This is a genomic window from Buttiauxella gaviniae ATCC 51604, from assembly GCF_001654835.1.
GTDB classification, from domain to species: Bacteria; Pseudomonadota; Gammaproteobacteria; order Enterobacterales; family Enterobacteriaceae; genus Buttiauxella; species Buttiauxella gaviniae.
This window is the reverse complement of sequence record NZ_LXEP01000015.1, coordinates 230,685-288,355: the sequence shown is the minus strand read 5'-3', so window position 1 is coordinate 288,355 and position 57,671 is coordinate 230,685. Positions and strand designations below refer to the sequence as shown.

Below are 57,671 nucleotides of genomic sequence, written 5' to 3'. Positions count from 1 at the left end.
TTTCTCCCTGGATTAAATACCGTCACGTTCTAATGGGCAGCTCATGCAGCGTGCGCCACCGCGACCACGACCCAGCTCGTCACCAGGAATCGGCAGGACTTTGATGCCCGCTTTGTCGTATTTCTCGTTGGTCCAGATATTGCGTTCATAGCCAATGACCACACCCGGGCGCACGGTTAACACGTTGTTGGCGTCATTCCATTGCTCACGTTCTGCTTCGAACGCATCACCGCCGGTAGTGATTAAACGGACTTGATCGATGCCCAGCGCCTGTTCAATGGCGTGCAGCAGGTTTGGCTCCTGGTGGCGTTTGATGCCGCCACGGCCATCCGGGGTTAATGTCCAGCACTGAGCGTCTTTGCGGACCACTTCCGGGTAGACGGAGAAGGTGTCGATATCGATGTGTGTCATCACTGTATCTAGGTGCATACAGGAGCGGTGTTTAGGCAGTTCAACGGCAATAACGCGAGTGGCTTGTTGATGTTTGAATAATGATTCAGCGAGGAACTCCACACCTTGCGGAGTGGTGCGCTCAGATAAACCAATTAATACCGCGCCACGACCAATAACTAATACGTCACCACCTTCTAATGTTGCGTGGTCATAATTAATATTGTCGTCACCGTAATACTTAATAAAATTGCCATCGGTAAATGTTGGATGCCAGCGGTAGATGGCCCGCAGGTTATTTGTTTCACGTTGGCGTGCGGCTTTCGCCATTGGGTTAATAGATACGCCATTATAAATCCAGCAGGAAGTATCGCGGGTGAATAAATGGTTCGGCAGCGGCTTCATAATAAAGTCGGTGACTTCATGGGTATCGACAACCATATTTTGAATATAAGTTGGAATTTCACCATAAGTCAGGCCACCACTCAGCCTGCGAGCCAATTCACGGTGTGGCATATCGGCAAGCCAGCTGCGAATATCGGAGGCAAATGCCGGGCCAAGGCGGTAGTCAGAAATCTGTGTTGCCAGCAGCCAGGCCTTGGCATCGCTAACGTCCAGGGTTTGAGTCAGAAGGTCAGTCAGTAATAAAACTTCAACCCCCTCACTACGTAATGTATTGGCAAATATATCGTGTTCTTCACCAGCACGTTCTACAGATAAAACGTCGTCAAATAATAATTCCTGGCAATTAGAGGGGGTGAGTCTTTTCAGGCTCAGATTAGGGCGGTGCAGCATTACACTGCGAAGTTGTCCAATTTCGGAACCAACATAGTGCTTATCCATGACTATTCCTTTGCATGAATCCTGAGATGAAAATATCAGTGGTAATAGTTAACTATTACCGCAAGTTAAATAGGCTTTCGAAATGTCTTCGAGGCGTATGTTAATTTCATGAGGGATATTTAATGTGAGCTTAATCACGCACTCAAGGGGCTTTTTAATTCTCTGTTAATTAATTGATAGCTGTCATGGAATTATAAATAAAGTCATTAGTAAGTCTGAATAAATACGCGAAATTATGCATATTCTATTTTATTAGTGTTAACCCAATGTTATTGAGTGACTAAAATGATGTTTTTTAATTAATTGAAATTTATGGATATTTTGAAATTTAAATATAACTATGCATAAAGCCGTATTTTTCATCCACATCATGGGAAAATAAACAAAATACTTATGACTAAACTTGCACTTACTTACCAAGCTTAAAATGTGACTGGTGGTTAGTTTTAAATAATTTTGTTTTTTAAACAGCAGGTTACGAATGAGTCTGCCGGGGTCTATTTTGAGGTTATGCTTTTTTCATGCATAAAAACCTCATGGCTGATACAAAGCTGTAACATGTTTTGCGCTAAACATGCGCCAGCACAGGTTTTCTTAAAAAATTCATGGCGGCAAATGGTGAATGCTCGTATAAATACCGTAATAAAACATCGTTTCAAAAAGGTATTAATCATGATTATTGGCAACATTCATTCTTTGCAATCCTGGCTTCCGGAAGAACTGCGTCAGGCGATTGAGCATGTTAAACAGCACATCACTCCTGAAACCCCGTTGGGCAAGCATGACATCGACGGTAACCGTCTATTTATGTTGGTTTCTGAAGACTCTACGCAACCGATTGAAGAGCGCCCAGCAGAGTTTCACCAGCGCTATCTGGATATCCAGATTGTGATGCGCGGCCAGGAAGGTATGACATTTAGCTGCCTGCCTGCGGGCACGCCAGAAACTGACTGGCTGGCTGACAAGGACATCGCGTTCCTGCCAGAAGGCGAGCAGGAAAAAACCATTGTGTTAAATGAAGGGGATTTCGTGGTGTTCTATCCAGGCGAAGTTCACAAGCCGCTGTGCGCTGTTGGCAAGCCTGCGACCGTGCGTAAGGTCGTTGTGAAGATGTTGATGGCCTAAAAATAATGCCGGGTAGCGCAGTGTGCTTACCCGGCTTTAAAACTCATTAAATATCCGCAAGGGTGGCGACCATCACCGCTTTGATGGTGTGCATACGGTTTTCAGCCTGATCAAAAACAACGCTATTTGCCGATTCAAACACCTCGTCCGTCACTTCCATACCGCCATGCAGGCCATATTGTTCTGCCATCTGCTTGCCCAGCGTCGTCTGGTCATCATGGAATGCAGGTAGGCAGTGCAGGAATTTAACCTGCGGATTACCGGTTAACGCCAGCATCGTGCTATTAACTTGATAAGGGCGCAGCAGGTTAATACGCTCAGCCCATTTCTCTTTGGCTTCACCCATTGATACCCACACATCGGTATAAATGAAGTCAGCGCCTTTAACGCCTGGGGCAATATCTTCAGTGAGCGTGATTTTCCCGCCATTGTGAGCGGCCATTGCCTGGCACTCTGCCACCAGCTTTTCATCAGGCCAGCAGGCTTGTGGAGCCACAAGGCACAGATTCAGCCCGGTAAGTGCCGCGGCTTCGAGCATGGAATTGCCCATGTTATTACGCGCATCACCCGCATAGACCAGTGTCATTTCTTTGAAAGTTTTGCCTGGCATGTGCTCCTGCATTGTCAGCAGGTCGGCCAGCAATTGCGTGGGATGGTACTCATTGGTCAACCCGTTCCACACCGGCACGCCAGCATGCTGCGCCAGTGTTTCAACGATTTCCTGACCAAACCCGCGATACTGAATACCGTCATACATACGGCCCAATACACGGGCCGTATCTTTAATTGATTCTTTATGCCCAATCTGGCTGCCGCTTGGGCCGAGATAAGTGACGCGAGCGCCCTGGTCAAATGCGGCAACTTCGAAAGAGCACCTCGTACGAGTCGAGTCTTTTTCGAAGATGAGCGCAATATTTTTTCCAGTAAGATGCTGAACTTCAATGCCTTTTTTATTATCGTTTTTTAGTTTGGCAGAGAGAGCAAGTAACTCGTGAAGCTGTGCAGGGGTGAAATCCAGTAATTTAAGAAAATGCTTTTGATAGAAATGACTCATATTTTCCTCGCATGGCACCTGCCACTTATTGAATTAAAATTCAATTTATATGTATGATTATGCATTTGCAACCCCCGACGAATAAATCTTTATCGGGAAAGGTGGAGGCAAACTCAGCCGTGTGTGAAAATAGAAGTATCTGCCTACAAATTGAGGAAAGGGCCATGGCAAATCCAGAACTGCTCGAAGAGCAACGCGAAGAAACGCGTTTGATTATTGAAGAATTACTGGAAGACGGCAGCGATCCTGACGCGCTGTACACTATTGAGCATCACCTTTCCGCAGACGATTTCGAAACTCTTGAAAAAGCAGCTGTTGAAGCTTTCAAAATGGGTTACGAAGTTACTGACCCGGAAGAGCTGGAAGTGGAAGAGGGTGATACCGTTATCTGCTGTGACGTGCTGAGCGAAAGTGCGTTAAAAGCTGAGCTGTTGGATGAGCAAGTAGAGCAACTGCTGAACCTCGCTGAAAAATTTGGTGTGGAATATGACGGTTGGGGCACTTACTACGAAGATCCGAATGGCGAAGACGGTGAAGAAGGTGATGACGACGAAGATTTAGCCGACGAAGACGACGACGGCGTCCGCCACTAATCTCTTCTGTGCAGCGGCGATTGCCGCTGCACATCAACGAAAGATAACAACTCATTATGAACTACCCGCAACTCCTCTCCCCGGTACTGCATTTTCTGCACTGCCCAACACCTGATGCATGGATTGAAAAGGCCCGCCAGCCTGAGCATTTGCCATTGCTGCTGACTGACCATCTGGTGTGCGAACTCAAAGCGGCACAAACGGCCATGTTCCTGATTCGTAAATATGTCGCAGATAAAAGCAGTGCGCAGTTTTTACTTGATTGGCTAAAACCCTACGAAGATTTCGCTTTCCGTGAGGGAGCCGAACCTGATTTTGTCGCGCTGCATAAAACCTTGAGCAAAAACGTCATGCCGCAAACGCAGAGTGCCTGGGGCCAGCAACTTATCGACAGCATGGTGTTGTTGATTAAAGAAGAGCTGCACCACTTTTGGCAGGTGCGCGAGATCATGCATGCCCGCAACATTGCCTACGTGAAAATGACCGCCAGCCGTTACGCCAAAGCGCTGCTGGGCCAAACGCGAACGCATGAGCCGGTAATGCTGGTGGATAAACTGATTTGCGGGGCGTATATCGAGGCGCGATCCTGTGAGCGTTTCGCCGCTCTGGCACCGCATCTGGATGATGAACTACAGAAATTCTATTTGTCGCTGCTGCGTTCGGAAGCCCGGCATTATCAGGATTATTTAGCACTGGCAGAACAGATTGCGGGTGGGGACATCAGCGATCGTGTGCGTTTCTTTGGCGAGGTCGAAGCGGCATTAATTAGCAGCCCGGATGAAGAGTTTCGTTTCCACAGCGGCTTACCTTCCTCTTAAACTGCAGGATCCTGAAGTGCCGCTGTATGTTCATCTGCCTGTGGCCTCCCTCGAATTGCTTAAGGCTTGAACAGCTTCGCGCTTATCGCTAAGGTAAGCGCGTTTTTACCTTCCTGGAAAGTATCATGATAACCATCGCCCTTATTGACGACCACCTTATCGTCCGCTCCGGCTTTGCACAGCTGTTGGGGCTGGAGCCGGATTTTCAGATTGTGGTTGAGTTCGGCTCCGGGCGCGAAGCGCTGGCTGGGCTGCCGGGGCGCGGCGTGCAGGTGTGTATTTGCGACATCTCGATGCCGGATATTTCCGGGCTGGAACTGCTCAGCCAGCTACCCAAAGGGATGGCGACGATTATGTTGTCGGTGCACGATAGCCCGGCACTGGTGGAGCAGGCTTTAAACGCTGGCGCGCGAGGCTTTCTGTCAAAACGCTGTAGCCCGGATGAGCTGATTGCCGCCGTGCATACGGTAGCGACGGGTGGCTGCTACTTGACGCCAGACATCGCCGTTAAACTGGCGGCCGGACGGCAGGATCCGCTAACCAAACGCGAGCGCCAGGTGGCGGAAAAACTGGCCCAGGGCATGGCGGTGAAAGAGATTGCCACCGAGCTTGGGTTATCGCCAAAGACGGTTCACGTGCATCGCGCCAATCTGATGGAAAAACTCGACGTCAGTAACGATGTCGGTCTGGCTCACCGCCTGTTTGACGGATGGTGATGCAACCTTTTTTCTCCCGGTTTATCTCCGTCGTCGCCAGCTTTTTTATCTTTACGGCCAGTTGGTTTTGCCTGTGGAGCATTAGCTTGCACCTGGTGGAACGGCCTGAGCTTGCCGTGCTGCTGTTTCCTTTTGGCCTGCGTTTAGGGCTGATGCTGCAATGCCCGCGTGGCTACTGGCCCGTATTGCTCGGCGCGGAGTGGTTGATGCTCGTCTGGCTGGCGCAGGAAGTCGCACTGGCGCATCTTCCGTTGTTAATGGTCGGCGGTGTGCTAACCCTTCTGCCTGTGGCGCTGATTTCCCGCTATCGCCATCAGCGTGACTGGCGCACGTTGCTGCGTCAGGGCGGGGCGCTGATTGCCGCCGCACTGTTACAGTCGTTGCCGTGGCTTGGGCAAGGGCAGGAGACCCTGAACGCGCTGTTGCTGACGTTGACCGGCGGGTTAACCCTGGCTCCAACTTGCCTCGTTATCTGGCATTACCTCACCAGTACCGTCTGGCAGCCGCTGGGGCCAGGACTGGTTTCACAGCCAGTGAACTGGCGTGCCCGTCACCTTATCTGGTATCTGCTGCTGTTTGTGGTCAGCCTGTGGCTACAACTTGGGCTACCTGACGAACTTTCCCGTTTTACCCCATTTTGCCTGGCGTTGCCGATTATCGCCCTGGCCTGGCATTACGGCTGGCAGGGCGCACTGATCGCGACGTTGATGAATGCCATTGCGCTGATCGCCAGCCAAACCTGGCACGATCACCCGGTGGATCTGCTGCTTTCGTTGTTGGCACAAAGCCTGACCGGGCTGTTGCTGGGCGCGGGGATCCAACGCCTGCGTGAGCTTAACCAGTCTCTGCAAACTGAGCTTGCGCGCAATCGCCGTCTTGCTGAACGGCTGATGGAAACCGAGGAGAGCGTGCGGCGCGAAGTGGCGCGCGAACTCCATGACGATATCGGCCAGACCATTACCGCGATTCGTACCCAGGCGGGGATTGTGCAGCGCCTGGCACCGGGTAACGAAGGGGTAAAACTGGGTGGGGCGCATATCGAACAGCTCTCCCTTGGGATTTACGATTCGGTACGCCGCCTGCTGGGAAGGCTGCGCCCACGCCAGCTGGATGATTTATCTCTGGAGCAGGCGATTCGTTCGTTGATGCGTGAAATGGAACTGGAAAGCCGTGGCATCGTGAGCCACCTCGACTGGAAAATCGACGAGCCGCTACTGAGTGAAAGCCAGCGCGTTACGCTGTTCCGCGTTTGCCAGGAAGGGCTGAATAACATTGTGAAACACGCCAGCGCCAGCGCAGTAACGATCCAGGGCTGGCAGCAGGACATACGCCTGATGTTGGTGATTGAAGATGACGGCAGCGGCCTGCCTACTGACTCCGGGCAGCAAGGTTTTGGCCTGGCAGGTATGCGCGAACGGGTTACGGCACTCGGCGGAAACCTCACTATTTCCTGTACTCACGGCACGCGCGTCAGCGTCAGTTTGCCATTGCGATATGCGTAAGGACTGACGATGTTCACTTTCCTGAAAGCCCCACCGGCTGCGACGCCAGTCAGCGATAAAGCTGAAATTGACGCACGCTATAGCTACTGGCGTCGGCATATTCTAATCACCATCTGGTTGGGTTATGCGCTGTTTTACTTTACCCGTAAAAGCTTTAATGCCGCCGCGCCGGAAATCCTCGCCAGCGGCGTGATGACACGTACCGACATCGGCCTGTTGGCTACGCTGTTTTACATAACTTATGGGCTGTCGAAATTTTTCTCCGGCATCGTCAGTGACCGCTCAAACGCCCGTTATTTTATGGGGTTGGGGCTTATCGCCACCGGTGTGGTTAACATTCTTTTTGGTTTCTCCACCTCCCTTTGGGCATTCGCGTTGCTGTGGGTGCTGAATGCCTTTTTCCAGGGTTGGGGTTCGCCGGTATGCGCCCGTTTGCTCACGGCATGGTACTCCCGTACCGAGCGCGGTGGCTGGTGGGCGGTATGGAACACCGCGCATAACGTCGGTGGGGCGCTAATCCCGATGGTGGTCGGCGCGGCGGCACTGCATTACGGCTGGCGTGCCGGGATGATGATCGCCGGTTCACTGGCTATTCTGGCCGGGTTATTTCTCTGCTGGCGTCTGCGCGATCGCCCACAAACCGTGGGCTTGCCGCCGATAGGAGACTGGCGGCACGATGAACTGGAAATCGCCCAGCAGCAGGAAGGCGCAGGTCTGACGCGCCGGGAAATCCTCTACAAGTACGTGCTGGGGAATCCCTATATCTGGCTGCTGTCACTGTGTTATGTCCTGGTTTACGTGGTGCGGGCGGCGATCAACGACTGGGGTAATCTCTATATGTCGGAGACTCTGGGCGTGGATCTGGTCACTGCGAACTCGGCGGTAACGATGTTTGAGCTCGGCGGGTTTATCGGCGCACTGGTGGCAGGCTGGGGATCGGACAAACTCTTCAATGGCAACCGTGGGCCGATGAACCTGATATTTGCCGCTGGGATTTTGCTCTCGGTAGGCTCGCTATGGCTGATGCCATTTGCCAGCTATGTGATGCAGGCGGCCTGCTTCTTCACCACAGGTTTCTTTGTGTTTGGCCCGCAGATGCTTATCGGCATGGCGGCGGCAGAGTGCTCGCATAAAGAAGCTGCGGGGGCTGCGACCGGTTTTGTTGGCCTGTTTGCTTACCTCGGCGCATCTTTGTCTGGCTGGCCGCTGGCTCGCGTGATCGATATCTGGCACTGGAACGGTTACTTCGCGGTGATTGCCATTGCGGCAGGTATTTCTGCGCTGCTGTTGCTGCCGTTCCTGAATGCCCAGTCGCCACGCGTCCGTAGCGAAGCGTGATACATCTCACCTTTTTACCTCGAATGGCGCAAAACTAAGAAATTTTCCAGGTTGTTCCTGGAAGCCATCTCAGGCCAAAGCCGCTACTGATTTTTACAATGCCTGCTATCACGCAGGTTTTTAAATCAGGAGTAACCCATGCTGGCCATATTAAATCAGGTGCGCAAGCCGACCCTGGATCTGCCGCTCGATGTGCGGCGCAAGATGTGGTTCAAACCCTTCATGCAGTCTTACCTGGTGGTCTTTATCGGCTACCTGACCATGTATCTGATCCGTAAGAACTTCAACATCGCGCAGAACGACATGATCTCTACCTACGGGTTGAGCATGACGCAGCTGGGGATGATAGGCCTGGGCTTCTCCATCACCTACGGCGTGGGTAAAACCCTGGTTTCCTACTACGCAGACGGAAAAAATACCAAACAATTCCTGCCGTTTATGCTGATCCTCTCGGCTATCTGTATGCTGGGCTTTAGCGCCAGTATGGGCACCGGTTCGGTCAGCCTGTTTATGATGATTGCCTTCTACGCCCTGAGCGGTTTCTTCCAGAGCGCGGGTGGCTCATGCAGCTACTCCACCATCACCAAATGGACGCCGCGCCGCAAGCGCGGAACCTATCTGGGGCTGTGGAATATCTCCCATAACCTGGGCGGTGCGGGGGCCGCAGGCGTGGCGCTGATTGGCGCGAACGTTCTGTTCGACGGCCACGTTATTGGCATGTTTATCTTCCCATCCATCATTGCGCTGATTGTTGGCTTCATTGGCCTGCGTTATGGCAGCGACTCTCCTGAATCTTACGGTCTGGGCAAAGCTGAAGAATTGTTTAGCGAAGAAATCAGTGAAGAAGATAAAGAGACCGAAGACGAGTCGATGACCAAATGGCAAATCTTCGTGGAGTACGTGCTGAAGAACAAAGTTATTTGGCTGCTGTGCTTCTCCAATATCTTCCTCTACGTCGTGCGCATCGGTATTGACCAGTGGTCCACGGTTTACGCGTTTCAGGAGCTGAAGCTCTCCAAAGAAGTGGCGATTCAGGGCTTTACTCTGTTTGAAGTGGGGGCATTGGTCGGCACGCTGCTGTGGGGCTGGTTGTCGGATCTGGCGAACGGTCGCCGTGCGCTGGTGGCCTGCGTTGCGCTGGCATTAATCATCGCGACTCTCGGCATTTATCAGCACGCCAGCAACCAGTATGTCTACCTGGCATCACTGTTCGCGCTGGGCTTCCTGGTGTTTGGTCCACAATTGTTGATTGGTGTGGCGGCGGTGGGCTTCGTTCCGAAAAAAGCTATCGGTGCGGCTGACGGCATCAAAGGTACTTTCGCCTATCTGATTGGCGACAGCTTCGCTAAATTAGGGCTTGGGATGATTGCCGACGGTACGCCAATCTTTGGTCTGACTGGCTGGGCAGGGACTTTCGCAGCGCTTGATGCCGCGGCAATTTGTTGCATCGTGCTGATGGCGATGGTTGCGGTGATGGAAGAACGCAAAATCCGCCGTGATAAGCGAATTCAACGGTTAGCGACCCAATAAAAAGTTGCAGGGTTTACTGGATTGAATAGATTCAGTAAACCCGTTTAAAACGGTTACAGAGACTTAATCATCCGCACTTCGCAATCCACATGGCCGGTGCAGCCAAGCGGCTCAGAAATATGTTCAAAGCCCAGACGCTCATACAGCGCGATGGCTTCAGTCAGAAACGCCGTGGTTTCCAGATAGCAGCGCTTAAAGTCTTTTTCGCGGGCAAAATCCATTGCCTGCAACGCCAGGCGTTTTGCCAACCCTTTGCCACGCACTACTGGCAGGAAATACATCTTCTGCAATTCACAAATGTCCGGTTCGCTGCACGTTAACGGCGCGACACCACCACCACCGACGACTTCACCATCCACTTCCACAACCCAATAGGCATGACCCGGTTGGCTGTAGACCTGATAAAGCTCATCGAGATTCGGATCTGCCACGGTATAGCCTTTATCGGCGGTTAAGCCGTATTCAGCAGAGACTTCGCGGATAACGCGCGCGATGGCCGCATTGTCCTGGGGGGTTATCCGGCGCAGTGCGATTTCAACCGGAGCAGCAAGATTCATAGCGTGGACTCATTAATGATGGGCTAAAGACAGCTCATTTTAATACCACTGTGAAACTTAACAAGCAAGTTTCTAAAATGTTCATTGATTCCCGCTTCGACATATTTAAAGATGTTAATGTGCGCTTAAACGCTAATCGACAAATTCGGCTGTATTAATAATTAAAAATAATAAGGAATAATTCCTTAAGGATAACTATGTCTGAGCAACAGGGGTGTACGGAAGTAAATTATTCAAGAAATCTAATGTTTCATGGTTTGGGGAAAGAGTATTTTCGTCTTTGTATCGTTAATTTTTTGTTAATAATAGTAACACTTGGCGTTTTTGCTCCCTGGGCTTTTGTACGTTCTAAAAAGTATTTATATAGTCATACTGAATTATCAGGATCTCGGTTTTCCTATAATGTTACAGGGAGCTCAATATTCATAAGCTGGGTGTTTGCAGGTGTTTTTTTACTTTCGCTTTATATGTCAATTTATCATCATGCATCTGCTCCCACTTGGTGCTTAGTCGCTGTGGTTATTTTATTTTTACCATGGCTTATGATGAGAAGTATTCGTTATCAAATGCAATCAACTATGCTTAATAATGTACGTTTTAATTTTAAATGTAGTGGTTTGAAAGCATGGTGGGTGGTGTTAGGCTGTCCAGCGTTATTATTTGCAGTGCTTTATTTTATTTGCCTAATCACTATGAGTGTCGTGTTCATTGTAATATCTATTAATCTTAAGAATATGATGATTATCATTGCGATATGCGTGATGTTTGGTTTTTTTTGGGGTGGACTTGTACAAGGCATTACAAGTGCATTGTGGCTACGTTTGCTTTTTAACAGACTGAGCTTTGGTAAGCAAAAATTTAGTGCGGAAATTAGTATCAGAAAATGTACCAGGATTATATTTGGCGGTATTTTAGTACTGCTTCCATTCATGGTAGCAATAGTTGGATTAAACTTATCGTGGCTGATAAAAGCATTATCAATAACTATGTCGGGGTATGTAGAGTCTCCATATACACTATCTGAACTTGAATCAATTAGCTCGATGATTAAGATTTCTTATTATCTTTACTTTTTCGGTGCAGTACTGTGTTGGAGTTATATCTATGTCACACTGAGAGGTTATTATTTTAACTCTGTAGTTTTTAGTGAAAAGATTGCTTTCCGTTCCACGCTTACGGTGATAGGTTTTATTATCCAACTAGTAATAAATAGTTTACTGACAGTCTGTACTTTAGGGTTCGGCTATCCGTGGGCGCGAGTTCGCTATTGTCGCTACCTTGCGAGTAATACTTGGGTAGATGGTGATTTAGACGCATTAGATCTGCAAGACCATGACGACAAAATCGCCGCAGATATTGTGAGCCGAATTTCGTGTGGGATCGTACCAGATATCAGTTTGTAGTCATAAAAAAGGCCGGGAAATCTCCCGGCCTTCTCATATCAATGCACTCAATTACAGCGCAGCTATAGTTTCTTTCTGCTCAGCCAATTTCACTTTAGCTTCGCCACATGCCGCCAGACGTTCGCGTTCTTTCGCAACTACGGCTTCTGGCGCGCGCGCCACAAAACCTTCGTTAGACAGCTTGTTTTCGATGGATGTAATTTCAACATCCAGCTTCGCCATCTCTTTGTCCAGACGCGCAAGTTCAGCCGCTTTGTCGACCAGGCCTGCCATTGGAATCAGCAGCTCTGCACCTTCGATGATTTTGGTCACGGAAACCGGGCCTTTATCATCAGCAGGCAGCAGGGTGATGCTTTCCAGACGCGCCAGGTTTTGCAGGAAGGTACGGTTCGCATTGACACGACGTTCCGCTTCCGCGCTCACGTTACGCAGCAGGATTGGCAGTGGTTTGCCCGGAGAGATGTTCATCTCAGCGCGAACGTTACGTACTGCGGTGATTGCCAGCTTCAGCCACTCGGTATCTGCAAACGCAGCTTCGTCGTCCTGTGCGCTGTTATACGCCGGGAACGGTTGCAGCATGATGGTATCTGCGGTGATGCCTTTGAAGGTCTTCACGCGCTGCCAGATGGTTTCAGTGATGAATGGAATGATTGGATGCGCAAGACGCAGCAAACCTTCCAGCACGTTAATCAGCGTATTACGCGTACCGCGCAGTTCCGCTTCAGTGCCACTGTTCATCACCGGTTTGGTCAGCTCCAGATACCAGTCACAGAACTGGTTCCAGGTGAATTCATACAGAATGTTGGCAGCGATATCAAAGCGATAGCTATCCAGCGCCTCACGGTATGCTTTCACAGTGCGGTTGAATTCCGCCAGAATCCAGCGATCCGCCAGAGACAGAACCATTTCGCCGCCGTTAAAGCCGCAATCCTGGTCTTCGGTGTTCATCATCACGAAACGGCTGGCGTTCCACAGCTTGTTACAGAAGTTACGATAACCTTCCAGGCGTTTCATGTCCCAGTTGATATCGCGACCAGTAGACGCCAGAGCTGCCAGCGTAAAGCGCAGTGCATCGGTGCCGTGTGGTTCAATGCCGTTCGGGAATTGCTTCTCGGTGCGTTTACGGATTTTCTCAGCCAGTTGTGGCTGCATCATGTTACCGGTGCGCTTCTCGAGCAGGTCTTCCAGGGAAATACCGTCAACCATATCCAGTGGATCGATAACGTTACCCTTGGACTTGGACATTTTCTGCCCTTCGTCATCACGGATAAGACCGGTCATATAGACAGTTTTAAACGGAACCTGTGGCTTGCCGTCTTCATCTTTGATGAAGTGCATGGTCAGCATGATCATGCGTGCAATCCAGAAGAAGATGATGTCGAAGCCGCTAACCATCACGCTGGTTGGGTGGAAGGTGCGCAGCGCTTCGGTGTTCTCAGGCCAGCCGAGGGTGGAGAATGTCCACAGGCCAGAAGAGAACCAGGTGTCGAGAACGTCTTCGTCTTGATTCAGTGCAACGTCGTCGCCAAGGTTGTTTTCAGCGCGAACTTCCGCTTCGTTACGGCCAACATACACATTGCCTTCGGCATCGTACCAGGCTGGGATACGGTGACCCCACCACAGCTGACGAGAAATACACCAGTCCTGAATATCACGCATCCAGGAGAAGTACATGTTTTCGTACTGCTTCGGCACGAACTGAATGTCGCCTTGCTCAACCGCTTCTACCGCGACTTTCGCCAGCGGAGCGGTACGCACGTACCATTGGTCAGTCAGCATTGGCTCAATAACGACGCCGCCACGGTCGCCGTATGGAACGGTCAGATCGTGTGGTTTGATCTCTTCGAGCAGGCCCATTTCATCGAACGCAGCAACTACCGCTTTACGCGCCGCGAAACGCTCAAGTTTCTGGAACTGAGCGGGGATTTCATTGCTATACACATCGGCTTCTTCGCCGTTGGTATCAAACACTTCTGCGCTCTCACGGATATCACCGTCAAAGGTAAGAATGTTGATCATTGGCAGCGCGTGACGGCGGCCAACTTCGTAGTCGTTGAAGTCGTGAGCAGGCGTGATTTTCACGCAGCCGGTGCCTTTTTCCATATCAGCGTGTTCATCGCCAACGATTGGAATGCGGCGGTTAACCAGTGGCAGTACGAGGAATTTTCCGATCAAATCTTTATAACGCGGATCTTCCGGGTTCACTGCTACGCCAGTATCGCCGAGCACGGTTTCTGGACGCGTGGTAGCAACAACCAGGTAATCTTTGCCATCAGCGGTTTTCGCGCCGTCAGCCAGCGGATAACGCAGATGCCACATAGAACCTTTGGACTCGCGGTTTTCAACTTCCAGATCGGAAATCGCAGTGCGCAGTTTCGGGTCCCAGTTAACCAGGCGTTTGCCACGATAAATCAGATCTTCTTTATACAGACGCACGAACACTTCTTTCACCGCGTTGGACAGGCCTTCATCCATGGTGAAGCGCTCGCGCTCCCAGTCTACGGAGTTGCCGAGACGACGCATCTGACGGGTGATGGTGCCACCAGACTCTGCCTTCCACTGCCAGATTTTCTCGATAAAGGCGTCGCGGCCGTAGTCGTGACGTGTTTTCCCTTCTTCGGCGGCAATTTTGCGCTCAACGACCATCTGGGTCGCGATACCGGCGTGGTCAGTCCCCGCCTGCCACAGAGTATTTTTACCCTGCATGCGCTGGTAACGAATCATGGTGTCCATGATCGTTTGCTGGAAGGCGTGACCCATATGCAAGCTGCCGGTAACGTTCGGCGGCGGGATCATGATGCAGAAGCTTTCCTGGCTGGTGTCGCCATTTGGCTTAAAGTAGCCCTGCTGTTCCCAGTGCTCGTAAAGCGGCTGTTCGATATCTTGCGGGTTATATGTCTTTTCCATTGTCTGCTATGTCGTTCCCGGCGGGGTATGAGTCGCCGTAGTCAAGTGGAAACCAGCAACGCGATACGCCTTATAGCGATCACGGGCCAGTTGTTTTTGAGTGTCTTCGTAAGGTACGAAGTCTATCACTTCATGGAAAGCGGTGGCAAAATCTGCGAACTGTGGCAACAGGCTAATCAGCACATCGCGGGGTGAACTACCACGCCGTTGTGGCCAGGCCAATTCTACCGGAGCGCCATAACGTGGCCCCTCACCGGCAAGATTATGCGGTACAAACGCGTGCGCGTCGCGCTGCCAAAGTGCTTCATCCAGACGGATAGCTTGTTGTTCATCAACACAAGCAATCAGCAGGCGTTTTCCTGCACGAAAGCTTTCTGCCGCCAGTTCACACACCAACGCTTCAACGGCACTCAACTCACCGGATGGCGTGTCGTTGTCGAGCAGGTAGAACGTCGCGTTTTTCATTAAGCCAGCTTTTTCTTGTGAATGGTGTTTCACTCTAACCCTCTCTTGGGTGAGGGTTAGAGTGAGGGCGTTAAATTACTCTTCGCCGTTAAACCCAGAACGGTTCAACAGGAATTGTGATAACAGCGCAACAGGGCGTCCGGTTGCGCCTTTGGCTTTACCTGAACGCCATGCAGTACCTGCGATATCCAGGTGCGCCCAGTTGTACTTACGGGTAAAGCGCGACAGGAAGCAGGCTGCGGTAATTGCGCCACCTGGGCGGCCACCAATGTTTGCCATATCAGCAAAGTTGGAGTCGAGTTGATCCTGATACTCATCAGCAATCGGCAGACGCCACGCGCGGTCACCCGCTTGTTCAGATGCGCCGATAAGCTCGTGTGCCAGTGGGTTGTGGTTAGACATCAAACCGGTGATGTGATGGCCCAGGGCAATCACACATGCGCCGGTCAGCGTCGCCACATCAATTACCACATCAGGCTCGAAGCGTTCAACATAGGTCAGCACATCACACAACACCAGACGGCCTTCGGCATCGGTGTTCAACACTTCAACCGTTTGGCCTGACATGGTGGTCAGCACATCGCCCGGGCGATAAGCACGGCCACCAGGCATGTTTTCACAGCCCGCCAGCACGCCAATCACGTTAATCGGCAGGTTCAGTTCTGCGACCATACGCATTACGCCGTATACGGATGCAGCACCGCACATATCGTACTTCATCTCATCCATGCCTTCGGCAGGTTTGATAGAAATACCGCCGGAGTCAAACGTCAGGCCTTTACCGACCAGCACGATTGGGCGCACATCAGGATCGGTGCTGCCTTTGTATTCAATAACCGACATCAGCGATTCGTTCTGGGAACCATCACCCACCGCGAGGTAGGAGTGCATGCCCAGTTCTTTCATCTGCTGTTCGCCAATCACGCGAGTGACGACATTTTTGCTATATGAGTCAGCCAGCTGACGCGCCTGGGAAGCCAGGTAAGCCGCGTTACAGATGTTTGGTGGCATGTTGCCAAGATCTTTTGCCGCTTTAATACCGGCTGCAATAGCCAGACCGTGCTGAATGGCGCGCTCACCGCTGGTCAGTTCACGGCGGGTTGGCACGTTAAACACCATTTTACGCAGCGGGCGGCGTGGCTCGCTTTTGTTGGTTTTTAACTGGTCGAAGCTATACAAAGACTCTTTTGCCGTTTCTACTGCCTGGCGTACTTTCCAGTATGTGTTGCGGCCTTTGACGTGCAGTTCGGTCAGGAAGCAGACAGCTTCCATTGAACCGGTATCGTTCAGAGTATTAATCGTTTTCTGGATAACTTGCTTATACTGACGTTCATCCAGTTCACGCTCTTTGCCACACCCAATCAACAGAATGCGCTCTGAGAGGACGTTTGGAACGTGGTGGAGCAACAAAGTTTGACCGGGTTTCCCCTCGAGCTCACCACGGCGCAAAAGTGCGCTGATGTAGCCATCGCTGATTTTATCGAGTTGTTCGGCGACCGGGGACAGGCGACGCGGTTCAAAGACTCCCACAACGATGCAGGCACTACGCTGTTTCTCGGGACTACCGCTTTTTACACTGAACTCCATGCACTACGCTCCTGAATCTTAAAGACAACGGCGGTGGCTACAGCTAGAATTGCAAGCTTTCGTAACTCATCTCCGCGGTTGCGATGACTTCGTGTTAATCTTACGAGTATGTTTTTTACGGTTTCGGCAACGTCATTTAAATCACCCTGCGCCAGTATTATGCCGGGCTTTTTAATCTTAGCGATGTTTTCGACGACTCAAGAGAATAAATGACGTATAAGCGATGAAACAAGCGATTTTCCTGCAAAAAGACTCGTTTTCACAGGCGTATTTAATGTGATTATCATAAGATATCTGGTTCGGGAGACGCTCAAAAGCCAACTTGCGATCCTCTTCATCCTGCTACTGATCTTCTTTTGTCAGAAGCTGGTCAGGATTCTCGGGGCGGCGGTTGACGGCGATATTCCGACAAACCTCGTACTTTCTTTGTTAGGACTTGGTGTGCCTGAAATGGCGCAGCTCATCCTTCCACTTAGCCTTTTCCTTGCGCTGCTCATGACGCTAGGCCGACTGTATACCGAAAGTGAAATCACGGTAATGCATGCCTGCGGTTTGAGTAAAGCGGTGCTGATCAAAGCTGCAATGATCCTCGCACTCTTTACCGGTGCAATTGCAACAGTCAACGTAATGTGGCTTGGGCCGTGGTCTTCTCGTCATCAGGACGAAGTATTGGCTGAGGCCAAAGCTAACCCTGGTATGGCTGCACTTGCTCAAGGGCAATTCCAGCAAGCGACCGACGGCAACTCAGTTTTGTTCATTGAAAGCGTTGACGGCTCAAGTTTTAAAGACGTTTTCCTGGCTCAGTTGCGCCCGAAAGGTAATGCACGTCCATCGGTAGTGGTTGCGGATTCCGGCCATTTGTCCCAACGCCCAGACGGTTCGCAGGTTGTGACGCTCAATACCGGTACGCGTTTCGAAGGTACGGCATTGCTGCGCGATTTCCGTATTACTGACTTCCAGGATTATCAGGCGGTTGTAGGGCACCAGACGGTGGCGCTTGACCCTGAAGATTCTAGTCAGATGTACATGAAAGCCCTGTGGACTAACGATTCGCCAAATGCTCGCGCTGAACTGCATTGGCGTCTGACACTCATCATGGCCGTTGTCATTATGGCGTTGATGGTGGTGCCATTAAGCGTGGTTAACCCACGGCAGGGGCGCGTGCTTTCAATGCTTCCGGCTATGTTGTTGTATCTGATTTTCTTCCTGCTTCAGACCTCGTTGAAATCGAATGCGGCGAAGGGGAAAATCGATCCGATGATCTGGATATGGTTGGTTAATCTGGTCTATTTTGCCATCGCGATTGTCCTCAATGTGTGGGATACGGTGCCGATGCGCCGGCTACGTGCAAGCTTTAGCAAAACACGAGGAGCGGCATAAATGTTTGGTGTTCTCGACCGTTATATCGGTAAAACCATCTTTACCACCATCATGATGACACTCTTCATGCTGGTGTCGCTGTCGGGCATTATTAAGTTTGTCGACCAGTTGAAAAAGGCCGGGCAGGGTAGCTATTCAGCAATGGGCGCAGGTGTATATACCGTCCTTAGCATTCCAAAAGATATCCAGATCTTCTTCCCGATGGCAGCACTGCTTGGTGCTCTACTTGGGTTGGGGATGCTGGCGCAACGTAGTGAACTGGTGGTGATGCAAGCTTCTGGTTTTACGCGTATGCAAATCGCGCTGTCAGTGATGAAAACGGCTATTCCTCTGGTGTTACTGACCATGGCGATTGGTGAATGGGTTGCTCCGCAAGGCGAGCAAATGGCCCGTAACTACCGTGCGCAACAGATGTATGGCGGTTCTTTGCTGACAACTCAGCAAGGCTTGTGGGCTAAAGATGGCCACAGTTTTGTCTATATCGAGCGAGTGAAAGGCGATAACGATTTGGCGGGCGTGAGTATTTATAGTTTTAACAAAGAGCGTCGCCTGCAATCTGTTCGTTATGCGGCATCGGCCCAGTACGATGTGGAACATAAGGTATGGCGTTTGTCACAGGTTGATGAGTCAAATCTGACAAATGAGAAGCAAATTACCGGTGCCCAAACCGTTAGCGGTGAGTGGAAAACCAACCTGACCCCAGACAAACTGGGTGTGGTGGCGCTGGACCCGGACGCGCTTTCTATCAGCGGCCTGCACAATTATGTGAAGTATCTGAAATCCAGTGGCCAGGATGCCGGGCGTTACCAGCTCAACATGTGGAGCAAAATCTTTGCGCCGCTCTCCGTTGCGGTAATGATGCTGATGGCCCTGTCATTCATCTTTGGCCCGCTGCGTAGCGTGCCAATGGGTGTGCGGGTTGTCACTGGTATCAGCTTTGGTTTCGTCTTCTACGTGCTTGACCAAATCTTTGGCCCGCTAAGCCTCGTGTATAGCATCCCACCAATTTTGGGTGCGTTGTTACCAAGTGCGACGTTCTTCCTTATCAGTCTGTGGATGATGATGAAGCGCTCGGGCTAATAATACCCGTTATACTTCGAGTTGCAGGGGTGTTGGCTGCAACTCGAATTATTTTGGGTATAGATAGTTAACGTGTAGAAATTACCGTTTACGCCCACCCATAATACTGCCTAAAACTCCGCGAATAATTTGGTTAGTTACCTGGCGTGCCGCACTCTTCGCCATGGTTTGCACTACGCCATCTTTCTTGCCGCCACGCGGCCCTGTGGTGCCAAACAGAATATCTTTCAGCCCGCCGAGAATACCGCTATCAACCGCTACAGTTTCACCTTTAGCGGGTGGTGCATTTTGTTGCTCACCAGCCGTCTGAACACCCTTTTGCAAACGCTCATACGCCGATTCTCTGTCGACAGTTTCATCGTATTTGCCGTACAGCGGTGAGTGGTTAAGTAACCCGTTGCGTTCATCGTCAGTGACTGGTCCCATACGTGAACACGGGGCGATAACCATGGCTCGCTCAACCACTGTCGGGCTGCCTTTTTCATCCAGCAATGAGATAAGTGCCTCGCCGGTTCCTAACTCCTGAATCGCTTTTTCGGTATCGAATTTTGGATTTGCGCGCATGGTTTGTGCGGCGGTTTTTACGGCTTTTTGGTCTTTAGGCGTAAAAGCACGCAGTGCATGTTGAATGCGGTTACCGAGCTGGCCGAGCACGGTGTCTGGAATATCAGATGGGTTTTGGGAAACAAAATAGACCCCAACGCCTTTGGAACGAATCAGGCGAATTACCTGCTCGATTTTGTCCAACAATACCTGTGGGGCATCGTTAAACAACAGATGCGCTTCGTCGAAGAAGAACACCAGTTTGGGTTTTTCCAGGTCGCCCGCTTCAGGTAATTGCTCATAGATTTCTGAAAGCATCCACAACAGGCTGGCGGCGTAAAGTTTGGGCATCTGATAGAGCTTTTCGGCTGATAGAATATTGATAATTCCTTTACCATTAGCATCAGTGCGCATCCAGTCTTTGATATCCAGCATCGGTTCGCCAAAGAAATATTCAGCTCCCTGTTGCTCAAGCTGCAACAGCCCACGCTGAATGGCACCCACAGATGCACTGCTGATATTGCCATATTGGTTCTGGAACGATTTTGCGTTATCGCCGATGTACTGTGTTGCTGCCCGTAGGTCTTTAAAATCGAGCAGTAATAAACCCTGATCGTCAGCAATGCGGAAGATGATTTGCAGTACGCCGGACTGGACTTCATTGAGGTTGAGCAGACGTGAAAGTAGCAATGGGCCAAGATCGGACACCGTTGCTCGCACCGGGTGGCCTTTTTCGCCAAAAATATCCCACAAGACAACTGGATTGCTATGAGGTGACCAGTCAGTCACGCCAATTTTGGCAAGCCTTGCGAGCAGCTTTTCGGATTCAGCACCCTCTTGCGCAATACCCGTGAGGTCGCCTTTTACATCAGCCATAAATACTGGCACACCGATTTCTGAAAATGACTCGGCCAGTTTTTGCAGCGTCACGGTTTTACCAGTGCCCGTAGCCCCGGTTATTAACCCGTGACGGTTTGCCATACTTGGCAACAGATGCAGTTCTTGTTCGGTGGTTCTGGCAATCAGGAGCGGCGCAGTCATGGTGATTTTCCTGTGGCAACATTTCCATAAGCATAGCAAGTGGATAGGGAACGTCATCACGCAAAAATCCTGGTTTGCGGCATCTCTCGCAGCAAAGGCTATGCTTTGCATATGTATTACTTATTGTTGGGAAACTATGTCCAGATTCTTCTTTAATGACCGCCAGCAAATGGTCAACGATGCCATCGAAGGCGTCATCATCAGCTCTCGTTTTCATAACCTGGCCCGGTTAGATACCGATCCCGCTATTCGCGTGGTGGTTCGTAAAGACTGGAACAAAAGCAAAGTAGCGATTATTTCTGGCGGTGGTTCGGGCCATGAACCTGCGCACGCAGGCTTTGTTGGTAAGGGGATGCTCACCGCTGCGGTATGTGGCGACCTGTTCGCATCACCGAGCGTGGATGCGGTATTAAACGCCATTGTGGCCGTTACCGGCGACCGTGGTTGCCTGCTTATCGTCAAAAACTATACCGGTGACCGCCTGAATTTCGGGCTGGCAGCCGAGAAAGCTAAAAAGCACGGCCTGAGAGTGGAGATGGTTATTGTTGGTGATGATATTTCTCTGCCCGATAACAAGCAGCCGCGTGGAATTGCCGGGACGGTATTGGTACACAAAATTGCGGGCTTTGCCGCAGAGCAGGGGAAATCACTGAGTGATGTTCGAGACATCGCGCAAAGTGCCTGCGACAGCATTGCCAGCATCGGTGTCGCCATGCAAACCTGCAATCTGCCCGATCAAAACGAGGAAGAAGGGCGCATCAAAGGCGGCCATGTTGAGTTAGGGCTGGGTATCCACGGTGAACCTGGTGCAAGCACTGTTGCCAGCCAGAACAGTCAGCAAACGGTGGCGACGCTGGTAAAACATTTGCGTAAAAAGACCGGTACAGACACAAGGCTTGCGGTGCTAGTCAACAACCTGGGCGGAGTGTCATCGCTGGAGATGGCTATTCTGACCAAAGAGCTTGCGCATTCAGAATTAAAAGAACAAATCGACTATTTGATTGGCCCGGCGCCGTTGGTTACCGCGCTTGATATGAAAGGTTTTTCGCTCTCAACCATTGTGCTTAATGACGAATTTATTAAAGCGTTACAGGCAGATGTAGAAACGGCGGGCTGGCAAACCATGGTGAAGCTTCACGCGATGCCGATGCAAAAACACAGCATTATCCGTAAGGGGATGCAGGTAAAATCATCGGAAAATGCCACGGTGAAAGCACTGGTCGCCAGTATCACAAAGACGCTTATCGAGCAGGAAAAAGTGTTGAATGCCCTGGATGCTAAAGTTGGGGATGGCGACACCGGCTCGACATTTGCACAGGGTGCGCGGGATATCGCTCAGCTTAATGATGATGGGAAACTGCCACTCAATGATCCGGCCGTTTTGCTGGAGTTGATTGGTGAACGGCTTGCCACGGTGATGGGCGGCTCAAGCGGTGTATTGATGTCCATTTTCTTCACGGCTGCCGGGCAAAAAGTCGCTAAAAAGCAAAAGATTGCAGATGCATTATTGTTTGGCCTCGAGCAGATGAAACGCTACGGCGGTGCCGATCTTGGCGATCGGACGTTGATAGACGCATTACAACCAGCGCTTGAAGCCTTGAAAGATAGCGATTTGAACGCTGCAGTGAAGGCTGCACAAGATGGTGCAGAGGCAACGGCGCAGATGCAAAAGGCGAATGCCGGGCGCTCGTCATATGTGAACAGCGATAACCTGAAAGGGGTGAAAGATCCTGGGGCTGTGGCGATTGCTGCGGTCTTTGCCGGGTTGAAGTAATGGCATCGTGATTGTGTCGGATGTCGCTGGCGCTAATCCGACCTACAATTGCATGATTTGGCAGGAAGATGTTGCTCAAGCCTGCCCGTTCAATGCCATCTGCGTTAACCAAAGCCGCGTATCAAACTCCAGTTGGTGATATTGCGGCTCCATATGGCAGCACAGTGAATAGAATGCTTTGTTGTGGTCTTTCTCTTTCAGGTGAGCCAGCTCGTGAACCACAATCATGCGCAAAAAGGCTTCTGGCCCATTCTTAAATACCGTCGCGACACGAATCTCCGCTTTGGCTTTTAGCTTGTTTCCCTGAACGCGTGACACTGCCGTGTGTAAGCCCAGTGCATTATTTAGCACGTGAATCTTGCTGTCATAAGCCACTTTATTCACCGGTGGCGCATTGCGCAGATACTGGTTTTTCAGATCTTGCGTCCACGCATACAACGCTTTATCGGTGGTGATGTTATGCGTATCCGGATACCGTTTTTGCAGCACCTCGCCCAGACGTTGTTCCGAAATTAATGTTCTGACCTGTGCGAGCAAATGCTCGGGATAGCCTTGAAGGTAGGTTAAATTGCTCATTAGATCTCGCTCGCTCGACGTCTTTCAAAAGGCAGTTGCGCAGTTTGAGGAAAAAAAAGGGTATACTCACGCCCCCATTCGGGGATTACGCCGAAATTTTACCATCCAGGAGGGCCGATGAGCCAATTAGACGACGGTTTCCGTTCACTGACACTAAAACGTTTTCCAGAAACGGATGACGTTAACCCACTACAGGCGTGGGAAGCTGCCGATGATTATCTTTTGCAGCAACTGGACGAAATCGAAATCAGTGGCCCGGTCCTGATTTTTAACGACACTTTCGGGGCGCTGTCTTGCGTGCTGGCTGAACACAAGCCATACAGCATCAGTGACTCGTATCTTAGCGAACTGGCTATCCGTGAGAACTTGCGTGAGAACGGCATCGTTGAATCCAACGTAACGTTCCTTGATAGCACCGTTAAATACCCGGAAGCGCCAGCCGTGGTTCTGATTAAGATCCCTAAAACGCTGGCACTGCTTGAGCAACAGCTTCGTGCTTTGCGCCATGTTGTGACCCCTGAAACACGTATTATCGCGGGTGCAAAAACGCGTGATATTCACAACTCAACCATCGAGTTGTTTGAAAAGATCCTTGGGCCAACCACCACAACACTTGCGTGGAAAAAAGCGCGTCTGATCAACACGACGTTCAATGCTCCGGCAATTAAAGAAGTACCCGAAACGCTGAACTGGAAACTGGAAGGCACGCCGTGGACGATTCATAACCACGCTAACGTCTTTTCCCGTACCGGTCTGGATATTGGCGCGCGCTTCTTTATCGAAAATCTACCGACAGGCCTTGAAGGTGAAATTGTTGATTTAGGTTGTGGTAACGGCGTGGTCGGTTTGCACTTGCTTGAGCAAAACCCGGAAGCGAACGTGGTATTTGTTGATGAATCACCGATGGCCGTTGCTTCAAGCCGCCTGAATGTTGAAACCAACATGCCAGAAAACCTGGATCGTTGTGAGTTTATGATCAACAACGCATTGTCCGGTGTTGAGCCATACCGCTTTAACACTATTCTGTGCAACCCACCGTTCCATCAGCAGCATGCGCTGACCGATCAGGTTGCGTGGGAAATGTTCCACCACGCCCGTCGTTGCCTGCAAAATGGCGGCGAGCTGTACATCGTTGCTAACCGCCATCTGGATTATTACCACAAACTGAAGAAGATCTTCGGTAACTGTGACACCGTTGCTACGAACAAGAAATTCGTCGTATTAAAAGCCGTGAAACTAGGCCGTCTTCGCTAAATTTCCAGTGCTAAACGGGTGCCCTGCGCGATTGCGCGCCGGGCATCCAGCTCCATCGCCACATCCGCACCACCAATCAAATGCATTGTTTTGCCCAGTTCACGCAACGGTTGCGCCAGTTCACGGCGTGAGTCTTGCCCGGCACAAATAATCACGTTATCGACCGCCAGCGTTTGTGGCTCTCCACCGACTGTAATATGTAGCCCTTCATCGTCAATGCGTTCATAAGTCACACCCGCCACCATTTTCACACCGCGAGCTAACAGTGTTGTGCGATGGATCCAGCCCGTTGTTTTGCCCAATCCTTCGCCTGGCTTACTGGTTTTGCGCTGTAGCATCACAATCTGGCGTGGGCTTTTATGTAGATGCACACCTTCCGGACGCAAGCCCCCCGCATGTTGCAGGCTAGTGTCGATGCCCCATTCCACGCAAAACTCGGCGATATTCTGGCTGGTGGACTCCCCTTCCTGGCTTAAATACATCGCGGTATCAAAACCAATTCCGCCAGCACCGATGATTGCCACGCGGTCACCCACTGGCGCTTTCTCACGCAGTACATCGATATAATTGAGCACTTTAGGATGCATGATCCCGTCAATAAGCGGCAGGCGTGGCTCGATGCCGCAGGCGAGAATAATCTCGTCGAATTCTTTAAGCAGCGGGGCGGTGACGTACTGATTCAGGCGTACTTCAACGCCCGTAATCCCTAGCATACGGCGGTAGTAGCGCAGCGTTTCGTAAAATTCCTCTTTGCCGGGGATCTGCTTGGCAATATTAAACTGCCCACCGATTTCCGAAGCGGCATCGAATAATGTCACTTTGTGGCCACGCGCTGCGGCGTTGATCGCAAAAGCTAATCCTGCGGGGCCTGCCCCCACTACCGCCAGGTTTTTATGCACTGTGGCCGGGACGATGGGCATTTTGGTTTCATGACAGGCACGCGGGTTTACCAGGCAAGAAGTGACTTTACCGAGGAAAATCTGGTCCAGACACGCCTGATTACAGCCGATGCAGGTATTGATCTCATCTTCACGCCCTTGCTCGGCTTTAGACACAAACTCGGCATCGGCGAGGAATGGCCGCGCCATTGACACCATATCGGCATCACCTTCGGCAAGGATCTTTTCGGCAGTTTGCGGATCGTTAATACGGTTGGTGGTGACTAAAGGGATCGAAACCTGTCCTTTTAATTTGCGTGTTACCCAGCTGAATGCACCGCGCGGCACAGGTGTTGCGATGGTTGGAATACGCGCTTCATGCCAGCCAATGCCAGTGTTAATCAACGTGGCACCGGCTTTTTCAATCGCTTTTGCAAGTTCAACGGCTTCTTCAAACGTGCCGCCGCCATCGACCAAATCCAGCATCGACAGGCGATAAATGATAATAAAATTCGCTCCCACTTTCTCACGCACCGCGCGTACCACTTCGATGGCAAAACGCATGCGTCGGGTGTAATCGCCGCCCCACTCATCATCGCGCTGGTTGGTTCTTGCGGCGAGAAACTGGTTAATTAGGTAGCCTTCAGACCCCATGATTTCCACGCCGTCATATCCGGCTTGTTGCGCGAGATGTGCGCACTGAGCAAACTCTTCAATCAACGTAAGGATTTCATCATGGGTTAATGCATGAGGCTTAAAGCGGTTAATCGGAGCCTGAATAGCGGAAGGGGCGACCGGGTTTGGCTGGTAGCTGTAGCGCCCGGTGTGCAGGATTTGCAGGGCAATCTTCCCACCTTCACGGTGCACGGCGTCGGTCACGATGCGGTGGTGGGCAAGCTGGCTTTCATCATTGAGTACCGCGCCGCTTTCCACACCGACACCCGAAGGGGAAGGGGCAACGCCGCCAGTCACAATCAATGCCACACCGTGACGCGCACGCTCGGCATAAAAAGCGGCTAAGCGCTCGGCGCCATTCGGATGTTCTTCAAGTCCGGTATGCATCGAACCCATCAGCACACGGTTTTTAAGCTGGGTGAAACCCAGATCTAGCGGGGCAAGCAGCGACGGATAGCTCATATTCTCTTCCTGAAAGGTCATTATTATTATGTGGTCGGATGAGTTAGTAATTTAGCGGGATGTAGCGTAAATGTGGAAAAGTTGTCTGATGATTGTGACGCGATTCAAAGAACGATGAAGTTTTTCCTCTCCAGCAACGCGGCCTTCCGATTGCTCTCAGTTATGGATTTACGTTTACGTATGCATAAATATAGTTAAAAAAACTGAGGGTAATATATATATCTATTTTCATATTCTCATGATGAATATATCATCGCTCTGTTTTAATTTTTATTTATTCGAATGTGATAAAGCTACGATTCTGGCACTTAATATTTTGAAGTGAAAAATAAAAGTTGCTATTTTGCTTTCTGTTGTAATTAAAGCCAGAGCTGCGATTTATTTTATTCTCTATATATTAGTATGCTCTTATCTATTCACGGGGATTATATAAATTATTCATTTATAAGGATGTATAATGCGTATTAAAATAAAGTTTTTAGCATTATTTACGAGTGCGGTAATATCCAGTGGAGCTATGGCTTCAAACAATGAACGTGCGTTAGAACAACGTCTTGACCAGTTAGAACAAAGGCTTATAGCCGCTGAAAAACGTGCGTCCACGGCAGAATCAGAAATTCAAAAAATAAAATCTACCCCAGCACCCGTCACTGCTCCTGTTACTGTTGTCAGTGAGCAATCTGTTAATAGTAAAACCGATAATCAATCACCAAAATTACAATTAACGGGGTACGGAGATCTAAAAATTTATGGCGACGTGGAATTTAATATGGATGCCGCCAGCCGCAGTAATGGTCTGACATCTATGCGTCGTAGTGCCAATATTAACTGGGCAGATGGTAATAACGAACTCTGGGATATTAATGGTCGTTTACTGCTTGGGTTTGATGGTTATCGCCGAATGGATGACGGCAAATTTGCGGGTTTCACTGCACAACCATTGGCAGACTTAACCGGGCATATGAATCTTGATGATGCAGCGTTCTTCTTTGGCCAGGAAAATGACTGGAAAATTAAGATCGGGCGTTTCGAAGCCTACGATATGTTCCCGCTTAACCAGGATACCTTTGTCGAGTACTCGGGCAATACTGCAAATGATCTTTACGGTGATGGCTACGGCTATATCTACATGATGAAAGAAGGGCGTGGGCGTAGCGATTCTGGCGGTAGCTTCCTGATGAGCAAAACAATAGATAATTGGTATTTTGAGTTGAATACCTTGCTGGAAGACGGCACCTCGCTCTACCAGGACAAGGAATATCATGGTAACGAATTGACTAAAGATAAGAATGTGGCTTATCTGCGTCCGGTGATCTCTTGGTCGCAAGATGCATTCTCGGTTGCTGCCGCGATGGAAGCCCAAGTGGTGGATAACGCTTACGGTTACAAAGATGCCAACGGTAAAATAGTAGATCAATCCAGCCGTACTGGTTACGGCTTGACCATGACGTGGAATGGACTGAAAAACGATCCGGATAACGGCATCGTTGCTAACTTCAATACGGCCTACCTCGACGCCGCCGATGAAACCGATTTCACCGCAGGTGTCAACGCATTGTGGCAGCGCTTCGAGCTAGGTTATATCTACGCGCATAACGACATTGATAAGTTTGATGTTAACTCAGCGATGGGTACCTGTGACGACGATTGCTGGATAACCAATGCCGGCACTTACGATATCCACACCATCCACTCTTCCTATCAATTCCCGAACGTGATGGGTATGAAGAACTTTAATATTTATCTCGGGACTTATGTGTCGTGGGTTAGCGCTGATCATGACGGCAGTGATGGCGACGACAACACGCGCTACGGTGGACGTGTGAGATTTAAATATTATTTCTAATGTGAGTTAGAAGCGCCCTCACCCTAACCCCGGACCGTTCAGCCCTCAGGGAGAAGGCCTGGCTGAGGGCGCATCACCAGGCCTGGGGCCTTCCACATAGAAGTGGTTAAACCGCTATCCACCAGTGTGAGCTGGTCAGCATACACCTTCGTCCATTTGCGTTTCATCTCGTCATACAGCTCACGGTGCGCTCGATTTGGCGTGAATTCGCGTTGCCATTGCACAAGGCGCTCACCCGCTTCGGCAAGGTCGTTAAACAACCCAGCACCTACGCCTGCGGCAATAGCACAACCGAGTGCTGTCGCCTCTTTAACGACTGGCACACGCACTGGTAGCCCTGTTACATCACTCAGGATCTGGCTCCACAACGCGCCTTTAGAACCACCGCCTGCAAATACCAATGATTCAAACTGGATGCCGGAAAAACCGGAAATCTGCTCAAGATTGCACGCTGAAACAATCGCAGCATTCTCTTCTAACGCACGGAATAGTGTCGCTTTATTGCATTTTTCGGGGTCGATTGAGAGGTTAATAAACGACGGTGCTGCGTGATACCACTGTTTGAAATGCATGGCGTCGGAGAAAATCGGCATCACGCCGTGAGAGCCCGCAGGAACTCGCGCAGCCATATCTTCGAGCAGGGCGTAAGTGTCCACGCCAAGCCTTTCTGCCAGCAGTTTTTCTTCGGCGCAGAAAGCATCCCGGAACCAACGCATCGTCAGGCCGGTGAAGAAGCTGATAGATTCCGCCTGCACCATGTTGCCGATGACATGCGGGTTAATGCGGATATTCATCTCCGGATCGGTTTTGATAGCAGGCAGGTTCACTACCTGCTGCCAGAATGTCCCACCCAATACTGCCGCCTGCCCGGCGCGGACAACGCCAAGCCCGACACAACCTAGCTGCACATCGCCACCACCCATAACCACCGGTGTGCCAGCCAGTAAACCACTGTGCTGCGACGCTTCTTGTGTTACACCACCAAGTACCGTACCGGTTTCTTTAACTGGCGAGAGAATATCTGCCCGCAATCCAGCCATATCCATCAGTGACGGTTGCCAGTCACGGGTCGCCAGATCAAGCATTCCTGTTGTACCTGCATTAGAAGGATCGACTGCCAGCTCGCCGCTGAGTTTCGCCGCCAGCCAGTCGCTGATCATGGTCACGGTCGCAGCCTGGCGATAAATATCCGGACGATGATGCGCAAGCCACAACAGGCGCGGCATAGCGCTTAGCGCCAGCGTTTGGCCAGAAACATGATAAACCTCGGATTCAAACTGGAAATCATGGATCTCTTTAAGTTCGCTGACTTCACGGCTGGCGCGGGCATCAACGTTGGCACATGCCCAGATAGGATCGCCGTTACGATCGTAGAGCACGATCCCTTCGCGCATTGAACAGCAGGAAACGGCGCTGATAGCACCCGGTGGAAGATGTGCTTTTTGGAGAGCTTCACGGATGCACTGGCAGGCAAGCTGCCAGTTGGTTGCGAGATCAAACTCCATCGATCCGGGGACATCGGTGATGCTTAAATGTTTCCATTCAGCCTGGCCGACGGCAATCTGGTGGCCTGAAGTATCAAAGATGACGGCGCGAATACTGCCCGTCCCGGCGTCTAATGCCAACAAGTAACTCATTGATTATCCCCGCAACCTAAGGCGCGAGGTTAATCAGCCAAAGCTAACACCGCCCGCGCAGTCTCTTCTTCCGTCACCAGGCCGTTTATTCGCAGGCCTCGAAGTGCGGCATAAATAGCGTCCGCTTTGTCCACGCCTCCCGCGACACCCACAATGGTTGGGAGATGCGCCAGGTCGTCGAGCGTTACGCCAAGCAGTTCGCGGTGAATTTCCAGAGCTTCCACCAGTTCGCCATCCGCTTGCAGGAAATAGCCAAGAATATCGCCCACAGCACCTTTGCGGGCGTACATCAGTTGTTCTCCCTCGCTGATATAACCGGAACGTAAAATGGTCGCATCACGCTTCTGGTTGATAGCGCCGATACCCACCACTGCGACATCCGCGGCCGTGGCGGCGAGAATGACATCCCGCACGCTCGACTCCATGCGTAAAATCTCTGCCACTTGTGGCGATGAAACCCGCAGTGGTGCCGGGATCATGCTAACGCTACATGCTGCATCCAATTGTCCGATGCCAGTCATGTACGGCCCAACACCGCCGGAAAGCGTCACCAGACGAATCTGTTGCGAGCTGATAAAACCACTCAAATGTTGGAGGCAATTCATCGTTGCCTCACCAAATCCCACCGCCAACAACTGCCCTGGTTCCAGAATCCCCATCAGTGATTGCGCTGCGCCAATGCCTAATCGCGTGTTCATCGGCGGGGTGTTATGCGCGGGAAGTACACGCGCAATTTTGAGGCCGAATCGCTGCTGCAACTGGGTTTCCAGTGCCAGGCATCCTTCAAAACGCGAGTTAATCTGTACGCGAATCACCCCAGATTGACGCCCTTTCTCCAGTAAGCGTGAAATCTTTAACCGTGGCAGCCCAAGTCGCTCACCAATATCATTCTGCGTCAGGCCGTCGTGGTAGTAAGACCAGGCCACGCGTGCCAATAGCTCTTCTTCGGCCATGGGGAGTGCTGCTAGTTTCCCTTCTTCTGCTGCTCGTTTATCGCTCATAAGTGAACTCTTATTAAAATTTAGATCATATGTTCGAAGGTGCGGGGCAAGAAAATGTGAAGCGCACGGCAAAAAGATCATTTTCAGATGCAAATGGTTTAGCTGATCTATTTAAAAATTTTGTGATCTCTGCCCTGTTGTAAAAATTACCCGGCGTCTACGCTTTTGAACATTATTAATTCAATTTCTCTTTTGTTCAATTGTGGAGTGACGATGCCCAACCCCACCGCAATGCTTGAAGCACGCCAGATAAGCAAACAGTTTTCTGGTGTGAGCGTGCTCAAAGCTATTGATTTTGCTCTGTATGCAGGGCAGGTGCACGCATTGCTGGGCGGTAATGGGGCAGGGAAATCCACACTGATGAAGATTTTTGCCGGGGTGGAAACCCCCGATAGCGGTGAACTGAAGGTACAAGGCAAAGCATTTGGGCGGCTCAAACCAGGGCAGGCGCACGAGTTAGGCATTTACCTTGTGCCGCAGGAACCGATGCTGTTTCCAAATCTGACGGTGCGCGAGAACATCCTTTTTCGGCTGCCGCGGCAAAACGATATGGAAAAGCGCCTGCAACAGAAAATGCAGCAGCTTGAATGTCAGATCCCTCTTAGCGCTACAGCCAGTACGCTGGAAGTTGCTGATCAACAGATGGTCGAGATCCTGCGCGGTTTAATGCGTGAGGCGAAGATCCTGATCCTGGATGAGCCTACCGCGTCCCTTACACCTGGCGAAACCGAACGGCTATTTCGCCAGATCCGCGCCTTACAAAGTCTCGGAGTGGGCATTGTATTTATCTCCCACAAATTGCCCGAAATCCGCCAGCTTGCCAGCCATATCTCAGTGATGCGTGACGGTGCCGTAGTCTTACAAGGTGAAACTGCACAGCTACTTGATGAGCAGTTGATCAACGCCATGACACCGAACGCTCGCCAACACGCGTTAAGTGATACGCAAAAGTTGTGGCTGGCATTGCCGGGAAATCGTCGCACCGAACCGCAGGATTTTCCGGTACTGCGCGTAGAGGAGCTGACCGGTGAAGGATTTATCGATCTCAGTTTTGAACTGTACGCAGGTGAGATCGTAGGCCTGGCCGGGCTGGTGGGATCCGGGCGTACTGAACTGGCAGAAACGCTTTATGGTCTACGGCCGATGCGCGGTGGGCACATTTATTTAGAAAATCGTGAAATTAGCGGCGATCGCACCAAATCACGGCTCGATCGTGGACTGATTTACTTGCCAGAGGATCGACAGGTTTCCGGGCTATTTCTTGATGCGCCGATCCGCTGGAACACAGTGGTGCTTAACGAGCCGGGCCTGTGGCAACAAAGCAGGCGGGAGTCCGCGATAGTGGAACGTTACCACCGGGCGCTTGGGATCAAACTCAACGATGCCGGGCAGACGGTGCGCACACTGTCCGGCGGTAATCAGCAAAAAGTCCTGCTGGCGCGATGTCTTGAAGCCAATCCATTGTTGCTCATCATTGATGAGCCAACGCGCGGTGTGGATGTGGCGGCGCGAGCGGATATCTATCAACTGATCAAAAGTGTGGCGGCGCAAAATGTTGCAGTGCTGATGATCTCATCCGATCTTGATGAGTTCAGTGGGCTTGCGGATCGCGTGCTGGTGATGCACCAGGGCGCCATGAATGGTGAGTTACGTAAGCCAGCAATCACTGTGGATCGCATGATGAGTATGGCGTTTGGCGGAGGTAAAGCATGAAAACATTGCTGCGCAACCGTGAACTCAGCGCGCTGCTGGCGATAGTTGCCCTATTTGGCGTGTTGGTCGCACTTAATCACAACTACTTCAGCTTGCAAACGCTAAGCATGATATTCACCAGCGCTCAGATCCTGATCCTACTGGCGGTAGGAGCTTCGATGGTGATGCTGACGCGCAATATCGACGTTTCGGTGGGATCGACCGTTGGACTGTGTGCAATTGCTGTCGGTGTGGCGCTTAACAGCGGCTTCAGCTTGCCGGTGTCGATGCTTTTTGCCTTGTTGATTGGCGCGGTGGCGGGTTTCTTTAATGGGATTTTAGTCGTCTGGTTGCGCATTCCCGCGATTGTCGCAACGCTTGGTACGCTCGGGCTTTATCGCGGCGGTATGTTGTTATGGACAGGAGGCAAATGGATTGAAGGGCTGCCCCCTAATCTGAAATCGCTCTCCGAACCCGTCGCTTTGGGGATTTCCCCGCTTGGTTTCACGGTTCTTGCTTTAGTGGCTATCGCTGCCTGGGTATTTGCACGAACCGCTTTCGGGCGTGATTTTTACGCTGTGGGCGACAACCTGGCCGCTGCTCGTCAGCTTGGTGTTTCAGTAAACCGCACTCGTCTTATGGCATTCACTTTCAATGGCATGCTGGCTGCCATCGCTGGGATTATCTTCGCTTCGCAAATTGGCTTTGTACCTAATCAAACCGGCAGCGGGCTGGAGATGAAAGCTATCGCAGCTTGTGTGTTGGGCGGTATTTCTCTGCTTGGCGGTACAGGAACCGTCATTGGCGCATTTCTCGGTGCATTTTTCCTGACGCAAATCGACACCGTTCTGGTGCTCTTCAAACTCCCAGCCTGGTGGAATGACTTTATTGCAGGTCTGGTTTTACTCGGGGTGCTAGTGCTGGATGGGCGGTTACGCCAGGCACTGGCGCGCCATCAGCGGGCACAGAAATACAGCCGTTTTGTACCGCCATTACCGGGTGCGAAAAATGTGCGGCCTTTTCCTCGTAAGAAAAAGGATGTGGCGTAGATGAAGCTAAAACTCAACTGGGAAGTGGCGCTGCTTCTTATTCTGGTGGCTGAAATCTTGCTGTTTGGCGCAATTAATCCCCGCATGTTAGACATCAATATGCTGCTGTTTAGCACCAGCGATTTTATCTGCATCGGGATAGTGGCGTTGCCGCTGACGCTTGTGATCATCAGCGGTGGCATTGATATATCGTTGGGTTCAACCATTGGCCTGTGCGCTATTGCGCTGGGGGTGATGTTGCAGGCAGGTTTGCCAATATCTTTAGCCATAATTTTGACCCTGGCAGTCGGCCTGCTGTGCGGATTGTTTAATGCGGCATTGATTCACTACACCGGCATCAGCCCGCTGGTTATCACACTCGGCACGCTTTATCTGTTCGGCGGCGCGGCGTTGTTGCTTTCCGGTATGGCAGGCGCGACGGGTTATGAAGGTATTGGTGGCTTCCCGGATGCGTTTACCAACTTCGCCAACCTCACTCTTTTCGGCCTGCCTATTCCGCTGGTGATGTTTGCCGTTATCACGCTGATTTTCTGGCTACTGACTCACCGCGCGCGCTTTGGCCGCCATATTTTTCTGATTGGCCAAAACCCTCGTGCGGCGCGTTATGCGGCACTGCCGGTGAATGGCTCACTGTATGGGGTCTACGGCATGGTGGGATTGGCGTCGGCTATTGCGGCGATTGTGCTGGTTTCGTATTTCGGCTCGGCGCGTTCTGATTTAGGGCGCGATTTGTTGATGCCTGCTTTAACGGCGGCTGTGTTGGGTGGCGCGAATATTTATGGCGGCTCCGGTTCGATTTTGGGAACAGCACTGGCGGCTCTGTTGGTGGGGTATTTGCAACAAGGTTTACAGATGGCTGGCGTGCCTAATCAGGTATCGAGTGCGTTGTCCGGTGCGCTGTTGATTGTGGTGGTCATTGGTCGTTCGGTGAGTTTGCACCGCGAATATCTACAAGCGGCGTGGCGTCGTTTGCGCGGTAATAGAAAACTAACGGGAGTGTGATTATGAAGCAGACAACAAAACGCGTCCTGCAACTCAGTGCATGGGCATTAGCCTTTGGTGTGGTTAATGTGCAAGCCGCCGACAGGATTGCCTTTATTCCAAAACTGGTTGGCGTGGGCTTCTTTACCAGCGGCGGTAATGGCGCGATGCAGGCGGGCAAAGATCTCGGTGTTCCGGTGACTTACGACGGGCCAACTGAACCAAGCGTCTCCGGCCAGGTGCAGCTTATCAACAACTTCGTCAATCAGGGTTACAACGCGATTATTGTCTCGGCAGTTTCGCCAGATGGGCTATGCCCGGCGCTTAAACGTGCCATGCAGCGCGGGGTAAAAGTGCTGACATGGGATTCTGATACTAAACCCGAATGTCGCAGTATTTACATCAACCAGGGAACGCCGCAACAGCTCGGTGGCATGCTGGTGGATATGGCGGCCAAACAAGTTACTAAATCTGCTGCCAAAGTTGCATTCTTCTACTCGAGCCCAACGGTGACGGATCAAAATCAGTGGGTAAAAGAGGCGAAAGCGAAGATTGCCAAAGATCATCCGCAGTGGGAAATCGTTACCACCCAGTTTGGCTATAACGACGCGACTAAATCTCTGCAAACCGCTGAAGGGATCTTAAAAGCGTACCCGGATCTGGATGCGATCATTGCACCCGATGCTAACGCATTACCTGCTGCCGCACAGGCCTCTGAAAACCTGAAACGCACCAATGTTGCGATTGTCGGTTTCAGCACACCAAACGTCATGCGCCCATATGTTGAACGTGGAACGGTGAAAGCCTTTGGCCTATGGGACGTGGTTCAGCAGGGTGAAATTGCGGTTAACGTCGCAAATACCATGCTGAAAAAGGGCGATCTTAATGTTGGTGACACTGTTGATGTGGCGAAAATTGGCAGCCTGAAAGTCGAGCCTAATAGCGTACAGGGCTACCAGTATGAAGCGAAAGGTAACGGCATTGTGCTGCTGCCAGAACGCGTGGTGTTTACCAAAGACAATATCGGCAAATACGATTTCTGAGGGTGGGAAAATGGCAGATCTTGACGATATCCGCGAGGGCAAAGATTACGGTATTGGCCGCCCTCAGGAGAACAAAGCGTTTTACCTGAAGGGGAGTGGGGCACTGGATTGGGGGATGCAGTCGCGGCTGGCGCGTATTTTCAATCCTGACTCTGGGCGTACCGTGATGTTGGCATTTGACCACGGTTATTTCCAGGGGCCCACTACCGGTCTTGAACGCATTGATTTATCTATCGCACCTCTATTCCCGGAAACCGATGTGCTGATGTGTACACGCGGAATACTGCGCAGCGTTGTGCCGCCTGCTACCAACAAACCGGTGGTATTACGCGCTTCTGGCGGGAATTCGATTCTCAGTGAACTGTCGCGTGAAAGTGTGGCTGTGACTATGGAGGATGCGTTGCGCCTCAATGCCTGCGCGGTGGCGGCGCAGATTTATATCGGCAGTGAATACGAACATCAGTCGATCAACAACATCATCAAGCTGGTGGATGAAGGTACACGCTATGGCATACCAACGCTCGCTGTAACCGGTGTGGGTAAGGAGATGGCGCGTGATGCTCGCTATTTCTCGCTCGCCAGTCGAATCGCTGCAGAAATTGGTGCGCAGTTTGTGAAAACCTATTTTGTCGAAGAGGGTTTCGAGAAGGTTGCTGCCAGTTGTCCGGTGCCGATCGTTATCGCCGGAGGCAAGAAGCTTCCAGAACAAGAGGCGCTGGAGATGTGTTTCCGGGCTATCGATCAGGGTGCATCCGGCGTGGATATGGGACGTAATATTTTCCAGTCAGACGCGCCACTTGCCATGCTAAAAGCGGTGAAAAAGGTGGTTCATGAAAATGCCACCGCCCGTGAGGCGTATCAGTTCTGGCTCGATGAGAAGCATCAGGGAGGCAAAGCATGAATGTGACGCTGGTAGAGATTAATATCAAACCGGAACGGGTCGATGAGTTTATGGACGTGTTCCGCGCCAACCACGAAGGGTCAATCAAGGAGCCGGGGAATCTGCGTTTTGATGTGTTGCAGGACCCTGATGTGGCGACGAGGTTCTTTATTTATGAGGCTTACCAGGACGATGAAGCCGTGCTGGCGCATAAGCAAACGCCGCATTATCTGACCTGCGTTGAGAGGCTCGATGAGATGATGTCAGAACCGCGTAAGAAGAGGAGTTTTGTGGGGTTATTGCCAGCTTAGTATTAGCACCCTAACCCTCTCCTTCAGGAAGTGGGTTAGGGTGAGGATGGTTTTAAACCTTAGCGAATAAACTCTGCAAACTTATGAGCATTTTGTTTCAAATACTCAGGGAAATCCCCACTTGGTAAATCAACCACTTGCAGGTTTCTTTCTCGAGCCCAAATATCCAACCCGTTCTCAATTGCATTCTTTATATGTTCTTGATTGTTAAGCTCAGGGGTGTCGTATTCCGTGTGCGAAATAGTCGACATTTTTTCTGAGATACGTTCAGCCGTCATGATCCAAGAGAAATGCCAGCCGGCGTTATGCACAATATTGTTTCTTAATTTAAACCAGCGCCACTTCAACCAGTTTTTGCGGATTTTTGAGCGTTTTACATTACGCAACGTTTCTGGCTCGCCATTAAAGAATGTACGCAGATTTTTATAACTGGTCATTCTCGGTAACGTGCACTGGCGGGGTGTGCCATCGCTATTAAATACCTGCAAATTAAACTGATAATTATAGAAATTCTGGTAGAGCGTGGAGCAAAGGTAGTTTGGCTTATACTCTGCAAGCGCGGCTGGGCGAATAATTTCATCGACATCAGACACGATGATGATGTCTTGCTCCTTCGCTGCCGTCAGCCCGTTCATTATGGCGTTCCGCGTTCTGGCCTCATTCGTCCAACTGTCTGCATCCGGCTTTTCATCAAAGACAACATAGATAATCTTGTCCTTAAATTGCGCGAATTTGTTGATATCAAAATTCAGCTCGACTGGCTGCCCAGTAAAGGAGTGTGTCGATTCAACAATGACAAACTTATCAACATAGTCATTGAGTGTATTGAGTCGAATATCGAGCAACATATCTTCGTCATAGTAGAGGAAGCAGTCGTAGATCATAGGGCGGAGACCAGATTTTAAATATTGAAAAGATCAGCGAGTATAGAGCGTTCAGAGGGGTAAAAACATAAGTTTGCTTATAATATCCCCCGGCATTATAGCTCCGGGGGATCATTCGATCACAGGGCTAACTCAGTTTTGTTGCTGTTGGCATAAAGCAATTTCAATGCCTTCCTCGCACAGCCCAACACATGTTCACACTGCTCAATCGTGACAGTCAGTGGAGGTTCAATACGAATGGTTTTCGAATTGTTGAGCGTTCCGGCGACCAGTATCTGCTGGCGGAACATTTCACTGGCAAAGTTATAGCCAATTTCGTTGTCGCTAAACTCGATGGCAATCAACAAACCTTGCCCACGGGCATCAACCACCAGTTCCGGAAACTCACGTTTCAGGGCCTGGAAGCCATCCACCAACAGTTGTCCTTTCTGTTGTGCTTGTGCCGGTAGATTCTGCTCAAGCAGAACATGAATGGTTGCAAGTGCCGCCGCGCAGGCTAGCGGATTGCCGCCAAATGTTGTGGTGTGTAGGAAAGGATTATCAAACAGCACAGAGAATACTTCTTCTGTCGCAACGGTGGCACCAATCGGCATTACGCCACCGCCTAGTGCCTTGGCGAGGCATAAAATATCAGGCTGTACGTTCTCATGTTCGCAGGCGAACATTTTGCCCGTACGTCCCATACCGGTTTGCACTTCATCAAAAATGAGTAGTGCGCCAAATTCGTCACATAATTTACGAACCGCCGGTAAATATCCTGCTGGTGGGATAATCACACCGCCTTCTCCCTGAATAGGTTCAAGGATTACAGCTGCAACATCATCACCGGTTTTACGGCACTCACTGAGCATGGTACGCATCGCGTCTATATTGCCGAACGGAACATGCCTGAAGCCTGGAAGTAACGGCATAAACGGTTTACGGAAAGCCGATTTTGCTGTTGCTGACAACGCCCCGAGAGATTTGCCATGAAACGCGCCGCTGGCGGCGATAAAGGTAAATTTCCCGCGTGGAGATTGATAGGCCTTGGCGAGTTTAATCGCGGCTTCAACCGATTCTGTACCGCTGTTGCTAAAGAAGCTGTATTTCAGTTTACCCGGAGTGAGGGTCGCAAGCGTTTTGGCGAGCATCGCCCGTAAGGGGTCGAGCAGCTCCTGACTGTGCAGGGGTTGTTTTTCGAGCTGATGCTGTACGGCGGATACCACTGTTGGATTACGGTGCCCCACGTTAAAAATGCCGAACCCACCCAGACAATCTAAATATTCCTTACCCTGGGTGTCGACAAGCGTATTTAAACTACTCGCTTGCCACTCTACGGCTCCGTAATCCCCGCCGGCGGTCACTGATTTGCGATACTCAAGAAAACCCGGATTCACATGCTGTTGGAAGTTTTCGATAACCTCGCGATTTAACGCCTTCATTTCCTCATGAGTTAATGACTTCTTTTCGATGATGTTGAGAGCGTGCGCTGTGCAGGCAAGAGCCGAAGCGCTAGTAGGTAACCTGTTCAAAATGTGCTCCTGGGAATGACGTATCACGCGATACACAAAATAAGTATTGCAGGGAATACGCCACTTCGCTTCCCATAAGCGAAATCAGGATAAACGATCTGACGAAATTCAAGTTGCGCAATAAATAGTCACAAAGAATCACATTCCGTGGATAAAAATGCTGACATAAAGCGGCTTTGTTCTTCGTTATCTGGTTTTTGTGCACCGTAACCGTGCGTCATGCTGCTTTAGAGTGCATTGCACTGCAAAGTTAACTTTTTAATTTCTCCCATTGAAAAGAAGTCAGTGTAATTTCATTTTTTTTGAAACTAATAATAACTCAGTAAATTACAGAAGGAATGCTTGTAAGTTTAATGATTATTGCAGTTATAATTCGCGCGGGAAATTTCTCACCATTGAACGGTATCTTTTGTGGTGGTTATTTAATCAATATGACGTGAGTGTGGTTTGAAAATGATTATCAATGACCTTGATTACTCCTTGTCTGAATTAAATATTGCGATGAAGGAACATTATGACTGGGCTGGAAAATTCCTGCGCTTGAGTCTATTGGATGGCGAGGTCGACAACGATATCCTCGACCCAATGTCACACCAGCGTTGCCGGTTTAGCCGCTGGCTGTCGCTACGTCTGAATGGCAGTGCCCTGGATAAAGAGATGGTCATGGCCATCAATACAAATCATATCCTTATGCATGATGTTGCCCGCGAGTTAATGCAGTCTATTATTCAAAAAAATGTCACAGACTCATTGCTAGAAAAATACCAACAGGCACAGCACGAATTTATTCATAGCCTTGATCGTTACAAAGAACATCTATTTTCCTACCGTAATTTGCATGATGCATTAACTGGCTTGCCACTACGCCACTTGTTATATCAAGAATTTCCATTATTCCGTGAACAGTGCCAACGTACCTGCCGTAATCTTTATTTGTTAATTATGGATATTGACCATTTTAAAACAATTAACGATACCTGGGGGCATAATGCAGGGGATGATGTATTACGCAGCGTGGCCTTGACGTTAAAAGATGCCACACGCCGAACTGAGCGTATTTATCGTTTTGGTGGCGAAGAATTCATTATCTTGTTGGATGCAAGAAATGACGAGGACGCGCAGAAAGCTGCAATGCGTATTCGCGAACATTTACAGCAACATCAAATCACCGTGGGTGACGAGCAGATTAGTGTAACGGCCACTGGTGGGCTGACAAACGTCTCGCATACAGATTCATTACATGAGGCGATTAGTCGTGCTGATAAGGCGATGTACTGCGGTAAAAATAGCGGGCGCAATCGCTGCATTATGTCTACTGCAGCAGAAGAGATGATTGCGCTCGACTAGATATTATGCGGCCTCCATACGGTGCTCGCCTCGCACCAGAGCGGCGCGGTCAAACTCATGTTTAATGACCCCGCCTGCCATATAAGCCGCACGGTCCGACATATGTGCAATCACATCGGCATCATGGCTAACGAGTAGATAGGTCATGCCAAACTGTTGTTTGAGGCGGTTTAACAGATTGAGAATTTCTGCCTGCACCGACATATCGAGTGCTGAAGTGGGTTCATCAAGCAGCAGAATCTTAGGCCGCAACAGCAGTGCTCGGGCAATGGCTACGCGTTGGCGCTGCCCGCCGGAAAGCTGGTGCGGATAGCGCTTCATTGCATCGGTTGGTAGCCCTACCTGAAGTAGTGCCTCTTCCACACGATCAGCTATTTGCACTTCCCCATGAATCGTTAGCGGCTCAGCCAGCGTGCGGTAAATGCTGTGATTAGGATGCAAGGAGGCATACGGGTCCTGGAATACCATTTGCACGTTACGGCGCAAATCACCCTGAAAACGCACACCGGGTTTGATTACCCCATCCAGCAGTTTTACTCCACCTTGCCACTCGCGTTGTAAACCCGCAAGGACGCGCAGAATGGTGGATTTCCCACACCCTGAAGCGCCAATTAAACTGAATGTTTCCCCTGAATTAATGGCGAAACTGGCATCGCGAACGGCGGTTTTAGTCTGGCCTTTCGCGCTAAATTGCACGCATAGATTACTGACTTCAACGATCGCCATGATGTTCTCCCTGCAGATTCTGGCTGCGGTCTAAAGTCGGTAGCATCATGCCGTAAGTTGCGGCGTTAGGGCGGCATGTCCAGAGTGTACGGGTATAAGGATGTGTTGCTGCGGCAAGCTGACTGGCAGCCATCTCATCCACTTTTTGTCCCTGATACATCACCAGTACTCGTTGGCAATGCTGGGCAACAAGCGGCAGATCGTGGCTAATCAGTAACATTGCCATCTGGCGCTGCTCGCACTGTTCAACCAGCAGTTCCAGAATCTGGTTGCGCAGACGAGCATCCAGAGCAGAAGTAGGTTCGTCTGCGATCAACACTTTTGGATTGTTGACCAGAGCGATTGCTATCATCACGCGTTGCCCCATGCCGCCCGAGAGTTCCGCCGGGTAGCGTGACAGCACATTTTCCTGTAATCCAACGGCGTTGATCACTTCTCGGATCCGCTCACGGCGCTGTGAACCAGATAGCTTTTGATGCAAGCGCAGTGCTTCATCAATTTGCTGTGCAACGCTTTTCACCGGGTTGAGTGCGTAGCGTGGGTCTTGTAAAACCATCGCGATATCATTGCCACGCAGGCGTTGCCAGTCACGGTTACGCATACTGAGCAGATCGTTATCCAACACTTTGAGCTGAGTTGCGCTTACCTTGCCTGGCCTACGCACCAGACCCATTAACGCTCTGGCGGTCATCGATTTACCGGAGCCGGATTCGCCTACCAGCGCCAGCCGTTCGTTACCTAGCGTGAATGAGAGGTTATTTACGACCCGAGCGCCCGGGTAATCAATGTTTAATCCACTGACTTCAATACGATTCTCAGTCATTTCCAGGCTCCAGCACGTCGCGTAATCCATCACCCAGTAAGTTAAACGCCAGGCTGCTAATCAAGATGGCGGTACCTGGGATGGCTGCAATCCACCACTGATCGAAAATAACCTGCATACCGTCAGCGATCATCGAACCCCATTCTGCCATTGGCGGTCTGGCTCCCAGGCCTAAGAAACCTAACCCGGCTGCGGCTAGAATAATCCCAGCTAAGTCGAGCGCCAGGCGCACAATCGCCGAAGGTAAACACAGCGGCAGAATGTGACCTGCTAAAAGGCGCGTTCCACGAATTCCCATCATTTCTGCAGCGGCGAGATAGTCGCTATGGCGCAGGCGCTGAATTTCGCTGCGCGCCTGACGCGCATAGGCAGGCCAAGTGGTGAGTGCCAGCGCCAGAGCGCCATTCACAAGGCCTGGGCCAAGCATTGCCACAAAAGCAAAGGCCAGAATCAGGCGTGGCATCGACATAACGACATCGGTAAAACGCATTAACACACGCTCCAGCCAACCGCCGTAATAGCCCGAAAGAATACCGATCAGCATCCCAACGGGGAGCGTTATCACTGTGACCAGCAACACCAGCCCAAGAGCAGGGCGTGAGCCATAAATCAGACGTGAGAGTAGGTCGCGGCCATAGCTATCGGTACCCAACCAGTGCTGAGCATTGGGAGCTTGCAGACGTGCAGCGGCATCCTGCCAGTTCGGATCGAACGGTGCGAGTAGCGGAGCGAAGATGGCAATCAGCACTAGCAGGGTAATGATGATTAACCCGCACAGTGCCGCCGGTGAGCGCAATGTGCGGCGTAAGAAGAGATAAGACGGCATTAGCGCACCCTCGGATCGGTGACACGCACCAGCACGTCAGTCAGATTGTTGATAATGACAAACGATACGCCAATCAACAGCGTTCCGCCCATAATCGCTGTGGTGTCGCCAGCAAATAGAGCGGTGGTGAGATAGCGCCCAATACCCGGCCAGGAGAAGACCGTTTCAGTCAGTACCGCACCTTCAAGCATGCCGGTGTACGCCAGCGCAATAACCGTAAACAATGTGCCGCGAATATTGGGCAGCACATGGCGCACCAGAATCGCCATCTCCCCGGCGCCTTTGGCGCGCGCAAGCGTGATGTACTCTTTGTTCATTTCGCTCAGACAAGCGGTACGTGTGAGACGGGTAATACTTGCCAGCGAATAATAGGCGAGTAGTAACACGGGTAATGTAAGGTGATTGATGGCATTCAGGAAGGCATCACGATCGCCAGATAGCCAGGTATCAATCAACACAAAGCCTGTTTTTGCTTCCACACTGTACTGATAAATATCGTCCAGACGCCCCGGCCCAGCACTCCATTGAAGCCGCGCATAGAAAAACGCCAGCATCAGCAGACCCAACCAGAAGATAGGGACTGAATTGCCAAGCAGTGTGAACGTGCGTACCGCTAAATCCCATGGTGAGCCGGCAAATCGAGCACAAAGCACACCAAAAATAACGCCCATAACGCTGCCAATAATCAGCGCGAGGGTGGCAAGCTCAAGTGTTGCCGGGAAGGCGGCGAGTAAATCGTGTAACACCGGCTGCCCAGTGGCGCTGGCGGTGCCCAAATCGCCATGAGCAAGACTGGTCAGGTAATGCCAGAACTGAACGGGAAGGGGCTGGTCCAGACCAAGCTGGTGGCGCACCTGATCATATGTGGCCTGGCTTGCATGATCGCCAACGATTTGCAGTACGCGGTCGACAGGCGAAAGCGCCGACAGGGCAAAAGTGATAAGCAGTAAGCCGATAATCGTTAGTGCCAGGGTAAACAGCCCCTGGAGCAGCGTTAACAACGAGCGGCTTAAGCGACTTGAGGCTGAAAGGGTGGAGATGTCCGACATGTGGAACTCTTCTTAAACATATTTCGCGGATTGTCTCCTTCCCCCTAAGAGGAAGAAGACAAAGCAGTTATTTGCTTACTCGATCGTAATACACCATATCCGCATTCAAACCTTGCTGGTAGCCCTTCACATTCTCACGCACAACGATCTGAGTTTTACCCTGATCAACAAATACGTACGGCGAATTGTGCTGAACTTCTTCCTGTATTTTTTTATACAGATCCAGGCGTTTAGCCGGGTCAGCTTCCGCAACTGCGGCCAGAGTTTGCTTGCTTAACTCCGGGATTTGCCAGCCGTTTAAGCCTGCTACGGTACTTGCTTTGCCATCGTTATAAGCAAAGGCACTGGCGTTTGAGTGGGCGTCAAAGTAATCCGGGATCCACAAGCGGATCGCGGCCTGGTGTTGTTTGGCACGAACGCGGGCATAAACCTGGCTGCCTGCGGCTGGCAGAAGATCAATCTTCACGCCGCCCTGAGCAAAGCTTGCCTGCATAGACTGCGCGATGGTGATAAACGGTGGTTTATTTTCTACATCCAGCGTGAAGTGGGCGTCTTTGATGCCTGCTTTAGCGAGGATCTCTTTCGCTTTTGCCGGGTCAAATTTGAATGGGTTGTTGTCCAGTGCGCCTGCAAAACCTACTGGCAGGAAGCTCTGGTGGATAAAGTACTGGCCTTTTAACAGATCTTTGGTGATGCCCTGGTAATCCACCAGATAACGAGAGGCTTCCCAGAGGGCAGGGTTTTTCAACAGTGGGTTTGCATCGTTACCCGCGTTGAACACCATATAGTTCTGCTCGGCAGAAGGGATGCTCAGCACTTTCACGCCCGGTTTACCTTCCAGCGCGCTGGTCTGATCCGCACCCAGGTCACGGGCAATATCGGCGTCACCTTGCTGAATCAGCAGGCGGCGAGCTGCCGGGTCTGGAACGTTTTTAATGATGATGTTTTTAACTTTTGGTGCGTCACCCGGTGAGGTTGGGTTGGCGTCTAACACAATCGCCTGATGCGGCTGGTAAACTCGCATCTTGAATGGGCCGCTGCCAGCCGAGTGCATTTTCAACCATTCGTTACCGAAATCGCCCGCTTTCGCGTTAGGGCTAACGGCTTTTTCATCCACGATAGAGGCAATCGGCGTGGAGAGAATATTCAGCGCCACCGCCGGGCTAACGTCAGCCGTCCAGTGTAGTTCCAGCGTGTGGTCATCGACCTTTTTCAACTGGCTGGCGATGTTGTCTGGTTGCCAGCCAAGGACGTTAAGAATAAATGCCGGGGATTTATTGAGCGTAACCGCACGGGTATAAGAGAAGATAACGTCTTCCGGGCGCAGCGGGTTACCCGATGAGAATTTGGCATCCGGGCGCAGCTTAATGGTCAGTTTTTTGTTAGCCGCATCGCCCTGCCAGCTTTCAGCCAGCACCGCGACTAATTTGGCCGGGTCTTCACGGTCGGCCTGCACCAGGCGCTGGTAAAGGCTCGGCACCGTTTGAATGCTCGATAGCTCATTCGCTTCGGCAGGATCAAGGCTGACGATATCGTCCAGTCCCTGGGCAACAATTAAAGTATTTGGCGGTGTTGCGGCAAAGCTGCTCGCGGAGATTGCAGCCAGCAGCAGTAATGGAATTATTTTTCTTTGCATGTGGCATCCTGGATCAATCTATATGAATTGTTATTCTTTAAGCAGGTTACGTTAGGTGAGTTATGAATATTCGCAAAGTCCAAAAAATACTTTGCTTATAAATTTTAGACATAACCAATTCCTTCCAGGAATGAGGGTTAAAGCCAGAAATGAAAACGCCGGGCATTGGCCCGGCGCTTTTGATGCTGCTAAAAATTACTCGTTAATGCGCGGGTGCTGATCCACCAGATTGGTACGTTTCGCCTGTAATTCTTCAATCTCACGGTCGATATCTTCGATTTTTTGCTCGATGTTATCGTGGTGTTCCTGAACAATTTCACGCGCTTCGGCAATATCAGAAGCCGCTGGTGTGGCACCTTTCAGCGGCTTATTCGCCGTCTCTTTCATCGTCAGGCCGGTAATCAAACCGATAGCCGCGACCACCATCAGATAATACGCTGGCATCATCAGGTTTTCGGTCGATTCCACTAACCACGCCGCAACCGTTGGAGTCACACCCGCAACCAGCACCGAAATATTAAAGGCACTGGCTAACGCACTGTAACGAATATGCGTAGGGAACATGGCGGGCAGAGTCGAAGCCATTACCCCGGTGAAGCAGTTCAGCACGACAGCCAGAATCAGCAGCCCGGCGAATATCAGCCCCAGCACATTACTGTTAATCAGAATAAAGGCCGGGATCGCCAGAACAAGCAATGCCACGCTACCGAAGACGATAAACGGACGGCGGCCAAAACGGTCACTCAGCAGGCCAATCATCGGCTGCACAAACAGCATCCCAATCATGATGGCGATAATAATCAGCACACCATGTTCTTCGGAATAATGCAGATTGTGCGACAGGTAACTTGGCATATACGTCAGCAACATATAGTAGGTGACGTTGGTGGAGATAACGATACCGACACAGGTCAGCAGGCTGCGCCAGTGCTTGGTCGCAATCTCTTTGAAGGAGACTTTCGGGCCTTCAGCCAGGCCTTCTTTATCTCCTTGTTCAAGTTTATCAATGTGCTGCTGGAACGCCGGTGTCTCTTCAAGCGCATGACGCAGATAGAGGCCGATAATCCCTAATGGCAATGCCAGGAAGAACGGCAGACGCCAGCCCCATTCGAGGAAGTTAGCTTCACCGACAATCGCCGTAATCAGCACCACGACACCCGCACCACAGACAAAACCGGCAATGGAACCGAAGTCCAGCCAACTGCCCATAAAGCCGCGTTTACGGTCTGGCGAGTATTCGGCGACGAATATTGAAGCACCGGTGTATTCACCACCCACTGAGAACCCTTGCGCCATTTTCGCAAGTAACAACAGGATTGGCGCCCAGATACCGATAGTCGCGTACGACGGAATCAGGCCAATACAGAAGGTACTCAATGACATAATGATGATGGTTATGGACAGGATCTTCTGGCGACCATATTTGTCACCGAGCATGCCGAAGAACAGGCCACCCAACGGGCGAATCAGGAAGGGAACAGAGAAGGTACCCAAGGCGGCAATCATCTGCACACTAGGGCTGGCATCCGGGAAGAAAACCTTACCGAGGGCGTAGGCAACAAAGCCGTATACGCCGAAATCAAACCATTCCATCGCATTGCCAAGCGATGCGGCAGTAATCGCCTTTTTAAGGCGACTATCGTCGATGATGGTGACGTCACTGACCTTAATAGGTCTGACTTTCTTTTTCCTTTTTAACATTATTATCCTCTTTTTCCTTGCGGGGGCGAAACGGCCCCGTACTAAGTGTAGTGTGCCGATTGCAAATTGAAGGTCAAAACTCCAGCACTTAGCGTCACTATGACATTTTCATTAATAACTTCATGAAATTAATGGGAAATGTGCTCCCCATCCAAAATCATTATAAAAAATATGGCTTAGTTAAAAAAGTGTGATCGTCGTCAAGTTTAACCGCTAAAGGAAATTTTTGCAGCGCCGAAATAACAATACAACTAAAAATATTAACAATTGGATAACCTGCCAAGGGAGTTGCTATGACTGCGCGCACGGCTGCTACACAGCATGAATACCTGCTTGATGACGACACGACATTGATGTCGACAACCGATTTAAAAAGCACAATCACCCATGCGAACGACGCATTTGTGAAGGTCAGTGGTTACTCGCTTCATGAACTTACAGGCCAGCCCCACAACCTGGTGCGCCACCCCGATATGCCCAAAGCCGCCTTTGCCGATATGTGGTTCACCCTGCAAAAAGGAGAACCCTGGACCGGTATCGTCAAAAACCAGCGCAAAAACGGCGATCACTACTGGGTAAGGGCGAATGTTGTGCCGGTGGTTCGCAATGGCAAGACGACGGGCTATATGTCGATTCGTACGAAAGCGAAGCCTGAAGAGATCGCAGCGGTCGAGCCGCTGTATAAGGCGCTCAGGGAAGGGCGCTGCAAACGTCGTTTATTTAAAGGATTAGTGCTACGTAAAGGTTGGCTGGGTAAATTGCCCGCTCTCCCGCTGCGAGGCCGCATTCGGCTTATCATGAGCGGTGTGTTTTTGCTGATGATGGCAGCCTCTATTTCATTGGGGCTGGGGGCGTTGTCTGTGGTCATCAGCGGGTTAGCGAGCCTGCTGGCCTGCGCGTTGCTGGAGTGGCAAATTGCCCGCCCGCTGGAAAATGTCGCCCGCCAGGCGCTGGAAGTCGCCACGGGAAATCAACAGCGTGTGCAGCATCTTGCGCGAACGGATGAAATTGGTATGACGCTGCGTGCCATTGGCCAGTTAGGTTTGATGTGCCGCTGGCTGATTCATGATGTCAGCCATCAGGTTGAGAACGTGCGCAGTGGCAGCGAAACGCTGGCCCAGGGCAATGTGGAGCTCAATGAGCGCACGCGCCAGTCGGTGGTCAACGTGCAGCAAACCGTCACCACCATGGGCCAGATGGCGGTGTCGGTGCAGAACAACTCAGAAACTGCCGCAGCGGCCGATAAGCTTTCCAGTTCCGCGAGCGAGGCCGCAGCCCATGGCGGCAAGGCGATGGAAACTGTTGTGACTACCATGGATGAAATCGCCGACAGTACGCAGCGTATCGGCTCGATTACCAGCCTTATCAATGACATTGCCTTCCAGACCAATATTCTGGCGCTTAATGCAGCCGTGGAAGCGGCGCGTGCCGGTGAGCAAGGGAAAGGTTTTGCCGTGGTGGCCGGTGAAGTGCGAAACCTGGCGCAGCGCAGTGCGACTGCGGCAAATGATATCCGCAAACTTATCGATGCCAGCGCCAGCAAAGTGCAATCGGGTACTGTTCAGGTTCACGAAGCTGGGCGCACCATGAAAGACATTGTTGAACAGGTGCGGAACGTGACTCAGTTACTCGGGCAAATCAGCAATGCGACTTCCGAGCAGGCGGAGGGGTTGTCTGATTTAACGCATGCGGTGGCAGAACTGGACGCTATCACGCAAAAAAATGCGGCGTTAGTTGAAGAGAGCGCGGAAGTGTCGGCGATGGTGAAACACCGGGCAACGCGCCTGGAAGATGCCGTGACGGTTTTGCATTAATTTTAAATGGCACATTTTTCATCCCATCTCGGTGGATTATTAGCTAGTCTGGGACTAACTGAATTTTTACTCACGACCCAATCAATGGAGAGCGTTATGACTCAGTCGTCCCAGATTAACCGTCGCTTTGTGTTAGCGAAGCGCCCGCAGGGTATGCCGACCAGTCAAGATATCAAACTGGAAGACGCGCCTGTTCCACAACCTGCCGCAGGTCAGTTACTGCTGCGCACGCTCTATTTATCACTCGACCCGTATATGCGCGGGCGTATGGATGATGCCGAGTCTTATTCCGCACCGCTGGCTATTGGCGATGTCATTGGTGCAGGCACCGTCTGCCGTGTCGAAAAATCTCAACATGCGGATTATAAAGACGGCGACCTGGTTCTGGCATACACCGGCTGGCAGGATTACGCGTTGTCCAATGGCGAAGGTTTGCAGAAACTCGATGCCAATATGCAGCACCCTTCTTACGCGCTCGGTCTGCTCGGTATGCCTGGTTTTACCGGTTACATGGGCCTGACCGACATTGGCCAGCCAAAAGCGGGTGAGACTGTGGTTGTCGCGGCGGCCAGCGGTGCCGTGGGCTCAGTGGTTGGGCAAGTGGCAAAATTGCTCGGAGCAAAAGTCGTCGGGATTGCGGGCGGCACTGATAAATGCCGTTACGTCACTGAAACGCTGAAATTCGATGCTTGTATTGACCATAAAGCCCCGGACTTTGCCGAGCAGCTGAAAAAAGCCTGTAGCAAAGGCATTGATGTCTATTTTGAAAATGTCGGCGGGGCGGTATTTGACGCAGTGCTGCCGCTACTCAATACCAAAGCGCGAATCCCGGTGTGTGGCGTTATCAGCCAGTACAACGGCATGAACAGCGCGTTTGAACAAGACCGCTTGCCATTGCTGATGGGCACCATCCTGAAAAAACGGCTGCGCGTACAAGGCTTTATTATTTCTCAGGATTACAGCGACAGTTACCCGCAATTCTTTAATCAGATGAGCCAGTGGCTGACGGAAGGGAAAATCCAGTTCCGTGAAGATATCGTCGATGGTCTGGAAAACAGCGTTGAAGCGTTCCGTGGTTTGCTGAGTGGTAAGAACTTCGGCAAATTAATTGTAAAAGTCGCGAGCTGAGTTTTATTGAAACGGCGCGAATGCGCCGTTTTATTAACCTTTATATGGCCCGTCAATCACTGAATTTCTTGCCAGTAAATCTGACGTAAATACATTCTCTTTCGACAAATATCCGCCATCGAGCATGGATATTAAGCGGTTGATAACCTCGCTTATCATATCGCTCACGGGATCTTTAATGCTGGTTAAAGCTGGTGAGAGATAAGGTGCGGTAGGTATATTATCGAAACCGATAATTGATATTTCACCAGGAACAGAAATGCCCATATCGTTTAATTGTTTCATTGCGCCAACCGCCATTTCATCATTACTGGCGAGGATTGCGCTGATCTTGTTTGTGCGCGCAAGCAACGTTTCAACTGCCGCAACACCGCTGGCTGGCGTCCATTTCCCTTGTGCAATCAGATCTTCATTTACACCAATATCATATTGATTTAACGCTTCTTTATAGCCTGACAAACGCTCAATAGCGGTAGGGGAGTCCATTGAGCCGGTAATAAAGGCAATATCGCGATGCCCACGTTCAATCAGATATTTTGTTGCCTGGAAACTGGAGCCTTTATGATCACAAAAAACGCAGTGGCTTTGGTTTTTTCTTAATTTTCGGTTAACCACCATAATCGGTTTTTTATGCTGCTCAATAATCAAATCCATTTCATCAATGGTTAAAAAGCGCGGGTAAATAATTACCGCATCACAGCGTAAATCGAGCAGAAATTGAATCGCTTCACGTTCTTCTTGTGCGCTGTGTTTACCATCGACCAGAATGAGCTGGCGACCATTATCTTCTAATTTCTTGGCAGCCTGCGAAAGTATTTCACTGAAATAACTGCCGTGATAAAGCGTGTTGGTGACCACTAAACCAATGCATTCCGATTTATTCGTTGCCAGGTTACGCGCCAGTAAATTTGGCCGATATCCCGCTTCCTCAATCGCTTTAAAGACCTGCTCTTTGGTGGCTTCGCTGACGTATCCCTTGCCGGATAAAACGCGTGAAACAGTGGCTTTTGAGACGCCGGCTTTTTTTGCCACTTCTTGCATTGTCGACATGGGAGCTTCCTGGCTTTGTTGAATGTGCCCATTTTACACATTCCGCGATGACAAAATACTGCCCCATACCCGTCATACTTCAAGCAGCTTCTTTGTTGGCTGCGTGATCTCGCCCGGGTCACTTACTTAAGTAAGCTCCCAGGGACTCGTTCCTTTGCCGCCTCGAAGCAACTCGAATTATTTAGGGTATGAAAGCGGTGATAGTGGCCTTAAAAGGCTGATTATGGCGATCGTAATCACAAAATTAACAATATGTAAAATTAGTGTTTGATCTGTTTATTTTTCATGTCCAATCTAATGTGGAACCGGTTACCTATTTCTCGAACCCCTACACGTCGACGCGGTGTTACCGGCATAAATCATTCATAACTACATGAATTTAAATACGAAAGAGTGGTAGCTCATGGCTAAGAATTATGCGGCAGTATCACAGTCGATAGTCGACGCAATTGGTGGCGCAGGTAACGTTGGCGCGGTGACTCATTGCATGACGCGTTTGCGGTTCGTACTCAATGACGACAGCATCGTAGATACTGCAAAACTGAAAGCTATCAATGGCGTGATGGGTGTCGTTCGCAGCGAAAATCAGTGCCAGGTGATTATCGGCAACACCGTGTCTCAGGCCTATGCTGAAGTACTGAAACTTTTGCCAGAAGGCATGCAGCCCACTGAACCCGCACAAGGCAAAAGCAAAATCACCCTGAAACGCATTGGCGCAGGGATTCTGGATGCCCTGATTGGCACCATGTCACCGCTGATCCCCGCCATTATTGGCGGCTCAATGGTAAAACTGTTGGCGATGATTCTGGACATGACCGGCGTCTTCGAGAAAGGCTCCTCAACGCTTGTCATTCTGAATGTGATTGGTGATGGCGCGTTCTTCTTCCTGCCTGTCATGGTCGCGGCTTCTGCGGCGGTAAAATTCAAAACCAATATGTCGCTGGCCATCGCGATTGCCGGGGTTCTGGTTCATCCAAACTTTGTCGACCTGATGGCGAAAGCGGCCCAGGGGCAACACGTTGAATTTATGGGGATGTCGGTCACTGCGGTGAAATACACCTACACCGTTATCCCAGCGCTGTGCATGACCTGGCTGCTGTCTTACATCGAAAGATGGGTTGACCGTATCACGCCTGCGGTCACGAAAAACTTCCTGAAACCGATGCTGATTGTGCTTATCTCAGCCCCGATTGCCATCATGCTGATTGGCCCGCTGGGTATCTGGATTGGTACCGGTATTTCTTCACTGGTTTACACCATCCACCACTACCTTGGCTGGTTGTCGGTGGCGATTATGGGCGCGCTGTGGCCACTGCTGGTGATGACAGGCATGCACCGCGTATTCACGCCGTCTATTATTCAAACCATCGCGGAGACGGGCAAAGAAGGGATGGTTATGCCATCTGAAATCGGTGCCAACTTGTCACTCGGCGGTTCATCTTTAGCAGTGGCATGGAAAACGAAAAACCCTGAACTGCGCCAGACGGCTCTTGCTGCGGCAGCCTCAGCGATAGTAGCGGGTATTTCTGAACCTGCGCTTTACGGTGTGGCGGTGCGTCTTAAGCGCCCATTGATTGCGGCATTAATCAGTGGTTTTGTCTGCGGAGCGGTCGCCGGAATCGGCGGGCTGGCGAGCCATTCGATGGCCTCTCCAGGTTTATTTACCAGCGTGCAGTTCTTTGACCCCGCGAATCCAATGAGCATCGTATGGGTGTTTGGCGTGATGATCCTCGCGGTGGTGCTCTCTTTCTTCCTGACACTGTTACTGGGCTTCGAAGATATCCCGGTTGAACAAGAACAAACTAAAGAGAAAGAACAAGTACAGCCAAACGCCGTTGTTGCATCTGCAAGCGTAAATTAATTTAGAAGAGGAATCTCATGAGCGAATCTCTATTTCCGAAGGATTTTTTATGGGGCGGAGCGATAGCTGCGAACCAGGCTGAAGGCGCATATCTTGAAGGCGGTAAAGGGCTAACCACGGTTGATACCATCCCGCATGGTAAAGACCGTATGTCGGTAAAACTGGGTATCGAAAAGCGTTTTAGTTTGCGTGATGACGAATACTATCCGAGCCATGTCGGTATCGATTTCTATCATCGTTACAAAGAAGACATCGCACTGATGGCCGAAATGGGTTTCACCGTATTTCGTACTTCCATTGCCTGGAGCCGTATTTACCCTAATGGCGATGAATTAACGCCAAACGCGGAAGGCATCGCTTTTTACCGTGACATGTTTGCCGAGTGTAAAAAGTACGGTATAGAACCGCTGGTCACACTGTGCCATTTCGATGTGCCAATGCATCTGGTTAAAGAGTACGGTTCCTGGCGTAACCGCAAAATGGTGGAGTTTTTTACCCGCTATGCGCGTACCTGTTTTGAAGCGTTCGATGGCCTGGTGAAATACTGGCTCACTTTCAACGAAATCAATATCTTGCTACACAGCCCATTCTCTGGCGCAGGTCTGGTATTCGAAGCAGGCGATAATAAAGAACAAGTGAAGTACCAGGCGACGCACCACGAACTGCTGGCAAGCGCCCTGGCGACTAAAATTGCCCACGAAGTGAATCCGAACAATCAGGTGGGCTGTATGTTAGCGGGTGGGAATTTCTACCCGTATTCTTGCAAACCTGAAGATGTTTGGGCTGCACTGGAAAAAGACCGTGAGAACCTGTTCTTTATTGATGTGCAGGCGCGTGGTGCTTATCCGGCCTATACCAAACGCTTGTTCCGCGAGAAAGGTTTTGAGCTTGAAGTGCAGCCTGGTGATGACGAAATCCTTAAAAACACTGTCGATTTTGTCTCATTCAGTTACTACGCTTCGCGCTGCGCTTCGGCTGATATGAACGACCAAAACAGCAATGCGGCAAACATCGTGAAATCCCTGAAAAACCCGCATATTCAAGCGAGCGAATGGGGTTGGGGTATTGACCCGCTCGGTCTGCGCATCACCATGAACATGATGTACGACCGCTACCAGAAACCGTTATTCCTGGTGGAAAACGGACTCGGTGCAAAAGATGAAATTAACGAGCAAGGCGAAATCAACGACGACTATCGCATCAGCTATTTGCGTGAACACATCAAAGCGATGGCAGACGCCATCGACGACGGTATCCCGGTTATCGGTTACACATCGTGGGGCTGTATTGATTTGGTATCAGCATCGACCGGGGAGATGAGTAAGCGCTACGGCTTTATCTACGTTGATCGCGACGACCAGGGCAACGGTACACTCGCCCGCACGCGTAAAAAATCGTTTTACTGGTACAAGAAAGTGATAGCCAGTAACGGTGCTGATTTGAGCTAACTTGTGAGTCATGCGGCCTGGCCTTGTAGCCTGGCCGCAATAAAACGTCTAAACCCGCGCCACCATCTCCAGTGCATCACTATCCTGCAACCAGTCACGCGTATTAATCCTCAGCATTTCCATAAAGGTATTTCCGGCGGTTGAAAGCCTGGCAATATTTGGGCACAAAATGCAGATGCTGCTGGCCGGAAGCACTTCGCGCAGCACCAGCGGCCGAAGGTTCGGGCTGTAGCCTGGAAAGCGCAGGCGCACGGATGTCCACATGCTTACCGCATCCGTTTGTTCCATCATGCGCGCCATGATCCAGGGTGATGAGCAGTGGATAATATTTTGCGGTAGCGGCAGGTTATAACGACGAAAAACTTGCCCAAGAATGGAGTGCTCACCGGGTTCATCCCAGTCCAGCCAGGGGTAATCCATCAAATGCTTCAGTGAGGTTGTGTGTGTGACGGGGTGCTGGTTACCGGCAATCACCGTGTTGCCAAGGGCATACAGCGTTTCGTAATACATGCCGTTTGGCGCCACATTGCTGGCGGTGGTGATGACGGCAATATCCAGCCGTTGGTTCTCAAGCGCATCGTGAATTTGCTGCGGCCTGCCTTCCATCACAATTAGTTTTACGCCGGGATAGCGTGCCTGAAATTGAATCAGCGTGTTGGTAAATGGCCCGTAAGAGGCCGCCGAAGTAAAACCAACCCGTAACTGGCGCATGGCTTTGCCAAGCAGGTTGTCGATTTCATCCCGTGCCTGATGCAGGGAGCGATCGATGTCTCGAGCGTGGCGCAGCAAAACCTGCCCATACTCATTTAACGTTACGCCGCGTGATGAGCGTTGCAGAATCGGCATGCCGATTTCAGCTTCCATTTCCTGAATTGTTTTAGAAATGGCGGGTTGTGTGAGGTGTAACGCCTTTGCCGCTTTGCCGATGCTGCCTTGCGCGGCAACTTCCAACAAAATATCTAACTGATTTAGTTTGATTTTCAATTTTCCGTACCGCCTGAATCATCACCATGGTGCAAATTTTGCTCTCTTACAATACAAATAAGATAACCAAAGGCATAACTAATTTTTATGATTGTAATGTTCTTTTTTTATGCAGATAGTTAAAACACAACCCCAGTTTGTTTACATCTGAGTAACAAAAAAAGGACGTGAGCATGAAACAGCGTGTCAGCTATGCCCAGGTGGATGCCGAGATGTCAGCCTCGCTTCCGTATGATGCGCCGTTGGTCCCGGAGCGCGCTAACGCTAAGTCGTTGGTGGCAGTTACTCTCGGCAATGGCCTCGAGATTTACGACTTTGCGGTTTACAGCTTTTTCTCGGTGATCATTGGTCATCTGTTTTTCCCAAGCTCCAACGATTACACCTCATTGTTACTGGCTGTCGGGACCTTTGGGGTTGGCTTTGTGATGCGCCCGCTCGGCAGTATGGTCCTTGGGAGTTATGCCGATAAACACGGGCGTAAATCGGCAATGACGCTGATCCTCGGTCTGATGTCCTTAGGTGTCATGATGGTGGCCTTTGCGCCGACTTATCAGCAGGTGGGGATCATGGCGCCGGTTGTGCTGGTGGCTGGGCGTATGCTTCAGGGGTTCTCAGCGGGTGGGGAAGTTGGGGCGGCGACCTCATGGTTGATGGAAGCGGGGGATAAATCTCGCCGTGGTGCACGCGTCAGCTGGCAGATGACCAGCCAGGGTGGGGCGGCACTGTTTGGTGCGGCGATGGGCGCGGGATTAAGCCATGTCCTGAGCGAGCAACAGCTCTATGACTGGGGCTGGCGTATACCGTTTATTGTTGGCCTGGCGATTATGCCGATTGGTTTGTATATCCGCCGCCAGCTTGCCGAAACGCATACTGTGACGCCAACCGTTAGTGCAGAAAACCCGACTTTTACGCTGTGGCGCGAACATCGCCGCGCTTTGTTACTGGGCATTTTGCTGGTGATGAAAGGCACCACGACCTTTTACATCATCATCTACTACATGCCTGCTTATATGGTTAACACGCTGCATATGCCTGCCAGTACGTCGTGGTGGGTGAGTTTGACGGCGGCGGCATTAACGCTGGTGGTGCCTTTCTTTGGCGGCAAACTGGCGGATAAATTACCTAAACGCAAACCGATCTTGATCGCCTGTGCATTAGGATCATTTGCCCTGATCTGGCCGATCTTCGCCACCATTCTGCACGGTGCGCCGCTCGGCATTACCCTGGCGCTGATCGCCGTGGATCAGATCCTCGCCAATATCAGTTCCGCCGCCTTTTTCTTGTTGATCCTCGAAGCCTTCCCAAAAGCGGTTCGTGCTTCTGGTATGGCTATGGTTTATGCCATTGGTGTCACGCTGTTTGGTGGTTTCGCACAATTGATCGTGACCTGGCTGTTAAAAGTCACCGGGCAACCCATGGCCCCAGCCTGGTATTTGATGTTCTGTGCGGTGGTGACATTCGGCGCATTGCTGGCCTGGCATGAACGCAAAACTTTCTGTGATGAATAAAAAGGAATAACCCTATGCTGATTAAAGAAATTCTCGACCACGAAGAAGAGATGATTGCTATCCGCCGTGATTTCCATCAACACCCGGAATTAGGTTTTGAGGAGTTCCGCACCAGCGATCGCATCGCCCAATTGCTGACGGGTTGGGGTTACGAGGTGCATCGTGGCCTGGGCGGAACAGGCGTGGTTGGGACGTTAAAAGTCGGGAAGGGCGGTAAGCGTTTGGGCATCCGTGCCGATATGGACGCACTGCCGATGCAGGAACAAACCGGGCTGCCGTGGGCGAGCGTGAATGAGGGGAAAATGCATGCCTGTGGGCATGACGGACACTGCGCGATTTTGTTATCAGCAGCACGTTATATGGCAGAGCACCGCCCGTTCAACGGCACGCTGCACCTGATTTTCCAGCCGTCAGAAGAGTCTATCGGTGGTGCAAAGCGCATGA

The 57,671-nt window shown here is 50.8% G+C and carries 48 protein-coding genes (1 of these 48 only partly in view); 26 read left to right on the top strand and 22 right to left on the bottom strand.

Features of this window, described 5'->3' with window-relative positions:
* Nucleotides 1–12: 12 nt before the first annotated feature.
* Entirely contained in the window at nt 13–1,233 is a 1,221-nt protein-coding gene (gene arcA, locus M977_RS08420; RefSeq protein WP_064514001.1) for an arginine deiminase, read from the bottom strand.
* A gap of 672 nt (nt 1,234–1,905) precedes the next feature.
* Here arcA and M977_RS08415 point away from each other — a divergent pair.
* Complete coding sequence (locus M977_RS08415) at nt 1,906–2,358, top strand: NanQ anomerase/TabA/YiaL family protein (protein WP_064513999.1); 453 nt, start codon at nt 1,906–1,908, stop codon at nt 2,356–2,358.
* Nucleotides 2,359–2,404: 46 nt separating this feature from the next.
* Here M977_RS08415 and argF read toward each other — a convergent pair whose 3' ends face one another.
* Both argF and argL read right to left on the bottom strand, forming a co-directional pair.
* The gene (argF, locus tag M977_RS08410) at nt 2,405–3,412 is read right to left on the bottom strand and encodes an ornithine carbamoyltransferase (protein ID WP_064513997.1); all 1,008 of its coding nucleotides are present in this window, start codon (nt 3,410–3,412) and stop codon (nt 2,405–2,407) included.
* Nucleotides 3,409–3,477, bottom strand: a complete 69-nt coding sequence (gene argL, locus M977_RS26110) for a putative translational regulatory protein ArgL (RefSeq protein ID WP_424221085.1) — start codon at nt 3,475–3,477, stop codon at nt 3,409–3,411. Before argL ends, argF begins: the two co-directional genes overlap by 4 nt.
* Nucleotides 3,478–3,576: 99 nt before the next feature.
* On the opposite strand from argL, the gene rraB reads away from it, so the two are divergent.
* The 6 genes from rraB (at nt 3,577) to uhpT (ending at nt 9,909) form a co-directional block, all read left to right on the top strand.
* Entirely contained in the window at nt 3,577–4,005 is a 429-nt protein-coding gene (rraB, locus tag M977_RS08405; protein WP_064513995.1) for a ribonuclease E inhibitor RraB, read from the top strand.
* A 56-nt stretch (nt 4,006–4,061) separates the two neighbouring features.
* Nucleotides 4,062–4,823 carry a tRNA isopentenyl-2-thiomethyl-A-37 hydroxylase MiaE gene (miaE, locus tag M977_RS08400; RefSeq protein WP_064513992.1) on the top strand — a complete coding sequence of 254 codons (762 nt, stop codon included), beginning with the start codon at nt 4,062–4,064 and terminating at the stop codon, nt 4,821–4,823.
* A 125-nt stretch (nt 4,824–4,948) separates the two neighbouring features.
* Nucleotides 4,949–5,539 carry a response regulator transcription factor UhpA gene (uhpA, locus tag M977_RS08395; protein WP_064513989.1) on the top strand — a complete coding sequence of 197 codons (591 nt, stop codon included), beginning with the start codon at nt 4,949–4,951 and terminating at the stop codon, nt 5,537–5,539.
* A complete protein-coding gene (uhpB, locus tag M977_RS08390) occupies nt 5,539–7,041 on the top strand; it encodes a signal transduction histidine-protein kinase/phosphatase UhpB (RefSeq protein ID WP_064513988.1) in 1,503 nt (500 codons plus the stop codon). Before uhpA ends, uhpB begins: the two co-directional genes overlap by 1 nt.
* A 9-nt stretch (nt 7,042–7,050) precedes the next feature.
* A complete protein-coding gene (gene uhpC / locus M977_RS08385; protein WP_064513986.1) occupies nt 7,051–8,379 on the top strand; it encodes an MFS transporter in 1,329 nt (442 codons plus the stop codon).
* A 138-nt stretch (nt 8,380–8,517) separates the two neighbouring features.
* Entirely contained in the window at nt 8,518–9,909 is a 1,392-nt protein-coding gene (uhpT, locus tag M977_RS08380; protein WP_064513984.1) for a hexose-6-phosphate:phosphate antiporter, read from the top strand.
* 53 nt (nt 9,910–9,962) lie between these two features.
* Here the strand turns inward: uhpT and M977_RS08375 are convergent, their stop codons facing one another.
* On the bottom strand, nt 9,963–10,466 hold the full coding sequence (locus M977_RS08375) for a GNAT family N-acetyltransferase (RefSeq protein ID WP_064513981.1): 504 nt from the start codon (nt 10,464–10,466) through the stop codon (nt 9,963–9,965).
* Between the two features lie 197 nt (nt 10,467–10,663).
* Between M977_RS08375 and M977_RS08370 the strand changes: the two genes are divergently transcribed.
* Complete coding sequence (locus M977_RS08370) at nt 10,664–11,869, top strand: YjgN family protein (protein ID WP_064513979.1); 1,206 nt, start codon at nt 10,664–10,666, stop codon at nt 11,867–11,869.
* Between the two features lie 51 nt (nt 11,870–11,920).
* Here M977_RS08370 and M977_RS08365 read toward each other — a convergent pair whose 3' ends face one another.
* From M977_RS08365 to pepA, 3 genes are all read right to left on the bottom strand, one after another.
* Entirely contained in the window at nt 11,921–14,776 is a 2,856-nt protein-coding gene (locus tag M977_RS08365; protein WP_064513977.1) for a valine--tRNA ligase, read from the bottom strand.
* 6 nt (nt 14,777–14,782) lie between these two features.
* Nucleotides 14,783–15,241, bottom strand: coding sequence for a DNA polymerase III subunit chi (locus M977_RS08360; RefSeq protein WP_034459595.1), 459 nt, complete (start codon nt 15,239–15,241; stop codon nt 14,783–14,785).
* 75 nt (nt 15,242–15,316) lie between these two features.
* A complete protein-coding gene (gene pepA / locus M977_RS08355; RefSeq protein WP_064513975.1) occupies nt 15,317–16,828 on the bottom strand; it encodes a leucyl aminopeptidase in 1,512 nt (503 codons plus the stop codon).
* Between the two features lie 276 nt (nt 16,829–17,104).
* On the opposite strand from pepA, the gene lptF reads away from it, so the two are divergent.
* Entirely contained in the window at nt 17,105–18,208 is a 1,104-nt protein-coding gene (lptF, locus tag M977_RS08350) for an LPS export ABC transporter permease LptF (RefSeq protein WP_064513973.1), read from the top strand.
* Nucleotides 18,209–19,288 (top strand): LPS export ABC transporter permease LptG, encoded by a 1,080-nt coding sequence (lptG, locus tag M977_RS08345; protein WP_064513971.1) that lies wholly within the window; start codon nt 18,209–18,211, stop codon nt 19,286–19,288.
* A gap of 81 nt (nt 19,289–19,369) precedes the next feature.
* Here lptG and M977_RS08340 read toward each other — a convergent pair whose 3' ends face one another.
* Complete coding sequence (locus M977_RS08340) at nt 19,370–20,872, bottom strand: helicase HerA-like C-terminal domain-containing protein (RefSeq protein WP_064513969.1); 1,503 nt, start codon at nt 20,870–20,872, stop codon at nt 19,370–19,372.
* 136 nt (nt 20,873–21,008) lie between these two features.
* Here M977_RS08340 and M977_RS08335 point away from each other — a divergent pair, with 136 nt between their 5' ends.
* Nucleotides 21,009–22,646, top strand: coding sequence for a glycerone kinase (locus M977_RS08335; RefSeq protein WP_064514211.1), 1,638 nt, complete (start codon nt 21,009–21,011; stop codon nt 22,644–22,646).
* A 75-nt stretch (nt 22,647–22,721) separates the two neighbouring features.
* On the opposite strand, the gene M977_RS08330 is transcribed toward M977_RS08335, so the two are convergent.
* Entirely contained in the window at nt 22,722–23,222 is a 501-nt protein-coding gene (locus tag M977_RS08330) for a M48 metallopeptidase family protein (RefSeq protein WP_064513967.1), read from the bottom strand.
* A 117-nt stretch (nt 23,223–23,339) separates the two neighbouring features.
* On the opposite strand from M977_RS08330, the gene rlmG reads away from it, so the two are divergent.
* A complete protein-coding gene (rlmG, locus tag M977_RS08325) occupies nt 23,340–24,476 on the top strand; it encodes a 23S rRNA (guanine(1835)-N(2))-methyltransferase RlmG (protein ID WP_064513965.1) in 1,137 nt (378 codons plus the stop codon).
* On the opposite strand, the gene M977_RS08320 is transcribed toward rlmG, so the two are convergent.
* Nucleotides 24,473–26,491: an oxidoreductase gene (locus tag M977_RS08320; protein WP_064513963.1), complete on the bottom strand. Its 2,019-nt coding sequence runs from the start codon at nt 26,489–26,491 to the stop codon at nt 24,473–24,475. The genes rlmG and M977_RS08320 overlap by 4 nt on opposite strands.
* Nucleotides 26,492–26,954: 463 nt before the next feature.
* Here M977_RS08320 and M977_RS08315 point away from each other — a divergent pair, with 463 nt between their 5' ends.
* Nucleotides 26,955–28,337 (top strand): carbohydrate porin, encoded by a 1,383-nt coding sequence (locus tag M977_RS08315; RefSeq protein ID WP_064514210.1) that lies wholly within the window; start codon nt 26,955–26,957, stop codon nt 28,335–28,337.
* Nucleotides 28,338–28,375: 38 nt separating this feature from the next.
* Here M977_RS08315 and lsrK read toward each other — a convergent pair whose 3' ends face one another.
* The gene (gene lsrK / locus M977_RS08310) at nt 28,376–29,974 is read right to left on the bottom strand and encodes an autoinducer-2 kinase (protein WP_064513962.1); all 1,599 of its coding nucleotides are present in this window, start codon (nt 29,972–29,974) and stop codon (nt 28,376–28,378) included.
* Between the two features lie 29 nt (nt 29,975–30,003).
* A complete protein-coding gene (gene lsrR, locus M977_RS08305; protein WP_064513960.1) occupies nt 30,004–30,975 on the bottom strand; it encodes a transcriptional regulator LsrR in 972 nt (323 codons plus the stop codon).
* Nucleotides 30,976–31,206: 231 nt separating this feature from the next.
* Here lsrR and lsrA point away from each other — a divergent pair, with 231 nt between their 5' ends.
* The 6 genes from lsrA to lsrG are packed head-to-tail and all read left to right on the top strand — an operon-like array spanning nt 31,207 to nt 36,931.
* On the top strand, nt 31,207–32,688 hold the full coding sequence (gene lsrA, locus M977_RS08300) for an autoinducer 2 ABC transporter ATP-binding protein LsrA (RefSeq protein WP_157092058.1): 1,482 nt from the start codon (nt 31,207–31,209) through the stop codon (nt 32,686–32,688).
* Nucleotides 32,685–33,716, top strand: coding sequence for an autoinducer 2 ABC transporter permease LsrC (lsrC, locus tag M977_RS08295; protein WP_064513956.1), 1,032 nt, complete (start codon nt 32,685–32,687; stop codon nt 33,714–33,716). Before lsrA ends, lsrC begins: the two co-directional genes overlap by 4 nt.
* On the top strand, nt 33,717–34,718 hold the full coding sequence (gene lsrD, locus M977_RS08290) for an autoinducer 2 ABC transporter permease LsrD (protein WP_064513954.1): 1,002 nt from the start codon (nt 33,717–33,719) through the stop codon (nt 34,716–34,718). It begins immediately after the preceding gene.
* Between the two features lie 2 nt (nt 34,719–34,720).
* A complete protein-coding gene (gene lsrB / locus M977_RS08285; RefSeq protein ID WP_064513951.1) occupies nt 34,721–35,740 on the top strand; it encodes an autoinducer 2 ABC transporter substrate-binding protein LsrB in 1,020 nt (339 codons plus the stop codon).
* Between the two features lie 10 nt (nt 35,741–35,750).
* Complete coding sequence (gene lsrF, locus M977_RS08280) at nt 35,751–36,641, top strand: 3-hydroxy-5-phosphonooxypentane-2,4-dione thiolase (RefSeq protein WP_064513949.1); 891 nt, start codon at nt 35,751–35,753, stop codon at nt 36,639–36,641.
* Complete coding sequence (lsrG, locus tag M977_RS08275; protein ID WP_064513947.1) at nt 36,638–36,931, top strand: (4S)-4-hydroxy-5-phosphonooxypentane-2,3-dione isomerase; 294 nt, start codon at nt 36,638–36,640, stop codon at nt 36,929–36,931. The genes lsrF and lsrG overlap by 4 nt, the downstream gene beginning before the upstream one ends.
* Nucleotides 36,932–36,990: 59 nt before the next feature.
* Here lsrG and M977_RS08270 read toward each other — a convergent pair whose 3' ends face one another.
* A complete protein-coding gene (locus M977_RS08270; RefSeq protein ID WP_064513945.1) occupies nt 36,991–37,815 on the bottom strand; it encodes a glycosyltransferase family 17 protein in 825 nt (274 codons plus the stop codon).
* Between the two features lie 119 nt (nt 37,816–37,934).
* Nucleotides 37,935–39,326: a putrescine aminotransferase gene (ygjG, locus tag M977_RS08265; protein WP_209438601.1), complete on the bottom strand. Its 1,392-nt coding sequence runs from the start codon at nt 39,324–39,326 to the stop codon at nt 37,935–37,937.
* A 453-nt stretch (nt 39,327–39,779) separates the two neighbouring features.
* On the opposite strand from ygjG, the gene M977_RS08260 reads away from it, so the two are divergent.
* Nucleotides 39,780–40,673 carry a diguanylate cyclase gene (locus M977_RS08260; RefSeq protein WP_083962920.1) on the top strand — a complete coding sequence of 298 codons (894 nt, stop codon included), beginning with the start codon at nt 39,780–39,782 and terminating at the stop codon, nt 40,671–40,673.
* A gap of 3 nt (nt 40,674–40,676) precedes the next feature.
* Here M977_RS08260 and M977_RS08255 read toward each other — a convergent pair whose 3' ends face one another.
* From M977_RS08255 to proP, 6 genes are all read right to left on the bottom strand, one after another.
* On the bottom strand, nt 40,677–41,399 hold the full coding sequence (locus M977_RS08255) for an ABC transporter ATP-binding protein (protein WP_064513941.1): 723 nt from the start codon (nt 41,397–41,399) through the stop codon (nt 40,677–40,679).
* Nucleotides 41,386–42,222, bottom strand: coding sequence for an ABC transporter ATP-binding protein (locus M977_RS08250; protein WP_064513939.1), 837 nt, complete (start codon nt 42,220–42,222; stop codon nt 41,386–41,388). The genes M977_RS08255 and M977_RS08250 overlap by 14 nt, the downstream gene beginning before the upstream one ends.
* Complete coding sequence (locus M977_RS08245; protein WP_064513937.1) at nt 42,215–43,048, bottom strand: ABC transporter permease; 834 nt, start codon at nt 43,046–43,048, stop codon at nt 42,215–42,217. The genes M977_RS08250 and M977_RS08245 overlap by 8 nt, the downstream gene beginning before the upstream one ends.
* Nucleotides 43,048–44,097 (bottom strand): ABC transporter permease, encoded by a 1,050-nt coding sequence (locus M977_RS08240; RefSeq protein ID WP_064513935.1) that lies wholly within the window; start codon nt 44,095–44,097, stop codon nt 43,048–43,050. Before M977_RS08240 ends, M977_RS08245 begins: the two co-directional genes overlap by 1 nt.
* 67 nt (nt 44,098–44,164) lie before the next feature.
* A complete protein-coding gene (locus M977_RS08235; protein WP_064513933.1) occupies nt 44,165–45,733 on the bottom strand; it encodes an ABC transporter substrate-binding protein in 1,569 nt (522 codons plus the stop codon).
* 195 nt (nt 45,734–45,928) lie between these two features.
* Nucleotides 45,929–47,434: a glycine betaine/L-proline transporter ProP gene (proP, locus tag M977_RS08230; protein ID WP_064513931.1), complete on the bottom strand. Its 1,506-nt coding sequence runs from the start codon at nt 47,432–47,434 to the stop codon at nt 45,929–45,931.
* A gap of 293 nt (nt 47,435–47,727) precedes the next feature.
* Between proP and M977_RS08225 the strand changes: the two genes are divergently transcribed.
* Entirely contained in the window at nt 47,728–49,248 is a 1,521-nt protein-coding gene (locus M977_RS08225) for a methyl-accepting chemotaxis protein (protein WP_064513929.1), read from the top strand.
* Between the two features lie 96 nt (nt 49,249–49,344).
* Complete coding sequence (locus M977_RS08220; protein WP_064513927.1) at nt 49,345–50,376, top strand: NADP-dependent oxidoreductase; 1,032 nt, start codon at nt 49,345–49,347, stop codon at nt 50,374–50,376.
* 33 nt (nt 50,377–50,409) lie between these two features.
* On the opposite strand, the gene M977_RS08215 is transcribed toward M977_RS08220, so the two are convergent.
* The gene (locus tag M977_RS08215; protein WP_064513925.1) at nt 50,410–51,426 is read right to left on the bottom strand and encodes a LacI family DNA-binding transcriptional regulator; all 1,017 of its coding nucleotides are present in this window, start codon (nt 51,424–51,426) and stop codon (nt 50,410–50,412) included.
* Nucleotides 51,427–51,829: 403 nt separating this feature from the next.
* Here M977_RS08215 and ascF point away from each other — a divergent pair, with 403 nt between their 5' ends.
* A complete protein-coding gene (gene ascF, locus M977_RS08210) occupies nt 51,830–53,287 on the top strand; it encodes a PTS cellobiose/arbutin/salicin transporter subunit IIBC (protein ID WP_064513923.1) in 1,458 nt (485 codons plus the stop codon).
* Between the two features lie 17 nt (nt 53,288–53,304).
* Complete coding sequence (locus M977_RS08205) at nt 53,305–54,735, top strand: 6-phospho-beta-glucosidase (RefSeq protein ID WP_064513920.1); 1,431 nt, start codon at nt 53,305–53,307, stop codon at nt 54,733–54,735.
* Nucleotides 54,736–54,783: 48 nt separating this feature from the next.
* Here the strand turns inward: M977_RS08205 and M977_RS08200 are convergent, their stop codons facing one another.
* Complete coding sequence (locus M977_RS08200; RefSeq protein WP_064513918.1) at nt 54,784–55,719, bottom strand: LysR family transcriptional regulator; 936 nt, start codon at nt 55,717–55,719, stop codon at nt 54,784–54,786.
* A gap of 173 nt (nt 55,720–55,892) precedes the next feature.
* Between M977_RS08200 and M977_RS08195 the strand changes: the two genes are divergently transcribed.
* Together M977_RS08195 and M977_RS08190 are read left to right on the top strand one after the other, a co-directional pair.
* Entirely contained in the window at nt 55,893–57,227 is a 1,335-nt protein-coding gene (locus M977_RS08195) for an MFS transporter (protein ID WP_064513916.1), read from the top strand.
* 14 nt (nt 57,228–57,241) lie between these two features.
* On the top strand, nt 57,242–57,671 hold the 5' portion of the coding sequence (locus M977_RS08190) for a M20 aminoacylase family protein (protein WP_064513914.1). It continues 737 nt past the right edge of the window; the window shows 430 of its 1,167 coding nt (coding positions 1–430); its start codon is at nt 57,242–57,244; its stop codon lies beyond the right edge, outside the window.

Bases quoted from the DNA above. Each gene is read 5' to 3' on its own strand.
- arcA (WP_064514001.1), bottom strand. From the start codon at position 1,233: ATGGATAAGCACTATGTTGGTTCCGAAATTGGACAACTTCGCAGTGTA.
- M977_RS08415 (WP_064513999.1), top strand. From the start codon at position 1,906: ATGATTATTGGCAACATTCATTCTTTGCAATCCTGGCTTCCGGAAGAA.
- argF (WP_064513997.1), bottom strand. From the start codon at position 3,412: ATGAGTCATTTCTATCAAAAGCATTTTCTTAAATTACTGGATTTCACC.
- rraB (WP_064513995.1), top strand. From the start codon at position 3,577: ATGGCAAATCCAGAACTGCTCGAAGAGCAACGCGAAGAAACGCGTTTG.
- miaE (WP_064513992.1), top strand. From the start codon at position 4,062: ATGAACTACCCGCAACTCCTCTCCCCGGTACTGCATTTTCTGCACTGC.
- uhpA (WP_064513989.1), top strand. From the start codon at position 4,949: ATGATAACCATCGCCCTTATTGACGACCACCTTATCGTCCGCTCCGGC.
- uhpB (WP_064513988.1), top strand. From the start codon at position 5,539: ATGCAACCTTTTTTCTCCCGGTTTATCTCCGTCGTCGCCAGCTTTTTT.
- uhpC (WP_064513986.1), top strand. From the start codon at position 7,051: ATGTTCACTTTCCTGAAAGCCCCACCGGCTGCGACGCCAGTCAGCGAT.
- uhpT (WP_064513984.1), top strand. From the start codon at position 8,518: ATGCTGGCCATATTAAATCAGGTGCGCAAGCCGACCCTGGATCTGCCG.
- M977_RS08375 (WP_064513981.1), bottom strand. From the start codon at position 10,466: ATGAATCTTGCTGCTCCGGTTGAAATCGCACTGCGCCGGATAACCCCC.
- M977_RS08370 (WP_064513979.1), top strand. From the start codon at position 10,664: ATGTCTGAGCAACAGGGGTGTACGGAAGTAAATTATTCAAGAAATCTA.
- M977_RS08365 (WP_064513977.1), bottom strand. From the start codon at position 14,776: ATGGAAAAGACATATAACCCGCAAGATATCGAACAGCCGCTTTACGAG.
- M977_RS08360 (WP_034459595.1), bottom strand. From the start codon at position 15,241: ATGAAAAACGCGACGTTCTACCTGCTCGACAACGACACGCCATCCGGT.
- pepA (WP_064513975.1), bottom strand. From the start codon at position 16,828: ATGGAGTTCAGTGTAAAAAGCGGTAGTCCCGAGAAACAGCGTAGTGCC.
- lptG (WP_064513971.1), top strand. From the start codon at position 18,209: ATGTTTGGTGTTCTCGACCGTTATATCGGTAAAACCATCTTTACCACC.
- M977_RS08340 (WP_064513969.1), bottom strand. From the start codon at position 20,872: ATGACTGCGCCGCTCCTGATTGCCAGAACCACCGAACAAGAACTGCAT.
- M977_RS08335 (WP_064514211.1), top strand. From the start codon at position 21,009: ATGTCCAGATTCTTCTTTAATGACCGCCAGCAAATGGTCAACGATGCC.
- M977_RS08330 (WP_064513967.1), bottom strand. From the start codon at position 23,222: ATGAGCAATTTAACCTACCTTCAAGGCTATCCCGAGCATTTGCTCGCA.
- rlmG (WP_064513965.1), top strand. From the start codon at position 23,340: ATGAGCCAATTAGACGACGGTTTCCGTTCACTGACACTAAAACGTTTT.
- M977_RS08320 (WP_064513963.1), bottom strand. From the start codon at position 26,491: ATGAGCTATCCGTCGCTGCTTGCCCCGCTAGATCTGGGTTTCACCCAG.
- lsrK (WP_064513962.1), bottom strand. From the start codon at position 29,974: ATGAGTTACTTGTTGGCATTAGACGCCGGGACGGGCAGTATTCGCGCC.
- lsrR (WP_064513960.1), bottom strand. From the start codon at position 30,975: ATGAGCGATAAACGAGCAGCAGAAGAAGGGAAACTAGCAGCACTCCCC.
- lsrA (WP_157092058.1), top strand. From the start codon at position 31,207: ATGCTTGAAGCACGCCAGATAAGCAAACAGTTTTCTGGTGTGAGCGTG.
- lsrC (WP_064513956.1), top strand. From the start codon at position 32,685: ATGAAAACATTGCTGCGCAACCGTGAACTCAGCGCGCTGCTGGCGATA.
- lsrD (WP_064513954.1), top strand. From the start codon at position 33,717: ATGAAGCTAAAACTCAACTGGGAAGTGGCGCTGCTTCTTATTCTGGTG.
- lsrB (WP_064513951.1), top strand. From the start codon at position 34,721: ATGAAGCAGACAACAAAACGCGTCCTGCAACTCAGTGCATGGGCATTA.
- lsrF (WP_064513949.1), top strand. From the start codon at position 35,751: ATGGCAGATCTTGACGATATCCGCGAGGGCAAAGATTACGGTATTGGC.
- lsrG (WP_064513947.1), top strand. From the start codon at position 36,638: ATGAATGTGACGCTGGTAGAGATTAATATCAAACCGGAACGGGTCGAT.
- M977_RS08270 (WP_064513945.1), bottom strand. From the start codon at position 37,815: ATGATCTACGACTGCTTCCTCTACTATGACGAAGATATGTTGCTCGAT.
- M977_RS08260 (WP_083962920.1), top strand. From the start codon at position 39,780: ATGATTATCAATGACCTTGATTACTCCTTGTCTGAATTAAATATTGCG.
- M977_RS08255 (WP_064513941.1), bottom strand. From the start codon at position 41,399: ATGGCGATCGTTGAAGTCAGTAATCTATGCGTGCAATTTAGCGCGAAA.
- M977_RS08250 (WP_064513939.1), bottom strand. From the start codon at position 42,222: ATGACTGAGAATCGTATTGAAGTCAGTGGATTAAACATTGATTACCCG.
- M977_RS08245 (WP_064513937.1), bottom strand. From the start codon at position 43,048: ATGCCGTCTTATCTCTTCTTACGCCGCACATTGCGCTCACCGGCGGCA.
- M977_RS08240 (WP_064513935.1), bottom strand. From the start codon at position 44,097: ATGTCGGACATCTCCACCCTTTCAGCCTCAAGTCGCTTAAGCCGCTCG.
- M977_RS08235 (WP_064513933.1), bottom strand. From the start codon at position 45,733: ATGCAAAGAAAAATAATTCCATTACTGCTGCTGGCTGCAATCTCCGCG.
- proP (WP_064513931.1), bottom strand. From the start codon at position 47,434: ATGTTAAAAAGGAAAAAGAAAGTCAGACCTATTAAGGTCAGTGACGTC.
- M977_RS08225 (WP_064513929.1), top strand. From the start codon at position 47,728: ATGACTGCGCGCACGGCTGCTACACAGCATGAATACCTGCTTGATGAC.
- M977_RS08220 (WP_064513927.1), top strand. From the start codon at position 49,345: ATGACTCAGTCGTCCCAGATTAACCGTCGCTTTGTGTTAGCGAAGCGC.
- M977_RS08215 (WP_064513925.1), bottom strand. From the start codon at position 51,426: ATGTCGACAATGCAAGAAGTGGCAAAAAAAGCCGGCGTCTCAAAAGCC.
- ascF (WP_064513923.1), top strand. From the start codon at position 51,830: ATGGCTAAGAATTATGCGGCAGTATCACAGTCGATAGTCGACGCAATT.
- M977_RS08205 (WP_064513920.1), top strand. From the start codon at position 53,305: ATGAGCGAATCTCTATTTCCGAAGGATTTTTTATGGGGCGGAGCGATA.
- M977_RS08195 (WP_064513916.1), top strand. From the start codon at position 55,893: ATGAAACAGCGTGTCAGCTATGCCCAGGTGGATGCCGAGATGTCAGCC.